Annotated in this window: 45 protein-coding genes and 1 rRNA gene (1 of these 46 running past the window's edge); 34 read left to right on the top strand and 12 right to left on the bottom strand. The window is 48.0% G+C overall.

What is annotated here, in order from left to right; translation table 11 throughout:
* Positions 1 to 1027: the 5' portion of a CDP-glycerol glycerophosphotransferase family protein gene (locus tag GON05_RS07335; protein ID WP_157318511.1), read on the bottom strand. It extends 515 nt beyond the left edge of the window; only the first 1027 of its 1542 coding nucleotides appear in the window; it begins with the start codon at positions 1025 to 1027; its stop codon lies off the left edge, out of view.
* Positions 1028 to 1394: 367 nt separating this feature from the next.
* Between GON05_RS07335 and GON05_RS07330 the strand changes: the two genes are divergently transcribed.
* From GON05_RS07330 to argH, 12 genes are all read left to right on the top strand, one after another.
* A complete protein-coding gene (locus GON05_RS07330; protein WP_028556842.1) occupies positions 1395 to 1592 on the top strand; it encodes a cold shock domain-containing protein in 198 nt (65 codons plus the stop codon).
* Positions 1593 to 1851: 259 nt separating this feature from the next.
* The gene (gene hpf / locus GON05_RS07325; RefSeq protein ID WP_127453305.1) at positions 1852 to 2406 is read left to right on the top strand and encodes a ribosome hibernation-promoting factor, HPF/YfiA family; all 555 of its coding nucleotides are present in this window, start codon (positions 1852 to 1854) and stop codon (positions 2404 to 2406) included.
* Positions 2407 to 2659: 253 nt separating this feature from the next.
* Positions 2660 to 5179: a preprotein translocase subunit SecA gene (secA, locus tag GON05_RS07320; RefSeq protein ID WP_157318592.1), complete on the top strand. Its 2520-nt coding sequence runs from the start codon at positions 2660 to 2662 to the stop codon at positions 5177 to 5179.
* A gap of 56 nt (positions 5180 to 5235) precedes the next feature.
* Positions 5236 to 6355, top strand: a protein-coding gene (gene prfB / locus GON05_RS07315; RefSeq protein WP_157318510.1) for a peptide chain release factor 2 whose coding sequence is annotated in 2 segments (ribosomal slippage) — positions 5236 to 5307 and positions 5309 to 6355 — 1119 coding nt in all. Because the reading frame shifts where the segments join, the coding sequence is not laid out codon by codon here.
* A 100-nt stretch (positions 6356 to 6455) separates the two neighbouring features.
* Positions 6456 to 7328 carry a YitT family protein gene (locus GON05_RS07310; RefSeq protein WP_397370699.1) on the top strand — a complete coding sequence of 291 codons (873 nt, stop codon included), beginning with the start codon at positions 6456 to 6458 and terminating at the stop codon, positions 7326 to 7328.
* A gap of 637 nt (positions 7329 to 7965) precedes the next feature.
* Complete coding sequence (argC, locus tag GON05_RS07305) at positions 7966 to 9015, top strand: N-acetyl-gamma-glutamyl-phosphate reductase (RefSeq protein WP_157318509.1); 1050 nt, start codon at positions 7966 to 7968, stop codon at positions 9013 to 9015.
* 26 nt (positions 9016 to 9041) lie between these two features.
* Positions 9042 to 10268, top strand: a complete 1227-nt coding sequence (argJ, locus tag GON05_RS07300) for a bifunctional glutamate N-acetyltransferase/amino-acid acetyltransferase ArgJ (protein ID WP_157318508.1) — start codon at positions 9042 to 9044, stop codon at positions 10266 to 10268.
* 38 nt (positions 10269 to 10306) lie between these two features.
* The gene (argB, locus tag GON05_RS07295; protein ID WP_157318591.1) at positions 10307 to 11077 is read left to right on the top strand and encodes an acetylglutamate kinase; all 771 of its coding nucleotides are present in this window, start codon (positions 10307 to 10309) and stop codon (positions 11075 to 11077) included.
* A gap of 21 nt (positions 11078 to 11098) precedes the next feature.
* Positions 11099 to 12295, top strand: coding sequence for an acetylornithine transaminase (locus GON05_RS07290; protein WP_157318507.1), 1197 nt, complete (start codon positions 11099 to 11101; stop codon positions 12293 to 12295).
* 28 nt (positions 12296 to 12323) lie between these two features.
* Positions 12324 to 13283: an ornithine carbamoyltransferase gene (gene argF, locus GON05_RS07285; protein WP_127453295.1), complete on the top strand. Its 960-nt coding sequence runs from the start codon at positions 12324 to 12326 to the stop codon at positions 13281 to 13283.
* 34 nt (positions 13284 to 13317) lie between these two features.
* Complete coding sequence (locus tag GON05_RS07280; RefSeq protein WP_127453293.1) at positions 13318 to 14556, top strand: argininosuccinate synthase; 1239 nt, start codon at positions 13318 to 13320, stop codon at positions 14554 to 14556.
* Between the two features lie 75 nt (positions 14557 to 14631).
* Positions 14632 to 16047, top strand: coding sequence for an argininosuccinate lyase (gene argH / locus GON05_RS07275; protein WP_181646568.1), 1416 nt, complete (start codon positions 14632 to 14634; stop codon positions 16045 to 16047).
* 67 nt (positions 16048 to 16114) lie between these two features.
* Here the strand turns inward: argH and GON05_RS07270 are convergent, their stop codons facing one another.
* From GON05_RS07270 to GON05_RS07260, 3 genes are all read right to left on the bottom strand, one after another.
* On the bottom strand, positions 16115 to 17002 hold the full coding sequence (locus tag GON05_RS07270) for a DUF4097 family beta strand repeat-containing protein (RefSeq protein ID WP_157318505.1): 888 nt from the start codon (positions 17000 to 17002) through the stop codon (positions 16115 to 16117).
* 3 nt (positions 17003 to 17005) lie between these two features.
* A complete protein-coding gene (locus GON05_RS07265) occupies positions 17006 to 17827 on the bottom strand; it encodes an HAAS signaling domain-containing protein (RefSeq protein ID WP_157318504.1) in 822 nt (273 codons plus the stop codon).
* Between the two features lie 128 nt (positions 17828 to 17955).
* Complete coding sequence (locus tag GON05_RS07260; protein ID WP_157318503.1) at positions 17956 to 19395, bottom strand: VanW family protein; 1440 nt, start codon at positions 19393 to 19395, stop codon at positions 17956 to 17958.
* 253 nt (positions 19396 to 19648) lie between these two features.
* On the opposite strand from GON05_RS07260, the gene ftsE reads away from it, so the two are divergent.
* The 5 genes from ftsE to GON05_RS07235 all read left to right on the top strand — a co-directional run bounded on the left by ftsE (position 19649) and on the right by GON05_RS07235 (position 25679).
* On the top strand, positions 19649 to 20335 hold the full coding sequence (gene ftsE / locus GON05_RS07255; RefSeq protein WP_127453284.1) for a cell division ATP-binding protein FtsE: 687 nt from the start codon (positions 19649 to 19651) through the stop codon (positions 20333 to 20335).
* Positions 20325 to 21242, top strand: a complete 918-nt coding sequence (gene ftsX / locus GON05_RS07250; protein ID WP_157318502.1) for a permease-like cell division protein FtsX — start codon at positions 20325 to 20327, stop codon at positions 21240 to 21242. Before ftsE ends, ftsX begins: the two co-directional genes overlap by 11 nt.
* A 281-nt stretch (positions 21243 to 21523) precedes the next feature.
* Positions 21524 to 22714: a murein hydrolase activator EnvC family protein gene (locus GON05_RS07245; RefSeq protein ID WP_127453281.1), complete on the top strand. Its 1191-nt coding sequence runs from the start codon at positions 21524 to 21526 to the stop codon at positions 22712 to 22714.
* 91 nt (positions 22715 to 22805) lie between these two features.
* Complete coding sequence (locus GON05_RS07240) at positions 22806 to 24269, top strand: S41 family peptidase (RefSeq protein ID WP_127453279.1); 1464 nt, start codon at positions 22806 to 22808, stop codon at positions 24267 to 24269.
* Between the two features lie 6 nt (positions 24270 to 24275).
* Positions 24276 to 25679, top strand: a complete 1404-nt coding sequence (locus GON05_RS07235) for a PDZ domain-containing protein (protein WP_309492352.1) — start codon at positions 24276 to 24278, stop codon at positions 25677 to 25679.
* Positions 25680 to 25725: 46 nt separating this feature from the next.
* On the opposite strand, the gene GON05_RS07230 is transcribed toward GON05_RS07235, so the two are convergent.
* Complete coding sequence (locus GON05_RS07230) at positions 25726 to 26547, bottom strand: OmpA/MotB family protein (RefSeq protein ID WP_157318501.1); 822 nt, start codon at positions 26545 to 26547, stop codon at positions 25726 to 25728.
* Positions 26531 to 27331 carry a flagellar motor protein gene (locus GON05_RS07225; RefSeq protein ID WP_127453273.1) on the bottom strand — a complete coding sequence of 267 codons (801 nt, stop codon included), beginning with the start codon at positions 27329 to 27331 and terminating at the stop codon, positions 26531 to 26533. The genes GON05_RS07230 and GON05_RS07225 overlap by 17 nt, the downstream gene beginning before the upstream one ends.
* 293 nt (positions 27332 to 27624) lie before the next feature.
* Between GON05_RS07225 and uvrB the strand changes: the two genes are divergently transcribed.
* The 4 genes from uvrB (at position 27625) to GON05_RS07205 (ending at position 33556) form a co-directional block, all read left to right on the top strand.
* Positions 27625 to 29622: an excinuclease ABC subunit UvrB gene (uvrB, locus tag GON05_RS07220; RefSeq protein ID WP_157318500.1), complete on the top strand. Its 1998-nt coding sequence runs from the start codon at positions 27625 to 27627 to the stop codon at positions 29620 to 29622.
* Positions 29623 to 29659: 37 nt separating this feature from the next.
* Positions 29660 to 32542 carry an excinuclease ABC subunit UvrA gene (gene uvrA / locus GON05_RS07215; protein ID WP_181646567.1) on the top strand — a complete coding sequence of 961 codons (2883 nt, stop codon included), beginning with the start codon at positions 29660 to 29662 and terminating at the stop codon, positions 32540 to 32542.
* Between the two features lie 338 nt (positions 32543 to 32880).
* The gene (locus GON05_RS07210; protein ID WP_157318499.1) at positions 32881 to 33042 is read left to right on the top strand and encodes a hypothetical protein; all 162 of its coding nucleotides are present in this window, start codon (positions 32881 to 32883) and stop codon (positions 33040 to 33042) included.
* 310 nt (positions 33043 to 33352) lie between these two features.
* Positions 33353 to 33556 carry a DUF2759 family protein gene (locus GON05_RS07205; RefSeq protein ID WP_157318498.1) on the top strand — a complete coding sequence of 68 codons (204 nt, stop codon included), beginning with the start codon at positions 33353 to 33355 and terminating at the stop codon, positions 33554 to 33556.
* A 112-nt stretch (positions 33557 to 33668) separates the two neighbouring features.
* Here GON05_RS07205 and GON05_RS07200 read toward each other — a convergent pair whose 3' ends face one another.
* The 6 genes from GON05_RS07200 to GON05_RS07175 all read right to left on the bottom strand — a co-directional run bounded on the left by GON05_RS07200 (position 33669) and on the right by GON05_RS07175 (position 41679).
* On the bottom strand, positions 33669 to 34637 hold the full coding sequence (locus GON05_RS07200) for a sugar phosphate isomerase/epimerase family protein (RefSeq protein ID WP_127453265.1): 969 nt from the start codon (positions 34635 to 34637) through the stop codon (positions 33669 to 33671).
* A gap of 51 nt (positions 34638 to 34688) precedes the next feature.
* A complete protein-coding gene (locus tag GON05_RS07195) occupies positions 34689 to 35840 on the bottom strand; it encodes an MBOAT family O-acyltransferase (protein ID WP_157318497.1) in 1152 nt (383 codons plus the stop codon).
* Positions 35841 to 35957: 117 nt separating this feature from the next.
* Entirely contained in the window at positions 35958 to 36848 is an 891-nt protein-coding gene (locus GON05_RS07190) for a hypothetical protein (protein ID WP_157318496.1), read from the bottom strand.
* 136 nt (positions 36849 to 36984) lie between these two features.
* Positions 36985 to 38184 carry a class-II aminoacyl-tRNA synthetase family protein gene (locus tag GON05_RS07185; RefSeq protein ID WP_246238899.1) on the bottom strand — a complete coding sequence of 400 codons (1200 nt, stop codon included), beginning with the start codon at positions 38182 to 38184 and terminating at the stop codon, positions 36985 to 36987.
* A gap of 7 nt (positions 38185 to 38191) precedes the next feature.
* Positions 38192 to 38449, bottom strand: a complete 258-nt coding sequence (locus tag GON05_RS07180) for an acyl carrier protein (RefSeq protein ID WP_127453260.1) — start codon at positions 38447 to 38449, stop codon at positions 38192 to 38194.
* A 77-nt stretch (positions 38450 to 38526) separates the two neighbouring features.
* Positions 38527 to 41679, bottom strand: a complete 3153-nt coding sequence (locus GON05_RS07175) for an FG-GAP repeat domain-containing protein (RefSeq protein ID WP_246238898.1) — start codon at positions 41677 to 41679, stop codon at positions 38527 to 38529.
* A 325-nt stretch (positions 41680 to 42004) separates the two neighbouring features.
* Here GON05_RS07175 and GON05_RS07170 point away from each other — a divergent pair, with 325 nt between their 5' ends.
* The 13 genes from GON05_RS07170 to GON05_RS07110 all read left to right on the top strand — a co-directional run.
* Positions 42005 to 44548, top strand: coding sequence for a U32 family peptidase (locus GON05_RS07170; RefSeq protein ID WP_157318586.1), 2544 nt, complete (start codon positions 42005 to 42007; stop codon positions 44546 to 44548).
* Positions 44549 to 45069: 521 nt separating this feature from the next.
* Positions 45070 to 46104, top strand: a complete 1035-nt coding sequence (locus GON05_RS07165; protein ID WP_157318585.1) for an ABC transporter ATP-binding protein — start codon at positions 45070 to 45072, stop codon at positions 46102 to 46104.
* Entirely contained in the window at positions 46097 to 46813 is a 717-nt protein-coding gene (locus GON05_RS07160) for an ABC transporter permease subunit (protein WP_157318494.1), read from the top strand. Before GON05_RS07165 ends, GON05_RS07160 begins: the two co-directional genes overlap by 8 nt.
* Positions 46814 to 46818: 5 nt before the next feature.
* A complete protein-coding gene (locus GON05_RS07155) occupies positions 46819 to 48207 on the top strand; it encodes a GldG family protein (RefSeq protein WP_157318493.1) in 1389 nt (462 codons plus the stop codon).
* Positions 48204 to 49136, top strand: coding sequence for a DUF4340 domain-containing protein (locus GON05_RS07150; RefSeq protein WP_157318492.1), 933 nt, complete (start codon positions 48204 to 48206; stop codon positions 49134 to 49136). The genes GON05_RS07155 and GON05_RS07150 overlap by 4 nt, the downstream gene beginning before the upstream one ends.
* Before the next feature lie 138 nt (positions 49137 to 49274).
* On the top strand, positions 49275 to 49499 hold the full coding sequence (locus GON05_RS07145; RefSeq protein WP_127453252.1) for a hypothetical protein: 225 nt from the start codon (positions 49275 to 49277) through the stop codon (positions 49497 to 49499).
* Positions 49500 to 49526: 27 nt separating this feature from the next.
* The gene (locus GON05_RS07140; protein WP_157318491.1) at positions 49527 to 50261 is read left to right on the top strand and encodes a spore coat protein; all 735 of its coding nucleotides are present in this window, start codon (positions 49527 to 49529) and stop codon (positions 50259 to 50261) included.
* A 169-nt stretch (positions 50262 to 50430) separates the two neighbouring features.
* Positions 50431 to 50895, top strand: coding sequence for a DUF6130 family protein (locus GON05_RS07135; protein WP_157318490.1), 465 nt, complete (start codon positions 50431 to 50433; stop codon positions 50893 to 50895).
* 180 nt (positions 50896 to 51075) lie between these two features.
* Positions 51076 to 51777: a heptaprenylglyceryl phosphate synthase gene (pcrB, locus tag GON05_RS07130; protein WP_157318489.1), complete on the top strand. Its 702-nt coding sequence runs from the start codon at positions 51076 to 51078 to the stop codon at positions 51775 to 51777.
* Between the two features lie 4 nt (positions 51778 to 51781).
* On the top strand, positions 51782 to 54139 hold the full coding sequence (gene pcrA, locus GON05_RS07125; protein WP_157318488.1) for a DNA helicase PcrA: 2358 nt from the start codon (positions 51782 to 51784) through the stop codon (positions 54137 to 54139).
* A gap of 57 nt (positions 54140 to 54196) precedes the next feature.
* Positions 54197 to 56218 (top strand): NAD-dependent DNA ligase LigA, encoded by a 2022-nt coding sequence (gene ligA, locus GON05_RS07120; protein ID WP_157318487.1) that lies wholly within the window; start codon positions 54197 to 54199, stop codon positions 56216 to 56218.
* A 29-nt stretch (positions 56219 to 56247) separates the two neighbouring features.
* The gene (locus GON05_RS07115) at positions 56248 to 57222 is read left to right on the top strand and encodes a DUF1835 domain-containing protein (RefSeq protein ID WP_157318486.1); all 975 of its coding nucleotides are present in this window, start codon (positions 56248 to 56250) and stop codon (positions 57220 to 57222) included.
* 219 nt (positions 57223 to 57441) lie between these two features.
* Positions 57442 to 57671, top strand: a 16S ribosomal RNA gene (locus GON05_RS07110); the annotation flags it as partial.

Here is a 57671-nt window from a genome sequence, read left to right as displayed (position 1 = left end):
GTTCTTGGGCATAATAATTAACTTCTTGCAAAGAACGAATGATCTCAAGTTCTAGTTCGGCTTGGTTGTATGTTTTAGGGCCTGGTGTCCAAAAATCATATGGTTCAAGCAGGAAATTACGTGATTGCCGATATTCTTCGACATCAGCAGGAGTAAAAACGATAGGTTTATCTATTAATAAATAATCGAAGAAGACCGATGAATAGTCCGTAATTAACAAATGACTTGATCCTAAGACTTCGTACAGATCCGAATCATTTGCTTCGAGCATCCCATTTGTTAATAAGTAAATACCCTTGCTTTCTAGCTTATCTACGTATTCCTTTACACGCTTTTCTTCATACGGATGAAGCTTTACCACGAAGGTAAGCTTGTTTGCGGAGAGGAATGAACCGAATGTTTCATAATCAAACTCGTCATAGCCAAACATATTAGCCCAATTTTTATGGCCTTCAACACGATCTAAGCTGTAAGGGGCTTTGCGAAAAGTAGGCATAAAGAAAATGATTTTGTGATCTTGCGGAATCTTATTCTGGAAAAATTGCCGTAATTTTATCTCACTGTTTTGTTTGAATAACATATCATTGCGGGGCATGCCGGTTATGCGATAATGATTGATTCGGTTCCCCATGCATGCATTGTAAAGTGTGTTATATAAAGGAGAATAGGACGCGATCAGATCGATATGAGACCAATGACGCGAAATTGCTTCAGAAGATGTCTGTTCGCCTGGGTCCATGTTAGCCATCCCTTTTAGTGGGAATCCATGCCATAGTTCAATATTAATTTTATCATTTAACGTTGGATATTCCCCGTGTGTAGTAATGAACACGTCGCTTGAATGAATATCTTTATCTTCAACAGTGAAAGTTCGATTTTGAACTAAAGTTACATCATATTTTTCTTTTATATAGGAAGGCATTTGTTTATAAAGAACATTGCTATTCGAACCGGAGTTTGAGCTCTTGATCATGCATATTTTTATCCTAGGTTTTCTCGGTTCTTCCATACTTTCAATGTGACTCATGGGTGGTATCTCCCTTCAATTGTGAAGCCTATCATTTATATCGTCAAAAAGCGAGACTGTGTAAACCCCATAACTAAAATAATTTCTAGTTATCCTCAATGGGATGAAAACACGCCTGTGGATAATGTGCACAAACCTGTGCATAACTCTGTTAATAAAGTGGATAAACCCGCGCCGCGACAATATTCTACAAATTTTGCAGTTATCCACGGTTTGTATATACCCGAATTTTCAAAAAATTTACTTGATTGGCAAGTTTCAAATTGACAGGTCAAGCAGACGGGTGTTATAGTCAAAAAGTAAGGGCTTACATTATTCATTTGCTTATGATTATTACATTTTTTAAAACGAAGGGAATGTGTACGTTATGCAAGGTAAAGTGAAATGGTTCAACGCAGAGAAAGGCTATGGTTTCATTGAGCGTGAAGATGGTGGAGATGTATTCGTGCATTTCTCAGCTATTCAATCCGAAGGATTCAAAACGCTGGACGAAGGTCAAGCAGTAGAGTTTGACATCGTAGAAGGCGCACGCGGTCCGCAAGCAGCTAACGTTAGCAGACTATAATCATCCGGCACGATCGGTGCCGCTAGTATACACCTACGAACATGCACACCTTGGGAGTCATCCCGGGGTGTTTTTTTGCGTAGATTATAAAGTATAAGTTGCGTACTTTAGCTTCGCATCTACCTTGACCAACGCGCTCGTCCTAAAAGGACGACGAAGTCATTTATCCTTGGTATACATATTATGGTCGGAATTTAAAGGAATTATGAAGATGGGGTGGAATGTAGTATACTGTAAGTAGGAAGGGAGATGTTTAACTATGATGATTAGCATTCGCGGAGAACACCTTGAAGTAACTGAGGCCCTCAGGGACTATGTCGAGAAAAAATTAAACAGACTAGATAGGTATTTTGAAGCTCCCCTTACATCCGATGTACAAGTAAAGCTAAGTGTGGTCAAAGATTTACAAACCATCGAGGTCGCCATTCCTTTAACTGGCGTGCTGCTTAGAGCAGAGGAACGCAACTCTGATATGTATGCTTCGATTGATTTGGTTGTGGACAAGTTAGAGCGCCAAATTCGCAAGCATAAAACGAGAACCAACCGCAAAATTCGCGAAGAAGGCGGCAAGCGTGATTTGTTTAAAATGGAAACATCACCTGTCACTTTCGTGGAAGAGGAAGAAGACTTTGAATTGGTCCGCAACAAACGCTTCGATTTGAAGCCGATGGATGTGGAGGAAGCGATTTTGCAAATGAATTTGGTGGGTCACAGTTTCTTTGTTTTCTCCAATATGGACACAGATTCTGTCAACGTAGTTTATAAACGTAATGATGGCAAGTACGGATTGATTGAACCGGCTATTTACAAATAAAATAAATACTTACAAAGAGCTTGATTCGATTCGGTCGAATTGGGCTCTTTTCTATTGATACAGCATTGTAGATACGTTTATTTTGCATGCATGCATTTTCGATAACGATTCAATACTATAGAAATAAGCTAAAACGTGAAACTTTTGAAGGCCATAAGCAGTTTATATGAATGTAGGCCGAGGGTTTGTTGCGGCAGAGCAGTCAATGATGGTACAATTTAAGGATACGAATGCAATAGAAAGGGGTTCACCGATGCTAGGACTAGTGAAGAAGATTTTTGGTGATTCCAATGAACGGGAAGTTAAACGGATGTTGAAAGCCGTTGATTATATCAACGAGCTTGAAGCAGGCATTGAGCCATTATCTGATGAAGAGCTAAGAGGCAAGACTGTGGAGTTCCGTAATCGCTTGGAAAAGGGCGAGGAACTGGATGATTTGCTTCCTGAAGCTTTTGCCGTAGTCAGAGAGGCAGCCAAACGTGTATTGGGTAAACGTCATTACGACGTTCAACTTATTGGGGGTATGGTGCTGCACGAAGGCCGTATCGCTGAGATGAGAACAGGGGAAGGGAAAACGTTAGTTGGAACACTTCCTGTCTATTTGAATGCCTTGCTGGGTAAAGGCGTGCACGTGGTAACGGTCAATGACTATTTGGCACAACGTGATAGCGGCGAAATGGGCCAGATTTATGAATTCCTTGGTCTGACGGTCGGGGTCAATCTGCATGAACTTTCCCATGAGGAAAAGCAAGCAGCTTATGCTTGCGATATTACGTATGGAACGAACAATGAATACGGGTTCGACTACCTGAGAGATAACATGGTGCTCTACAAAGAGCAGATGGTACAGCGTCCGCTTTATTACGCGGTTATCGATGAAGTTGACTCCATTCTGGTCGATGAAGCTAGAACGCCTCTTATTATTTCGGGACAAGCTGCCAAATCAACGGATTTGTATTATTCGGCGGACCGTTTTGTGTCCAATTTGAAAATAGAAGAGGATTACACGATCGATATTAAAGTGCGTTCCGTAGCTCTTACGGAAGAAGGGGTTGCGAAAGCAGAGCGCGCATTCGGCATTGAGAACTTATTTGATCATCAGAATGTGAACATTAACCACCATGTGACTCAAGCCCTTAAAGCGCGTTTCATCATGAAACGTGATGTAGACTACGTCGTACAAGACGACGAGGTTATGATTGTTGATGAATTTACAGGCCGTATTATGACAGGCCGTCGCTATAGTGATGGGTTGCACCAAGCCATTGAGGCCAAAGAGCAGCTGCAGGTTCAGAATGAGAGTATGACGCTGGCGACGATTACGTTCCAGAACTATTTCCGGATGTACCGCAAGCTAGCGGGTATGACTGGTACGGCGAAGACGGAAGAAGAAGAGCTCAAGAAAATTTATGGGCTTGAAGTTATCATTGTTCCAACGAACCGTCCGATGATTCGTAAAGATATGCCGGATGTCGTGTACAAGTCGGAAAATGGTAAGTTCAGAGCGGTTGTTGAGCAAATTGTGGAGAAACACAAGCTGAATCAACCGGTTCTTGTCGGTACGGTTTCGATCGAGAACTCCGAAAGACTTTCTGAGATGCTCAAAAAGAAAGGCGTACAGCACAAGGTCCTCAACGCCAAATACCATGCGGAAGAAGCTGAAATTGTATCACGTGCAGGTCAACCGGGATCAGTGACGATTGCTACGAATATGGCGGGCCGCGGTACCGACATTATGCTTGGCCAAGGCGTACATGATATCGGTGGATTGCATATTATAGGTACAGAACGTCATGAAAGCAGACGAATCGATAACCAGCTGCGCGGTCGTGCAGGCCGTCAAGGTGACCCTGGTTCTTCACAGTTCTACCTCTCTCTAGAGGATGAATTGATGAAACGTTTTGGCGCTGAAAATATTATGGCCATGATGGACCGTCTGGGAATGGAAGAAGACCAGCCGATCGAGAGCAAGTTGATCTCACGTGCGGTTGAATCGGCTCAAAAACGCGTGGAAGGAAACAACTTCGACGTTCGTAAAGTAGTCCTTCAGTATGACGATGTGATGAACCAACAACGTGAAATTATTTATAAACAGCGCCGCGAACTGCTGGAATCCGAAAATATCCGCGAAGTTATCGAGGGTATGATTAACGCAGTGATCGAGCGCGTCGTGAAAGCTCACTGTCCGGAGGAGCAAATTCCGGAGGAGTGGGAGCTTACAGAGGTCGCGAATTTCGTGAACAACAACTTCCTACAGGAAGATGCGCATATTAGCGATCAAACGATTTGGGGCAAAGAGCAAGAAGAGATCATTGATCTGATCAAAGAACTTGTCAGCAAACGTTATGACGAGCGTGAAGAAGAGATCGGACCTGAATTCATGCGTGAATTCGAGAAGGTTGTTGCGCTTCGTGCAGTAGACAGCAAATGGATGGATCATATTGATGCGATGGATCAACTGCGTCAAGGTATCCACTTACGCGCATACGGCGGTACGGATCCGCTTCGTGAATACCAGTTCGAAGGTTTCGAGATGTTCCAGGAGATGATTGATAACATTCGTGAAGAAGTGGCGATGTATATCATGAAAGCTCATGTTCAAAGCAACCTGGAGCGTCAAGCCGTAGCCGAAGGGCAAGCGGTTGATACGAAGAACGAAGCTGGCGGCAAGAAGCCGGTCGTACGCGACGAAGAACAGCGTATCGGACGTAACGATCCTTGCCCGTGCGGCAGTGGTAAAAAGTTCAAACAGTGCCACGGACAAGGCAGCTAAGCGAAGCTGACGCGATCCGGTTAGCAAAGGCACAAGAGAATAAAGAGGTGTAAGACATGCTGGAACCAGAAGTGAAACAGGATTTAAGAGAAACAGCAAAGCGACTAACCGAATTACGGGGGTCTCTTTGACTTAGATCATAAGCTGGAAGCGATCGGCGATTTTGAGGAAAAAATGGGGGCACCGGACTTCTGGGACGATAACGAACGCGCCCAGAAGACCATCTCCGAGCTCAACGCGATCAAAAGCGTTGTGGATCAGTTTCAGGGCTTCACGAACGAGTTTGACGACCTGCAGGTCATGGTCGAGCTCGAGGAAGAGGAAAGCGATGCTGGCCTGGTGGCTGACATTGAGAAAGGCATCGCGGCCTTAAAGACCAAGCTCGAAAGTTTCGAGCTTGGCCTGTTACTGAATCAGCCGTATGACAGGCTGAATGCGATTCTAGAGCTGCATCCGGGGGCCGGCGGCACGGAGTCGCAGGACTGGGCGGAGATGCTGCTGCGCATGTATCGCCGTTGGGCGGAGAAGCAGGGCTACAAAGTCGAGGTGCTCGACTATTTGCCCGGCGACGAAGCTGGCGTGAAGAGTGTCACGCTGCAGATCACGGGCTTCAACGCCTACGGCTACTTGAAGGCGGAAAAGGGCGTGCACCGGCTCGTGCGGATTTCGCCGTTTGATGCCTCAGGCAGACGCCACACGTCCTTCGTGTCGTGCGACATCATGCCGGAGATCGAGGACGATACGGAAGTTGAGATCCGCACAGAGGATCTCAAAATCGATACGTATCGGGCGAGCGGCGCCGGCGGTCAGCACATCAACACCACGGATTCGGCCGTGCGGATTACGCACATACCGACTGGGGTCGTGGTAAGCTGTCAGCAGGAGCGTTCGCAGATCAAGAACCGCGAGAAAGCAATGAAAATGCTGCGTTCCAAGCTGTATGAGAAGAAAATCGAAGCGCAAATGAAGCATTTGGCTGAAATTCGCGGCGAACAGTCCGAAATTGGCTGGGGAAGCCAAATTCGTTCTTATGTTTTTCATCCGTACAGCATGGTGAAAGACCACAGGACATCGGCTGAGACCGGGAACGTCGGCGCTGTGATGGACGGGGATCTGGATATGTTCATTGACGCCTACCTGCGTCATCAGATTCGCAAGCCGGACAACGCGGAATAGTTGATGTTTTGTCCTTGGTGGCAAAGTGAAACGCATAACAGAAGCAATTGACGATCATCCTACACCTAACAGGTGTAGGATTTTTTGTGAGAGGAGGCCTATCGTGGCCAGAAGAGAACCACTGATACGGATAGGAAGTCCTGCACATACCGTATTTGAATATTCCTTGCTAGTTATAGGCTCGTTGGTCATGGCAGCAAGCTTTAACTGCTTTTTGAACCCGAACCAAATTGCGACCGGCGGGGTTTCGGGCATTTCGACCATCATTCAACACCTTTCAGGTTTGAATCCCGCTATCACCCAATGGGCGCTGAACATTCCAATTTTCCTTTTAGCCTTATGGTTGCTGGGGGGACACTTCGGTGTGAAGGCAGCTGTCGGTTCGGTCATATTTCCGCTATGCGTCCTGGTGACCAGCCATATAGGCGTGCCGACGCACAATCCTTTGCTCGCTGCCGTTTATGGCGGAATTGGCGTCGGGCTTGGACTAGGGATTGTTTTTCGCGGACGTGGATCGACAGGCGGGCTTGGGTTGGCCGCGCAAATTTTACATAAGTACACAGGATTAAGTTTAGGCTTCTCTGTTGCGGTATTTGATGGTCTGGTGATCATCTCGTCAGCGCTAGTGTTCACGCCGGAGAATGCGTTGTACGGAATGATCGGCTTATTTGTGACGACCAAAACGATTGATATCGTGCAAGTTGGCTTCAACTACGCAAAAGTAGCTTTCATTATCTCGGACCATTCGGATGCGATTCGCAAAGCCATTTTGTTTGATTTGGATCGCGGGCTGACCGAGCTTAACGGATCCGGCGGTTTTACCGGGGAGTCGCGGAATGTGATGATGGTCGTCGTGAAGCAGAACGAGGTCAGTCGGTTGAAAACGCTGGTCCAGTCGGTGGACCCGCAGGCGTTTGTCATTTTGAGCGAAACGAATGAGGTGCTAGGTGAGGGCTTTAAGCGGCATGCTTAGAAGCCTTGCAGCTGGCCATATTACATGAAGACGTGCTTAGTGCACGTCTTTTTTGTGTGAATGGAATACGGCGCATGGATATCGATAAGGCAACTTGATTGTATTTTGTGCAACATGGCAACGACTTCTGGATAAAGCCCAGTCCTATCTTGTACAAAGTGCAATCACTTCGGTTAAAAAGCACTGTAATCAGGCCCTTTTAGCTAAAATAGTTGCACAAAGTACAACGAGGGGGAAGACTAGGCCTCAAATGTAGCGATAATGATGTATAAAGTACAACATAGAATGATCCCTAATCACTGATGCAATGACCGAAAATATCCTGACACAGCTTCAACATTCTCCCGAAAAGAGTCACAGACGGCCATAAAAAAATGTTGCTTGTCCATTGATTAATTTGGGATAATATAACTGTTCATGATTGAACAAAATGTCTATGCATATTATGAATTTTTTTCGTCCAAATGACTGCGAGAAACTCAATGCAAGATTTTTGTTGAAAAAGCGGGGAAACCCTTGATTCATATCGGATCCAAACGGATGAAAACGGAGAAAACTGGTGAAAAAAATTCATTGAATTATTATGTATATGACTGTATAATCATACATATATTTTCGGAGTAACGGGGGAATTCATATGAGTCATATCGTTAGAGCGGCTATTATTGGAGCTACAGGGTACGGTGGCGCGGAGGTTATTCGCCTTTTGCAGGCGCATCCTCTTGTGAAAATCACTTCGGTCATCTCGACCTCGAATGCGGGAGCTCCGCTTGCTGATCATTTTCCACATTTGCAGGAAGTGGTTGTTGATATTTTGGATCAACTCGATGTTGATCTTATTGCTAGTAAATCCGATGTCGTGTTCCTGGCAACACCAGCGGGCGTAAGTGCAGAGCTTTCACCGAAACTTTTGGCTGCCGGCCTGAAGGTTATTGATATTTCCGGGGATTTGAGATTGAAATCAAGCAGCGATTATGAAAAATGGTACAAAAAGAAGCCGGCTTCCGAGGATATGTTGGCGAAGTCGATCTATGCTTTGTCCGAAGTATTCGGGGACGAAGTCAAAGGCAGCGATTTGATCGCCAATCCTGGCTGTTATCCGACAGCAACGCTTCTGGGGCTAATCCCTGCTGTGAAAGCAGGTTGGATTGATCCGTCTACGATCATCATTGATGCCAAATCGGGTGTATCCGGCGCAGGGCGCGGCGTTAATCTGGGTGTGCACTACGCGGAAGTCAATGAGAATTTGAATGTGTATAAAGTGAATAAACACCAGCATATTCCGGAAATTGAGCAAGCGCTCAGCCGTGTAGCGGGTAAGCCGGTTGTGACGACATTCACGACACATCTTGTGCCAATGACGCGTGGAATTATGTCCACGATGTACGCTACCGTCAATGGTGAGCATACAGCTGCTGATTTTATTGAACTTTATCGTCAATTCTATGAGGGCCGGAAGTTTGTACGGATTCGTCAAGAAGGCAAGTTCCCTTCCACGAAGGAAGTATACGGTTCTAATTATTGTGATATTGGTTTTTCCGTGGATGAGCGGACGGGTCGCGTGACGATCGTTTCTGTTATTGATAATGTCGTGAAAGGCGCTGCCGGGCAGGCCATTCAAAACTTGAATTTGATGTACGGTTGGGAAGAAACGACCGGATTGCTTTTCGCACCGGTATATCCATAAGAAGCGGAACATGTGAGGAGACGAGGATGTTGGATACAGTTAGTTTCACGGTGGTGCCTGAGGGCACAGTAACGACACCGAAAGGCTTTCGTGCAGGCGGCCTGCACTGTGGATTAAAAAAGACGGAGCGCTTTGACCTAGGCGCGATCGTATGTGATGTGCCGGCGGCAGCGGCAGGCGTGTACACGCTGAACGCGTTTCAAGCGGCACCGCTGCGCGTGACGCAAGAAAGCATTGCCCAAGGCGGCAAGCTGCAGGCCATGATCGTGAACAGCGGCAACGCCAACGCGTGCACAGGCCAGCAAGGCGAAGACGACGCGTACGCGATGCGCGCAGCCAGCGCGAGGGCGCTAGGCGTAGCTGAGCATCAAGTCGGCGTGACGAGCACTGGCGTAATCGGCGAGCTTCTGCCGATGGGCAAAGTGCTGGCAGGCATCGAGCAGCTGCCGCAGCGCATTAAGCTAGACGGAGGCGAAGACTTCTGCCAGGCGATCCTGACAACGGATCTTGTGCAGAAGATGACGTGTGTCCGTCTTGTTGTGGGCGGCAAAGAGGTTCACATTGCCGGTGCAGCCAAAGGTTCGGGGATGATTCACCCGAACATGGCAACGATGCTCGGTTTCATGACAACCGACGCACCGATCGAAAGCGAATACCTGCAGCAGCTGCTTAGCAGGATCACAGATAACACCTTCAACATGATTACTGTTGACGGCGATACATCCACCAACGACATGGTCGTGGTGATGGCTAGCGGTTTGGCTGGCGGCGAGACACTGACTCCGGAGCATCCGGATTGGGAAGCATTCGCAGCAGGTTTCCAATACGTTGGCGAGTATTTGGCCAAAGCGATTGCACGTGACGGCGAGGGCGCAACGAAGCTGATTGAGACGACGGTTATCGGCGCTGAGAGTGACGAAGCAGCTCGCAAGATCGTGAAGTCGATCATCGGATCGAGCCTTGTGAAGTCCGCTGTGTACGGCGCTGACGCGAACTGGGGTCGAATCATTGCGGCTGTCGGTTACTCGGGACAACCGGTGAATGTGAACACGGTCGATATTCGCTTAGGCGATATCGCAGTGCTGGAGCAATCGCGTCCGGTGAAGTTCGATGAGGAAGCGGCGCTTGCTTATTTGAAAACAGATACCATTCAAATTCATGTGAATTTACATATGGGCACTGGCAAGGCAACGGGCTGGGGCTGCGATTTGACATATGATTACGTGCGCATTAACGCGGCTTACCGCACATAAGAAGGGGACCGAACGCAGTGAAGAACAATTGCTTTGTGATGAAATGCGGAGGCAGCACGCTTGCGGCGCTGCCTGCCAGCTTTTTTGAAGATATGCGTCAACTTCAGGAGGAAGGCATCGTAACGGTTATCGTTCACGGCGGCGGCCCTGCCATTTCGGAAACGCTCGGGAAGTTGGGCATTGAGTCCGGTTTCGTGAACGGCCTGCGTGTGACGAACGAAGCGGTGCTCGACGTTGTAGAGATGGTGCTTTCCGGCCAGATCAACAAAGAGATCGTACGCCGTATTCAATTGACAGGCGCAGCAGCGCTAGGTTTGTCCGGTGTGGATGGACATTTAATTGAAGCTAAGCCGGTGGCGAACAGCCACGAGGTCGGTTTAGTCGGCGATGTGACGAAGGTGAACGCGGAGCTGATCCAAGGCATCGTGAACCTGGGCTACATTCCGGTTATTGCGCCGGTTGGGCTTGGTGAAGATGGCGGACAGCGTTACAATATTAATGCGGATACGGCAGCTGGCGCGGTGGCCTCCCACCTTGGCGTGGAACAAATGGTTGTCGTGACAGACGTACCTGGCATCATGAAGACCGTAGACGGTGAGAAACAGGTGCTGCCGGTTGTGAGTGTTGCTGAGATCGAAGAAATGATTGCAAGTGGAGACATTTACGGCGGTATGATTCCGAAAGTTCGCGCAGCGATCGCTTGCATTCAAGGCAAGGTGCAGGAAGTTGTGATTGTGAATGGAGCGGAGCCGAATGTGCTTAGCAAAGTGCTGAAGGGCACGGGAATCGGTACAAGAATTGTACGATAACACTATAAGGAGGGAATGTACATGAGTGAAACGGGTAAAAGCTCGCTCTTTCCAACGTACGCCAGATATCCAATTACGCTGGTGAAGGGGGAGGGCAGCCGACTATGGGACGATACAGGCAAGGAGTACATCGATTTGATGAGCGGAATTGCGGTAGCGAGCCTCGGGCATGCGCCTAAAGAAGTGAAGGAGCAGCTTGTTCAGCAGCTTGATCAGCTATGGCATGTCAGCAATCTTTTTCATATTCCGAACCAGGAAAAATTAGCTTCCTTACTTACGGATAACAGTTGTGCGGATGCTGTATTTTTCTGTTCCACAGGAGCAGAAGCGAATGAGGCCGCTATTAAGTTGGCGCGTCGCTACAACCAAAAGGTGCTGAACAACGGTCGGTACGAGATTATTACGTTCAACATGTCGTTCCACGGACGGACATTGGCGACCTTGACCGCTACAGGTCAAGACAAAGTGAAGGAAGGCTTCCATCCGCTTCCTGAAGGTTTCGTGTATGCGGCTTATAACGATATCGAGGCTGTTCGCAGCCTTGTGAATGACAAAACATGTGCAATCATGTTGGAAATGGTACAAGGGGAAGGCGGCGTATTGCCGGCTGATCCGGAATTCGTGAAACAACTAGCAGAGCTGTGCAAACAGGAAGGCCTGCTTTTGATAGCGGATGAAATCCAAACGGGTGTAGGGCGTACAGGCAAGCTTTTTGCCTATGAACACTATGGTGTTGAGCCTGACATCTTCACATTGGCCAAAGGACTGGGCGGCGGATTCCCGATTGGGGCTATGCTGGGGAAAGCTTTCCTTGCTGAAGGTTTTAGCGCTGGCAGTCATGGTTCGACATTTGGCGGAACGCCGATTGCGACGGCTGCAGGCTTTGCGGCTGTGGATACGATTCTTGCCCAAAAGCTGCCGGAACGCGCAGCAGAGTTAGGGGAGTACACGATCAAGAAGCTGGAAAGCAAGCTTGCCGGCAATCCGTTAATCGCGAAAATTCGCGGTATCGGGCTTTTGATCGGGATTGAGTGCACGCAACCTTCAGGTGAAATTATTAGTGAAATTCATAAAAAAGGCGTGCTCGTTATTCCAGCTGGGCCTAACGTTATTCGTTTAGTGCCGGCCTTAAATATACCGCAAGAAGATTTGGATCAAGGGCTGGATGTGCTGTGCGCGGTCCTTGCAGAGAAGGCATCTACGATCAGCAGCATCTAGGGAAGTAACAGGAGAGAGGTTGAATGAAATGAATATTACCTTACAAGAAGAAATGGCTGCCCAATTGAAGGGCAAAGATTTCCTTGCTTTGGCTGACTATACACCGGAAGAAATCGAATACTTAATTCACTACGGGATCGAGCTTAAGCGTAAGCAAAAGGCTAGAGAGCCTCATGCTGTGCTTGCCGGCAAGACACTCGGGATGATTTTCGAGAAATCCTCGACGCGTACGCGCGTTTCCTTTGAAGTGGGGATGTACCAACTGGGAGGTCAGGCTTTATTTTTGAGCAAAAACGACCTGCAGCTTGGACGCGGTGAAACGGTTTGGGATACGGCACAAACGCTGTCCCGTTACCTCGATGGCATTATGATTCGTACGTATGAACACCGTAAGGTGATCGATCTTGCGCGCGGAGCGACGGTTCCCGTTATTAACGGCCTGACGGATTATGCGCATCCTTGCCAAGTCATGGCGGATTATCAGACTGTTCTTGAGAAAAAGGGCCGTCTCAAAGGCATTAAAGTAGCTTACATCGGCGACGGCAACAACATGGTGCATTCCTTAATGGTGGGAGCAAGCAAATTGGGGATGGACTTCGCAATTGCTTCTCCTGAGGGCTATGATCCTGACCAGGAAGTAATTCAGAATTCCAAGGAAAATGCTGCGCATTACGGCGGCAGCGTACTTCTGACACGCGACCCTCGCGAAGCGATTGAGAATGCGGATATCGTCTACACAGATGTATGGGCGAGCATGGGCTTCGAGGCTGAGCAGCAGGAGCGGGAGATTGCTTTTAAAAACTACCAAATCAACGAAGATCTGGTGAAGTACGCCAAATCGGATTACTTGTTCATGCACTGCTTGCCTGCACACCGCGGGGAAGAAGTGAGCGAAGGCGTCATTGACGGCGCGCATTCCATTATTTTCGACCAAGCAGAGAATCGTCTTCATGCGCAAAAGGCTATTATGGCCGCGACCATGATATAATAAATAGATAGAGGAAACGGAGAGATTAGTAGACATGGCTAAGGAAAAAATCGTGCTCGCCTATTCCGGCGGGTTGGATACTTCGGTAATTTTGAAATGGCTTAAAGAGACTTACGACGCTGAAATCATCGCTTTCACGGCAGACATCGGGCAGAAAGATGAGCTCGACGGTCTGGAAGAAAAAGCGCTCGCAACCGGCGCCTCCAAAATCTACATTGACGATCTGCGCGACGAGTTCGCGAAGGACTTCATCAACCCGATGTTCCAAGCGGCTGCGCTTTATGAAGGCCAATACCTGCTCGGCACGAGCATTGCGCGTCCTTTGATCGCGAAGCGCATGGTTGAAATCGCGCGCGCAGAAGGCGCAACAGCGATTGCACACGGTGCAACCGGCAAAGGAAACGACCAAGTGCGCTTCGAGCTAACAGCTGCGGCGCTTGCTCCTGAGATTTCAGTGATCGCGCCTTGGCGTTTGGAAGAATTCCGCGAGCAGTTCCCGGGCCGCGCTGAAATGATCGCGTATGCCGAGAAACACGGCATTCCGGTAACGGCATCCGCTGCGAAGCCATATTCGACAGACCGCAACTTGCTGCACATCTCCTTCGAGAGCGGCATGCTGGAGGATCCTTGGTTTGATCCATCCGCTACATCCAACAAAGACATGTTCGTGCTGAGCGTTGACCCTGAGGATGCGCCAGACCAAGCCGAATACATTGAACTTGAGTTTGAAAAAGGCGACTGCGTAGCAGTTAACGGTGCGAAATTGACGCCACTTCAAGTGATGGAAACGCTGAACGAAGTCGGCGGCAAGCACGGTATCGGCCGTGTCGACATGGTAGAGAACCGCTTCGTCGGCATGAAGAGCCGCGGTGTGTACGAAACTCCAGGCGGTACGATCCTGTTCACCGCTCACCGCAAAATGGAGTCCTTGACGATGGACCGCGATGTCATGCACCTTCGTGACTCCCTGATCTCCAAATATGCAAGCCTTGTATACAACGGCTTCTGGTTTGCTCCAGAGCGTTTGGCAATTCAAGCGCTTGTTACAGAAAGCCAAAAGAACGTATCCGGTACAGTTCGCTTGAAATTGTACAAAGGCAACGTTATCGGAGCTGGCGTGAAAAGTCCGGTATCCTTGTACAATCCGGATATTGCGACGATGGAAGCTGATCCGACGAAAGCTTACGATCAAGGTGATGCGACAGGCTTCATTCACTTGAATGCCCTTCGTTTGAAAGTATCTTCGGGTGTTGAGCAAAACGCTAAGAAGTAATCAACATAGGCTGTGAATCCGGGCTTTCCCTCGTGGAAAGCCTTTGGGCTGTAAAATAGAGAGGAGTGGATGCACGTGTCAAAACTATGGGGTGGACGATTTACGAAGCAAACCGACCAATTGGTTGAAGAATATACAGCATCAATTATGTTTGATAAAGAGCTGGCCGAGGAAGATATTCAAGGCAGCTTGGCGCACGTGACGATGCTTGGCAAATGTGGCATTCTTCCTGCGGATGATGTCGAGAAAATCAAGGATGGTTTGTACGCAGTTCAAGGCATGATTCGCCGCGGCGAGTTGGAGTACACGATTCAGAATGAAGATATTCACATGAATATCGAAAAAACGCTGATCGATTTGATCGGTCCTGTTGGCGGCAAGCTGCATACGGGACGTAGCCGTAACGATCAGGTGGCGACGGACATGCATCTGTACCTGCGCAAACGGGTGGTAGAGTTCGTTGGCCACCTCATCAAGCTGCAGGAAGCTCTTCTTAATCAAGCGAAGAAAAACATCGATACGATTATCCCGGGATATACGCATCTTCAGCGTGCGCAGCCAATTCTGTTCGCCCATCACATGATGGCTTATGTCAGCATGTTCCAGCGTGACCTTGAGCGCTTGCAGGACAGCTACAAGCGCGTAGACATCCTGCCGCTAGGCGCTGGCGCGCTAGCCGGCACGACGTTCCCGATCGACCGCCATTTCGTGGCGGAGCAGCTCGGGTTCGGACGCGTGTACGAGAACTCCCTGGATGCGGTCAGCGACCGCGATTTCATCCTGGAGTTCCTCTCTAACGCGTCCATGATCATGATGCACCTTTCTCGCTTCAGCGAGGAAATGGTGCTCTGGTCTTCCACCGAGTTCGCGTTCGTTGAACTCGATGATGCTTTCTGCACCGGCAGCTCGATCATGCCGCAGAAGAAAAACCCGGACGTGGCGGAGCTCGTCCGCGGCAAAACAGGCCGCGTCTACGGCAACTTGTTCGGTCTGATGACCGTGCTGAAGTCGCTGCCGCTGGCGTATAACAAGGACATGCAGGAAGATAAGGAAGGCATGTTCGATACGGTTCGTACGCTGCAAGGCGCGCTTCAACTGTTCGCTCCAATGGTCGCTACCATGAAAGTGAACACGGATCGCATGAGACAAGCCGTGAACCAGGATTTCTCGAATGCTACGGACATCGCCGATTACCTTGTTAACAAGGGACTGCCATTCCGTCAAGCTCACGAAGTTATCGGCAAAACGGTGCTGTATTGCATCCAGAACAAAAAATACTTACTCGATATGAGCATCGAGGAGTTCAAAACGTTCTCAACGCTGTTTGAGTCCGATATTTATGCCGTGCTGCAGCCGGAACAAGTCGTGAATGCACGTAATGTATACGGCGGAACGGCAAGCAATCAAGTGTCGGAAGCTATTGCCCGCGCCGAACAAGTGTTGGCGCAATCCAATGAGTGGTTGCAAACATATTTGGAGAAGAGCAAATAAGATATAAAAAGCCTTCAACGTCATCCGAATGGATGATATTGAAGGCTTTTTGCTGTATATCTCTCGTTTATCTGCCCGTAACCGAGATATACCCGGTGTCGACGCGAACTTTCACTTTTTTGCTGCCATCCCCGAGGGTACCTTTGGCAGAGTGATGATCTTCCCGGTCTACAGCAAGACCAGGCACTTCCAAATTGGCGCTGCCTGTATCGGCGCTTAGATCGAAGCTCACATTTTTAGGCGTTGGCTCAAGTGTAAGCCTAACACTGCCAGTGTCGGATTCAAGGGAGACCGAATCACCGATATCACTTAATTTTGCCGTGATACCACCTGTATCTGTCTTGATCTTGACCTCGCCTTGTCCTTCTTGAATGTGAATATTCCCCGTATCTGCTTGGAGATTCAATTGTTTGCCTTCATAGCGGTCAAGTGAAATGTTGCCTGTATCCGTGTTGGCTGTTAGCTTCTCAGATTTGAGATCATTGAAGTTGATATTACCTGTATCGGAAGTCACGGTGATGGCTTTGTACATTTTATCCGGTAGGGAGACTTCGGTTTTGAGCCCAAAGCCGCGGCCGGCAATCAAATTTTTGAGTTCGGTGATGTCAAAACCAAAATTGATGCGATCTTTTTCTTTCGTGCAAACATCAACCCGCCATACATTGCTTCGTTCTGTGGCTGCGTCAATCGTGCATTCATTCGCGTTAGATTCCCGCACCGTACCGACTAGGCGCACTTTAATTTCATCGCTGTTTGTTGGGACGAAAGTGATGCTCGAGTCATTGTTTTGAAGGATGAGGGTGTCGATATTTGCCGCAGCGATCTTCTTCTCGATATTAATGTTGGAGACGCCTGCATTCAAGTCTAAGGTTTTGAACGAAACAGCCGCACCGATGAGTCCAACGGCCAGGCAGGTAAAGCCGGTTATTAAGAAAAATTTATATCTGCTTTTCACGGCTTAAGCCCCCTTAATTAATTTGGCATTGAACTGGATGTACGCCCGTGTGATTTTGAAAAATAGTTGGAACAGCCAAGTGCTGAGCGTAGTGAGAATGACGCCTAACCCGAAGCATGCCAACATGGCAAATCCAATGAACTGCAGATCGCTGCCGACGTGCTCCATAAAGCTGCCAAGCATACCGGCGATCGGAGCGACGATTAGTGCAAAGCCCGAAGCGAATAACGCAATTAACGCTGCCAAGATACCGAACCATGGGCCAACAACGAACAGGAGGTTGAAAAAGCCGAGCGCAATGCTGACGATAATCGCCTTCAGCCCTGTTTCCTGCTTAGCCGGATAAGGGTAAGGAGGTTGCTGCGCGTAATAAGGATTCTCATAAGGCGGCGGCGTATAGGACGGAGGTGTATAGCCCCCGGCTTCTGGTGCCTGCTTTGGTGCCGCTGACTCGGGTTTCGTATATATTTTCTCAAGCGGTGGAGCTTTTGGTGCTTGAGGAGCTTGATGCGCTTGATGCGCTTGAGTTGCTTTAGCCGTTGGAGGCGTTTGAGGTGCATTAGGTGTTATAGGAGCTTGAGGAATTGACTCCTGTTTTGCACTTTTTGCAGACTCCGGTTGGCTGACCGTTGAGGCATCTTTCTGTGCGTCCCAGTTAGGAATTCGCGGATAACCTAGCGATTGTGCCACCTCATCCTCGTGTTTACCGTTCTCAATGGCTTTTTGGAACAATTCCTCGTAGACAGACAATATATTTTGGCGCTCCTTCTCTGGAAGTCCGCGCAGTCGATAGTTGAGTTCTTTGAAATAATCAATCTTGCTCATCGTTCATCCTCCTTATCTCATATTGCGTACTCTTATCATAATAAAAAAAAGTCATAGTGACCTAGTAACTACAGTCACATGACCTTTAGATGTTTGACCCTTTTTATGGCTTAAAATAGTCACAAAGATTACCGGAAGGAAGGTCCTTTGACGCCGTCTTCCAAAATGGGTTGCGGCTCCGGTGCGCCCCCTAATTCAGGTTTGATATCGCCCCGGTTAGAGGCGACCAAGGTCGGCACCGGAGAGTACTGATCCTTCGAGATGAGTTCTTTGCTGACGAAAACGCCGTTTTCCCTTTTAATCCGATAGGTTTCAACTTTGAAACCTGCTTTACCTGTACTGATGGGTCGAGTGGCTCCTGGAGCTAGCGTTGTATTATGCAAGTATTTAACGGGAGGTTGGATCGTCTCTGTGACATTTGATTCGATGTCATATGTAATCGAAGGAGACATGTGTCCAAACAGCTTGACGGTGACATCCCGATCCGTTGTGACGGTCCGAATCAATAGATAGGCATCGGTATTGTTGCGAAATTTGAAATTGATGTAGCCGTTGGCAAAAGTCGCATCTTGTCCAAGCGTGACGTAGCTGACAGGCAAGGAGTGGTTACGGCGCTCAACAATAGCGAGCCCACTGCGCAATACAGCATTGTACAGTGTTGTCGATACTTGGCATATGCCTCCGCCGATACCGGGAACCAGCTTGCCGTTAAGGATAACCGGCGCTTCCTTATAGCCGAAGGTGGTTTCTGTCTGTGCAATGATTTTGCTATAGTCGAACGTCTCTCCTGGTGCCATGAGATAATCTTGAATGGACGCGGCGGTAGAACGAATATTGTGAATTCGTCCTTCACCGGAAGCGGGAAACGTTGTCGTAAACTCGGATATTTTGCGGTCGATGCCCTGCTGCTTCAATGTTTCTACAGTTACGGCGGGACTCTGCTCGTACAAGGGCAGCGTCAATCGAACGGGTGCGGCGTTGTGAATATACGAAATGGAGGGAGCGACTTCTTGCAGGTGTTCCCCCAAATGTACGGTGTCAATGCGTAGTACCCTGTGTTCCGGTTCATAATTTAGCGAGTCCTGAGCGGTCACGATCCGCTTCGCCGGCGCAGGCTGCTGGCTATAAAGGTCTTTCCATGCCTCTTTCAACGCTGCGTTTAGCTGATCTTCGTTCACAGTGACCTCAATCGGGATATCGGCATGACGAAGCTCCCAGCGGGCTTTTATCCGCTGCAAGGGTGAAGCTTCGAACAATTGGGCGATAGATTGCGTGAGGGCCTCATCATGATATTCAACGCCTAACTGTCCAATGGTCAATTGCCGATTGGCGATGTCCGGATAGGAGGTTTGCAATTGGACAGGAAAAGCGTTTAGCAGCTCAAGCCTCTCCTCATATTGCTGCTGGAACGTATCATAAGGCATGCCGCCGACGCGCCAGCCGGCAACCGTAAATTTCGGAGGCAGTGTGCTCTGAGAACCATACAGGTATAGACCGATACTTATAGAGCTTAGCAGTCCTATGGTGATCGTCGCATAGAAGGTTGCTTTTCTAATGAGGGGTGGCATGTACAGCGGCTCCTTTACATACGAATGAGTGAAAGGCCTGTACTACCATATGTATCTTCTTTCCGAACAATTTATTACTAAAACCTTGCGACCCTTAAATGTGTACAAATCATGATATAGTGACAGTAAACAACAGGAATTTTGAACGATTTTAGAAGGAATTTCCGACTTCGTGTCGAACTCCTTAAAGCTGTCTGTACAGCAGAGAGACTTTAGGCTTCGCTTAAGGACCCCTATATTAGGATGTGATATTGTGATCGAAATGCAGGACGTATGGAAAACGTACTCCAACGGTACTCATGCATTGAGAGGGATTAATGTAAAAGTAGACCGCAACGAGTTTGTCTATGTTGTCGGACCTTCCGGGGCTGGTAAATCGACATTTATGAAATTGATGTATAGAGAAGAAAGACCGACCAAGGGCCAAATTTTCGTGAATGGATTCAATTTAGAAAAGCTGAAACAGCGTAAAATACCTTTTTTACGTCGAAATATCGGAGTTATTTTCCAAGATTATCGATTGCTGCCGAAGCTGTCTATTTTCGACAATGTAGCCTTTGCTATGGAAGTAATTGAAGCACCGAAGAAACAAATCAAGAAACGTACGATGGAAGTGCTTGAGCTGGTGAGGCTGAAGGACAAAGCCAATTCGCTTCCCTCACAACTATCCGGCGGTGAGCAGCAGCGTGTCGCCATTGCCCGGGCAATAATCAACAATCCTTCCGTCATTATCGCCGATGAACCGACAGGAAATCTCGACCCTGAGACATCGTGGGGGATTATGAAACTGATGGAGGAAATTAACTTCCGTGGTACGACAATCGTCATGGCTACGCATAACAAGGAAATCGTAAATACGATGCGTAAAAGAGTCATTGCAATCGAGAATGGCCTTATTGCTCGTGACCAGTTACGGGGGGAATACGGCTATGAAGATTAGTACATTCTCCCGGCACTTGCGGGAAGGTACGCGGAATGTTGTCAGGAACGGATGGATGACGTTTGCATCGATCAGTTCAATCGCAATCTCGTTGTTCATTTTAGGAATATTCGTACTAATAACATTGAATGTCAATGATATCGCTAGTCAAATTGAGGATCAAGTTGAGATTAACGTGTACCTGGAGGTTAACACCCCTCAGGATCAAATCACAGAGCTCCAGACCCAAATTCAAGGTTTACAGGGAGTCAAAACGATCAAGTTCGTTTCGAAAGAAGAAGGACTTGTCTATTTGCGTCAAAAGTTAGGGGAAAGCGGCAAAGCTTTGCTGGATGGTTTTGAAGGAGAAAACAATCCGCTGAATGATGCATTCACGGTCGAAGTGGATGATCCCCGAAATGTAGCCGTGGTTGCGGATCAGATCAGCGCACTTAACGCAGATAAGGATCCGAAGCCTATTTATAAAGTGAATTATGGCAAAGGGACTGTTGAAGCTTTATTCAAAGTAACGCAAATTGTTCGTTGGGTCGGCTTTGGGATTGTGATTTTGCTCTCCTTTACGGCGGTGTTCTTGATTGCCAACACGATTAAAATTACGATTTTAGCCCGTCGCAAAGAAATTTCAATTATGAAAATGGTTGGAGCGACGAATTCATTTATTCGTTGGCCGTTTTTTATAGAAGGTGCTTTACTTGGATTTGTGGGTTCTATCATTCCCGCTGTGGTCATTCTCGGCGGATATTGGAAGTTGCTGAACTTAAGTTCTTTGAACTTAAATTTATTGATGATTGAGCTGACGCCTTTCGGAAAAATTGCTCCTACGATGATTGCTTTGTTGCTAGGTATTGGCATCGTCATCGGTATCTGGGGATCTCTAATCTCCGTCCGCAAATTCCTCCGCGTCTAATAAGGAGGCTTTAAAAGCCGACTTTGATAACGAAGTTATTCTCTATAGCTTACTCGGCGTCGAATCTTGAATGAAACTGGGGCAATGCGGTACTCATGTAGCTTGCTACACTCCGATCCACCTGCCCTCGCTTTCATCCAACCTTCTCGGTTCTGAAAGCCGGTTTTTTTAGCTTTTATTTCTATTAAAACATTTTCAAAGATTCAAAGATAAGAGAATAAGAGATTTGAGAGGAAGTCCAAAAAAAGCATCATGTTTTTGATGATGAGGAGGCTACGTGCTTGAAGAAGAAGATTCTACCCTTGGTGATGTCATTTGGGATTGCCGCTTCACTAGCGGTGCCATATGCAGGTTATGCCGCATCCACAACGGATAAGATCGATCAGCAGTTGACTCAACTTAAGAAACAGAAGGCAGAAGCGCAGCAGAAGGCGAAGGACGCCGAGAATCAGATAGATAAAGTGCATTCTGAGAAAGACCAGGCCACCAAGGATATGAATACGCTTGTCCAACAAGTCAATGAAGCCAGTAAAAAGCTTACGCTGTTGAATGAGCAAATCGATCAAGTGACCGATACGTTAGAGGAAAACGGGAAACAGCTGGATGAGGCGATAGCACGAGTAGAAAGTCGCGACCAAATGCTGAAATCCCGCGTGCGTTTGATGTATATGAACGGTTTTGTTTCCTATATGGACGTGGTTCTGAGCGCTACTAGCTTTTCTGATTTCTTGAACCGGATTGAGGCTTTGAAATCTATTGTAAATCAAGATAAAGTCGTACTAGAAGCAAATAAGAAAGATAAAGAGATTGTTGCTAAGAAGAAGGAAGAGACGGAGCAGCAGCTCGAAAAGGTCAAAAAGCTCTACGCAGATGCGGATGCATTAAGAGATGATCTGCAGGCGAAAGAGAAAGCGAAAGAAGTCAAAATTGCTTCGCTTACGAAGCAGGAGAAGACGCTTGAAGATATTTCCGAAGAGAGCGACAAGTTAATTACGCAATTGGCGAAGCAAGAGGCGGATCTTCAAGCGAAGAAACGTGCTGCGACCAAAGCGAAGTCTCCTTTCACTTACGCTGGAGGCAAGTTAGGTTACCCTCTGGCAGCGCAAGCGCCGCTTACGTCGGATTTTGTTAACCGGATTAATCCCGTTACAGGTAAGGCAGAGAATCATAAGGGCATCGATCTAGGCGCTCCAAAAGGGACAAGCATTCTTGCTGCGGAGAACGGCTCTGTCATTTATGCTTCGTGGATGAACGGTTACGGGAACTGCGTTATCGTCGATCACGGCAATGGATTATGGACACTGTACGGTCATATTATGAACGATGGCATCTATGTCAAAGTCGGAGATACAGTCAAACGTGGGCAGAAGATTGCCGGAGTTGGCTCGACAGGACAATCGACAGGAAACCATCTGCATTTCGAGGTTAGGCTGAACGAAACTCCTACCGATCCTAAACCGTTCTTACGATAGGACAACTTGGTTATAAAACGGGAAGAGCTTGTCATATACTACAAACAAGCGAACCCAAATGGGTTTTAGGAAAAAGGTGGTGAATCACGCTTTGCAATTCAAAGGGCGCACGGTCATTGTTTTTGTATTGTTAGCTATGTTTGCAAGTAGTATTGTGACATTGACGGTAGTGGATCCATCCTTCACATGGGGGCGGAGTGAGCAGCCAGCGGGCAGTGCAGCCGACTCAACAGGATCTTCGGCAGGACTGTCGAGCAAGGACTTGAGTAAAATTTCTACAACCTTTCAACTGATCGAAAGTAAATATTTGAAACAGCCAGATCATGATAAGCTCGTTAACGGCGCGATCAACGGCATGCTAGAATCTCTGGAAGATCCGTTCACTGTATATATGGATCAGAAGGAAGCGAAGCAGTTCGATGAAAGTATTACGTCCTCTTTTCAAGGAATAGGGGCTGAAGTGTCAATTGAGGAAGGCAAGTTCGTCATCGTTTCCCCAATTAAGGGCTCTCCAGCAGAGAAAGCAGGCATTCAAGCCAAAGATGTCATCCTCTCGGTGAACGGAGAAAAGTTGGATGGTTTGACGCTTAACCAAGCGGTCATGAAGATTCGTGGTCCGAAAGGAACGCAAGCGAAGCTTGATCTTCTTCGTCAAGGAGCGGGTGATCCGGTTCAAGTGATCGTCGTCCGCGATAATATTGATGTGGAAACCGTCTACGGAGAAATGATGCAGGATCAAATAGGGAAAATTGAGATTCGCCAATTCTCTTCTAATACGGCTGTACGTTTTGCTGAAGAGCTGAAAAACCTTGAAGCCAAAGGGATGAAGGGACTTGTTATCGATGTTCGTAATGACCCAGGCGGTCTTTTGAACGTCGTTGTCGACATCGTGAATCCTTTTGTGAAAAGCGGCAAACCGATTGTTCAAGTGGAAAATCGGGATGGCAAGCGGGAGCCGACGCCTTCGACAGGGACAGGCAAGAATTATCCGGTTACGGTATTGATCAATAAGGGCAGCGCCAGTGCTTCGGAGATTTTGGCAGGTGCTTTCCAAGAAGCGGTCGGAAGTAAAATTGTCGGTGAAACTTCTTACGGTAAAGGGACGGTTCAAGTCACTTTTGAGAAGGAAATGGGCGATGGCAGCAACATCAAGATGACCGTCTACAAATGGTTGACACCGAACGGTAATTGGATTCACAAAACAGGTATTCAACCGGATATCGCGGTAGAACAACCGGCTTATTTCAAAGCGGCGCCGCTTTCCAAGAAAACTGCGCTCAAACAAGATATGACGAGCGATGATGTGAAAAATTTGCAGCTGATGCTGGCAGGTCTTGGTTTTAACCCGGAACGTTCCGACGGTTATTTCAATGAGAAAACAACGACAGCCGTGAAAGCTTTCCAACGGACGAACAGCTTGCCGATGACCGGTGAAGTCGATACGGAAACCGCGAACAAAATCGAGAAGCTGCTATTGGAGCAAATTCGCGAGCCTAAGAACGATTTGCAGTTGAAGGCCGCAATTGCGCAAATTCAAAAGCAACTCGGGAAATAATTGTTAGTGAGATATTGGAAATTCGCAGCGCAAGGCAGGAAAATGAGCCCTCGCAGTCGAAATAGAGTAGGAAGGGTGCTTCGGCAGCCTTCCTATTTTCTTTATATCGAGGAGACCGGAATCGTTATGGATGTTCTGATTCAACTCTTGGAGAGGCTGCTTCACGCGGTAGGGCAGCTGTTTGCGAATCCTTTCTACTATATAGGTGTTTTATTTATCGTGCTGCATTATCGAAAGCAAATTCAAATGGAACGTAAGTTATTTCATACACGCCTGCATTCTCTACTCAATGAGACGTGGCGAACGGTCTTTTGGGGATGGATTGGGGGGCTGTGTGCCTCTGTACTTTTGCTGTTTGTAGGCGTAAACATTCAATTTGATGTGGTTATTTTATTATGGGTTATCACGGTTATCCTAGTCTTGCTCAGAGTGAGATTCCTTTGTTTGGCCTACGCCGTTGGCATCCTGGGAGTTGCCCAAGTGATTTTGTCATGGATTCCGGATATGGCTAGTCTAAATAAGACATTGCCGATGTTGGATATCGTCAGGCATGCGGATATTCCTTCCTTGTTGGCCATTGTAGCTGTTCTTCATCTGCTCGAGGGGATGCTTACTCATTTCCAAGGAGCGCGTATGGCGACACCGTTATTTATCGAGGGTAAACGCGGCCAAATCATTGGAGGACAGCAGCTGCAAGGCTTCTGGCCTGTGCCGTTATTTTTACTGGTGCCTTTGACGGGTGGTAGCGACATAAGCTTACCTTGGACAACTTTGTTCGGCGCTAATCTCGGCTCAGGATGGACCTTGCTTGCTTTCCCGGCGATGATCGGATTCACGGAATTAACGATCTCGAAGCTGCCTCGTAAGCAAGCGCGTGCAAGTGCGAATTTGCTCTACTTATACGGCATAATTTTGCTGGCTGCCGCGGTTGCTGCGCATTTTTGGTCGGCGATTGTACTGTTAGGGGCTTTGCTAAGCATAGTGCTGCATGAGGGATTGATTCGCTATAACCAATGGACGGAAGAGAAGCAAATTCCTTTCTATGTCCATTCAACACGAGGACTTATGGTGCTTTCCGTTGTTCCCAACAGCCCTGCGCAGGAAATAGGGATCCAAACGGGTGAAATCATTCATAAAGTAAATGGGTACAAAATCAAGACAAAGTCTGATTTGCATTTAGCTATGGGGCTGAACTCGGCTTTCTGTAAACTGGAAATCTTAAATGAGGAAGGCGAGGTTCGCTTTCTGCAGCGGGCAATCTTTAACGGCGATCATCACCAACTAGGCATTATTTTAGCTCCGGACCAAGAGGCTTTGTACTTCACAGAGCATAGACCTGTGCATCTATTTTCTTATTTGCGAGGGAAATTAACGGGTTTGCTGAAGAATGACTCGACGAAATCGATGTAAAAAAGAAGACCCTATCTCGCTAAAATTAGGAGGTAGGGTCTTTTGTTTATTTCGGTACACTGGTTGGAGCCAGTCCATCACGCAGGACAATGATTTCAACGCGGCGGTTTTTGCTGCGGTTCTCATCGCTGTCGTTTGGAACCTTTGGCATTGTATCCGCGTAGGCTGTCGCAATGAATTTGTTATCATCCAGCTTGGCCGTATCACTGAAATAGCGCAGCACCGATAGGGATCGAGCGAACGAGAGTCCCCAGTTATCTTTGTATGGAGAGCCGGTTGCGAGCGGCAAATCATCGGTATGGCCTTCAATGCTCACCTTACTGTTTAGCGTCGGGAAGAGCGAAGCGAGTTTTTGAAGAATAGGGGCCGAGCCGCCTTTGAGATCTGCTTTTCCTAAATCAAATAAGAACAAATCATTCAGTGTAATCGCTACACCCCGCTCTGTATCGCTTGCGGATACTTGCGCCTCCAGATTTTGATCTTTAATGTAAGCTTGTACTTGTTTTAAAAGATCTTGAAGTTCTTTCTCGCGCTTTTCTTTCTCATTCTCATCAGGTTTTGCTTTATCTTTTTCTTCCTTCTGATCGTTTATATTTTGCTTGGTATAATCTTTGTCCTTGCTGTCGGAGTCGCCTTGCTTCGGAGTCATCTGGCCGCTAATGCCGCTTCCTTTGTCCAAAACTGAGTCGGCTTTCTGGAACTGCAGGTTTAATACTTGCGCCAGAACGGCATACTTTTGAACATCGACCTTACTCATCGCATACATAATGATGAAGAAAACGAGCAGAAGGGTGATTAAGTCAGCATAAGTAATGAGCCATCTTTCATGATTGACGTGCTCTTCTTGCTTCTTACTTCTCCTCGCCATAATCGGCTTCCTCCTCTACCATTGGTGCTTTTTTGGACGATTTCTCGTGGAGGAAGGAGGTCAGTTTTTTCTTAATCAATTGCGGGTTTTCGCCGGCTTGCAGAGCTAGAATGCCTTCAAGCATCAGCTCCATTTCGGCAACCATTTCCTTACCGCGAACTTTAATTTTGGTCGCAAGCGGCAAATAAATTAAGTTGGCGCTCATAACCCCATATAGAGTAGCTGTGAAGGCAACAGCGATGGCTGGGCCAAGACTGGAAGGATCTTCGAGATTGCCTAGAACGTGAATGAGTCCCATAACGGTTCCGATAATCCCCATCGTTGGCGCATAGCCGCCTCCAGCTTCGAATATTTTGGCCATATTATCAACCTGGTGCTCAATGGCATCCATTTCGAGCTCGAGAATTTGTCTGGTCAATTCGGGATCTGTTCCATCTACGACCATAAGCAAACCGTCTTTCAGGAAAGGATTGGTATGCTCCTGAGCGCGCTGTTCGAGAGCAAGTACACCTTCTCTTCGTGCAATAGAAGCCATGTCTACTAGTTCTTCAATTGTAGCTGCTGGATCTCTCTTTACTTCTTTGAAAGCAATGCCCAGAGCCTTAGGGATTTTCGCGAGAATAGAAAGAGGAAAGCTGACTGCTACCGCTCCAAAAGTTCCGCCGAAAACAATTAACATTGCGCTTGGGATAATTAATGAACTAATGTGGCCGCCATCCCACATGTAACCGCCAATCAAACCTACAAGACCTAAGACTAATCCTAAAACTGTTGTCAAATCCATGACTTTACCACTCCTATTTAGCGTAAAAAGAATTGGGGCCCTACAAGTGGCCTGATGAAAGTGTGTTGGTGTCTCTTGATGAAGGATTCAGGCCGTAACAGATATTGCCGTTTGCATCAAAGATTTAAAAAGAGTATAATGGAAAAACCAGAACAAACATTCTTATGATGAGTGTCAAATGTTACCATCATATATGTACGACAGGTTCCATAAACTTCTTTATCGGAAATTACAAAAAGAAAATGAATAGGATAAAAGTTCGATTTATTACCAATAAGTGTAGGTGATTATTGATGAGTGAACTTGTTAAGAGCTCTAAGAAATTTGAGCTTGTTTCTGATTTTGCTCCACAAGGCGATCAGCCCCAAGCCATTGAAGAAATCGTTCGAAGCATTCAAGATGGCAACAGACATCAGACGCTCTTAGGAGCTACAGGAACAGGGAAAACGTTCACTGCTGCGCAAGTGATTGCAAAGTTGAACCGCCCTACCTTGATTATTGCGCATAATAAAACATTGGCCGCACAGCTGTGCAGCGAATTTAAAGAGTTTTTCCCCCACAACGCCGTCTCCTATTTCGTTAGTTACTATGATTACTACCAGCCTGAAGCCTACATTGCCTCCTCCGACACCTACATCGAGAAAGATTCCAGCATCAATGAAGAGATCGACAAGCTTCGCCATTCCGCGACCAGCTCCTTATTTGAGCGTCGTGACGTTATTATCGTTGCGAGTGTGTCGTGTATTTACGGCTTGGGTTCGCCGATGGAATATGGCAATTTGCTGCTTTCTTTACGCGTAGGGATGGAGAAATCACGCAATGAGATTTTGCACAGGCTTGTGGACATTCAATATCAGCGCAATGATTTGAACTTTGTGCGCGGGACATTTCGAGTACGCGGAGATGTTGTTGAGATTTTCCCGGCCTCGCATGGTGAACAAGCGGTTAGGGTTGAATTGTTTGGTGACGAAATTGAGCGGATCACGGAGATTAATGTACTGACAGGCGAGATTGTCGGTGAGCGGGATCATATTGCGATTTTCCCGGCATCTCACTTTGTGACGCACGAAGATACCATGAAACGCGCGCTTGTGAATATTGAGCGGGAGTTGGAAGAACGTCTTGTTGAGCTGAAAGAACAGGGGAAACTGCTTGAAGCACAGCGATTGGAACAACGAACGCGCTATGATATGGAAATGATGCAGGAGATGGGCTTCTGCTCCGGGATTGAGAATTACTCAGGGCCGCTGACATTCCGTGAGCGCGGGGCAACACCATATACGCTGATTGATTATTTCCCTGATGACATGTTATTTATGGTCGATGAGTCTCACGTGACGTTGCCGCAAATTCGCGCTATGTATAACGGGGACAGAGCTAGAAAAGAAGTGCTGGTTGATCACGGCTTCCGCTTGCCTTCTGCACTGGATAACCGTCCATTGCGATTTGAGGAGTTTGAGGAGAAAGTTAACCAGATTTTATATATATCAGCAACACCAGGACCTTATGAGTTAGAGCATTGCCCTTATATGACACAGCAGATCATTCGTCCTACGGGCTTATTGGATCCTATTATTGAAGTGAGACCGACCAAAGGGCAAATCGATGATTTGATTGCGGAGATTCAAGATCGGATTCGGAAAGACGAGCGGGTGCTCGTTACGACGTTGACGAAGAAGATGTCAGAGGATTTGACGGATTATTTCAAAGAAATCGGCATTAAAGTCCGCTATTTGCACTCGGACATCAAGACGTTTGAGCGGATGCAAATCTTACGTGATTTACGTTTGGGTACCTTCCATGTGCTAATTGGGATTAACTTGCTCAGGGAAGGGCTTGATTTGCCAGAGGTATCCCTTGTCGCCATTCTGGATGCGGACAAAGAGGGTTTCCTGCGGTCGGAACGCTCGATGATTCAAACCATTGGACGCGCAGCGCGTAATGCCGATGGCCGGGTTATCATGTATGGAGATAAGATTACGGACTCTATGGAGAAAGCCATTCGTGAGACGAGTCGCCGCCGCAGCATTCAGGAAGCTCATAATGAGAAGATGGGAATCACACCACAAACGATTGCCAAGAAAATCCGCGATGTCATTGAAGCTACGAAGGTAGCTGAACAGAAAGCCGATTACTTGACCGATGTGAAGGGTGCAAAGATGTCAAAGAAAGACCGCGCTTCTTTGATCGAACGTTTGGAAGGCGAAATGAAAGAAGCTGCGAAGAATTTGCAGTTCGAACGGGCGGCACAGCTTCGTGACGCTATTATGGAAATGAAAGCTGAAGCCTAAATGGGCTTCAGTTTCACATAGGAGAGGAAGGTTACCCGTGTCTAGAGATCAAATCGTCATTAAAGGAGCCAGAGCTCATAATCTAAAAAATATCGATGTCACGATTCCGCGCGATAAGTTCGTAGTTCTAACAGGCTTAAGCGGCTCGGGCAAATCGTCGTTAGCCTTTGATACGATTTATGCCGAGGGTCAGCGCAGATACGTTGAGTCATTATCTGCATATGCCAGACAATTTCTAGGCAATATGGATAAGCCGGACGTAGATTCCATCGATGGACTATCACCGGCTATTTCTATTGATCAGAAGACAACAAGTCGAAATCCGCGCTCCACAGTAGGGACCGTAACGGAGATTTATGACTACTTGCGGTTACTATTCGCGCGTATCGGACGTCCGCATTGTCCAACGCATGGCATTGAAATTACATCGCAAACCGTGGAGCAAATGGTAGACCGGGTCATGGAGTTTCCGGAGCGCACCAAACTTCAGATTCTGGCTCCTCTTGTTTCAGGACGCAAAGGTGAGCATACCAAGCTTTTTACCGACGTACAGAAACAAGGTTTTGTAAGGGTACGCGTGAATGGAGAGACGATGGATCTCTCCGAGAAGATCGAGCTCGACAAGAACAAGAAGCACACCATTGATGTTGTTGTTGACCGGATTGTGATCAAAGAGGATGTACAAACACGACTTGCTGATTCTCTTGAAACAGCGCTCAAGCTCGCGAATGGACGAGTCATTGTTGACATTATCGACAAAGAAGAGCTGATGTTCAGTCAGAATCTGGCATGCCCGGAATGTGGTTTTAGCGTAGAGGAACTGGCACCAAGGATGTTCTCCTTTAACTCCCCTTTCGGGGCTTGCCCGGAATGCGATGGACTCGGCAGCCAGATGATTGTCGATCCTGATTTGTTAGTGCCTGATATGAAGCTGACGATTGAAGAAGGTGCTTTTGAAGCTTGGGCTGGCAGCACGTCCAACTATTATCCGCAATTTCTTGCGGCAGTTTGTGACCACTATTCGATCCCTCGCAATGTCCCTGTATCCGAGTTGTCGAGTGAGCAAATGAAGGTCATTCTCTATGGGACAGGCGGGGAGAAGATCCGCTTCCGCTACGAGAATGATATGGGAGCGACCAAAGAAGCGCTGGTTCCATTTGAAGGAATTATCCGCAACTTGGAACGCAGATTTAAAGATACCTTCTCTGAGGGCATCAGAGAGCACATTCAGACTTACATGAGCACGAAGCCATGTCCGAAGTGTAAAGGGCAGCGTCTGAAACCAGAGACACTTGCCGTGACGATCAATGGCAAGAACATTGCTCACGCGACCTCCCTTTCCATTGGAGATGCGGAGGAATGGTTTAAAACGCTGGATCTGAACGAGAAAGAGCTCACTATCGCAAACCTGATTCTCAAAGAAATCAGAGCACGTCTTGGATTCCTAGTGAATGTCGGTCTTGACTACTTAACGATGCATCGTGCAGCGGGTACATTGTCAGGAGGAGAAGCACAGCGGATTCGACTTGCGACGCAGATTGGCTCCAGCTTAATGGGCGTTCTTTATATTTTGGATGAGCCTAGCATTGGGCTGCATCAGCGGGATAATACGCGTCTAATTCAGACGCTTGAACATATGCGGAACCTGGGTAACACGCTGATCGTCGTTGAGCATGATGAAGATACGATGATGGCAGCGGATTACATTATTGATATCGGACCTGGTGCCGGTATTCACGGGGGGCAAGTCATTGCCCAAGGTACGCCTACAGAGCTTATGGCGGACGAGAACTCACTTACCGGTCAATACCTTAGCGGCAAGAAGTTCATTCCGATTCCGGCAGCGCGCCGTAAACCGAATGGCAAGTGGATCGAAGTCAAAGGGGCCAAAGAGAACAACTTGCGCAACGTTTCGGCTAAAGTACCATTAGGCGTGTTTACTTGCGTAACAGGCGTATCCGGCTCCGGCAAAAGTACATTAATTAACGAAATCCTATTCAAAACGCTGGCACGCGATTTGAATGGAGCGAAAGTTCGTCCTGGTGAACACAAAGAAATTATCGGGCTTGAGCACGTGGACAAGGTTATTGATATTGACCAATCGCCAATCGGCCGTACACCTCGTTCGAATCCAGCGACTTATACAGGCGTATTTGATGACATCCGTGATGTGTACGCGAATACGAATGAAGCAAAGGTACGTGGCTACAAAAAAGGACGCTTCAGTTTTAACGTGAAGGGCGGCCGTTGTGAGGCTTGCCGTGGGGATGGCATCATTAAGATTGAAATGCATTTCTTGCCAGATGTTTACGTGCCTTGTGAAGTTTGCAAAGGCAAACGATACAACCGTGAGACCATGGAAGTAAAATATAAAGGCAAAAGCATTTCGGAAGTGCTTGAGATGACGATCGAGGACGGCTGCGAGTTCTTCAAGAACTTGCCGCGGATTCATCGTAAGCTGACTACACTTCTTGATGTAGGGCTGGGCTACATGACACTCGGCCAACCGGCCACGACGTTGTCCGGGGGCGAAGCCCAGCGCGTGAAGCTGGCGGCGGAGCTGTACCGCCGCAGTACAGGCAAGACGATCTATATCTTGGATGAGCCTACAACAGGGCTCCACATCCACGATATCGATCGTCTGCTGAAGGTGCTTCACCGCCTCGTAGAGAGCGGTGAAACCGTGCTTGTCATCGAGCATAACCTCGATGTAATCAAGACGGCGGACCACCTCATCGATCTAGGCCCCGAAGGCGGTAGCCGAGGTGGTCAGATCGTTGCTTCCGGTACGCCGGAAGATGTTGTGAAGGTGGCCGGTTCCTATACCGGCCAGTACTTGAAACCGATCCTCGAGAGGGATCGGGAACGCTCGGAGAACTATGCGAAGCGGTTGGAAGTGTTGGAAGAATCGGTCGGTTAAGCGGCCGAATTGCAGCAAGGCCTCACGGATGAATGCCGTGGGGCCTTTTTTGCGTGCGAGGATGGAAGGGAAACGACTCGTGATGAATGTCATCGTCAGATTATTAATCTTCGACAAACGAGGGTGATCCGATCTTATTCGTCAGAATATTCATAATTCCGACTTATTTAACATGGCTTTTGTTAAGACTTAATTGGATTCGACAATTTAACCCTCTATCAAAAAATAAGTGAATAGTCCTATAATTAAGATAGTAGTTGCAACACGATATTCCTAGCTGACTATTCAGGATCGAGAGATATAAGCTGTACAAATCTATTACTTCATGGAGGATTGCTATGAAACCGACGTTAGACATACAGGAGATTGTTTCTGCATTAGGAATAGATCCATTTCGCTTTTTAAACTGGCAGGAAAAAGAAATAGGGCTCAAGGATCAGCCAACAACACCCATCGAGGAACATAAAGAAACACTCTCAGCCTATGGATTAATGGCGTAGGAAGTAGTTCTATACATAAAATAGTCAGCTAAGCCCGAGTGTCTTTCAGAGACGTTCGGGTTCTTTAATTTTTTATCCATAATGGGTGAACACGAACAAGAACACGAGCTGTAATAAAGCGGGAAAAAGAAGGGCATTGTAATCTTAAAGGTGTAATATTTTCCGCAGAAGGTGGTTAATCTAACCAAAAGGTGACAAACTTGTTACACATGCGCCTAATCACTTGCATCTAGTGTCCAATCAAGCTAACATAGAATTAAAATAGCAGGACGTGTGCCTTGCACCGAGTTATTAGAAGGAGGGTTTCACCATGTTATTCGCGGAAGAAGCAGCAGCAACAACAAGTACGTATACAAGCTTTGATATCTATGTTTTGATTTTCACAGTGATTATTGCCATTGCAGTTATCAGACAATTGATGTCCCCCAAAAAAAACTATTTTGCCCTAGGATTCGCGGTAGTTTCCTTGCTCGTATTCGGCCTCATGGATTATGTCATGATCACAGGCTGGTAATTCAGAGCTAACCCATGCTTTACAAGATAAAAGCCCACAGGACCAAGATCGTAAGATCATCGGTGCCTGCGGGCTTTTTTGATGGTTAGGAAGGGGGGAAGCGGCTAGCCGCTTATACCCACCACATTTCTCCAAGTGGTTCTTTGATAAGAACTTGTTGAAGGTTTTGAACAGCTTTGGAGAAGCCTTCTTCAACGGACATCAATCCGTCTTCGTGCTCAATGCTCACGACGTAGTCGTAGCCAACAAGACGCAGGGCGCTGATGATGTCAGCCCATACTTTCATGTCATGACCATAACCAACGGAGCGGAACTGCCATGCACGATCAAGCATGTTTGCATAGGACTGCATGTCCGTAACGCCATAACGGTTTACATTGTTAACATCCATGGATGTGTCTTTCGCGTGGAAATGGTGAATTGCTCCTGCGCGGCCGAGAATTTGTACGGCTTGTACAGGGTCAATTCCTTGCCACCACATGTGACTCGGATCTAGGTTGGCACCAATCGCGTCACCTGCTGCTTCACGCAGACGGAGAAGGGTAGCTGGTGTATGTACGGAGAAACCACCGTGCAGTTCCAAACCGATTTTGACATTGCGGTCAGAGGCGTATTTACCTGTTTCCGTCCAGTAAGGAATGACTTTATTTCCCCACTGCCAGTCAAGAATCTCTTGGAAATCGTTCGGCCATGGAGCTACCGGCCAGTTCGGATATTTGGCATCCTCGTGGTCACCAGGGCAGCCTGAGAACGTGTTAACTACAGGAACTTCAAGGCGCTCAGCAAGATCAATCGTTTGTATAATAGCATCATGGAATTCTTTCGCAATTTGCTTTTGCGGGTGAAGCGGGTTTCCGTGAACGCTCAAAGCACTAATCGTCAGACCGCGGGATTCTACCGCATGTTTAAAAGCTTTTAACTTCCCAGCATCAGCAAGCAGCTCAACTGGGTTACAGTGCGCATTACCAGGGTAGCCCCCAGTCCCAATTTCGACAGCTTCTAAGCCCTTAGAAGCAACATAATCAAGAGCTTCCTCTAAAGGTTTTCCACCAAACAGAACCATAAAAACGCCTAACTTCATTAGGTACACCTCCATAAATGGTAAACAACCACACAAATTATAACACTATCATCACGTAAAATGAAGCAAGCCTTTATAGATCCGCAGGACCGTCTCGTAATTGGAGCTATAAATAATAACGGAGAACGTCACTAAAACTTGTGTCACGAAACAGCGGAAATAAAAATAGGTTTTAGAAACTTTCTTTTTATTTACCGTTGTAATTTTGAAAATGTTCTCTATCGCGAGAATGATCCCGTGGTAGAGACCATAGAAGAAGTAAAGCCAGGTAAAACCATGCCATAGGCCCATTAGGACCATAATTAAAATGGACAAGCTGGAGGCAACCCAGCGGGAAGGCACGGTACGCGAGAAGAACATGAAGATATGATCACGGAAAAAATCGCCCAGCGTCGCGTGCCAGTTGCGCCAGAACTGTGTCATGGAAGGCGAGAGCAGCGGCCGTTTGAAGTTTTCAGGCATCGTATAGCCCATTAACCGCCCAAATCCGATGGCCATATCCGAATAGCCGGAGAAATCGAAGTATATGAGCGCATAGAACCATACGAGTAGAAATAGTGACTGATGCGTGTGTAAGTCCTGTTTCAACACTTGATCGAACACGCTGGTCATCCAAGTGACGATTACGATTTTTTTAAACAATCCCAAAATAATGCGTTTGACACTGTCTTCGAAGAGGGCGGCGTCTACCGTGTATGGCTTTTTGCTATCGGCCATAAAATCTCGAAATTTCAAGATCGGACCTGAAGTAAACGTTGGAACAAAAAGCAGATAATTCGCATAATCAATGGCAGGCACTTGGCCGTCTTTTCCAAAGAAATAAGCAAAATAATAAGCATCGATCACTTTCAAGACATTATAAATGAGTCCAAGGTAGATGACGGCATCGAACAGCGAGTTGTGGAAAACGCCCATGATGAAAAACCGGACACCTAGAAAAACGCCGATAATATTAGCGGCAAGCGCAAAGATAAAAGTAGCTTTACGCCAAACGGTCGTGCGGCATAAATACACAAATCCAGCGTAGTTAATCACAGTAAAAGCAGCGTAGAAAATAAGCAGCTTTTGACTGTACAGCAGTAAAAAGCAGAGACTGAAAATAATCATCAGAATACGTTTGTTGTCGGCCCACTTGCGGGTGAGCATCAGAACGGCAACCATGCCTATCATAGCGATAATCGCGTTCATTTGCATATAAAACATAGCTTTAGAACTCCTCGCTTGGAAAGCCCGATTAGAATTTCTCGTAGATAAATAGGCCCTTACCGGTAAAATAAATGAAAACCAGATACAGCATCACGAGATAGATGAGGACTTCGGCTATTTTCCTAAGGACTTTAACCATTTGTCTACCTCCTTCGTAAATAGCGGAGCGCCTTCTTCGCGGTTTAAGTGTACGAGATCATGAAAATACTTGGGATCGTATGTATGCATCAAATCCAACACGGGTACACCGGCGGTTTTCAATTGGCCGTTTACCGCTTCTTTCAAGGAAGCCACATAAGGCGGATCGGCATATCCTTTGTTCCAAGGCATCCAGATCACTCGCAAAGGAAGCTGCTGTTCCTTAGCATAGCGGATGACCCACTGCAGCGCATCTAGATTGTCTTGGAAATCTTTCAAGGTCATAGCGCCGAAACGTTTGTCATATTCGGTCCATTTCGACTGAAGGAACGCTTCGTCCTTACGGCCAGGATACAACTCTTTATCTATCCAGCGCGGCTCGTAGGCTAAGCTACCTTTTCTTAAATTACGGATGAATTCTTCGCCGGAATCACGGAAGTAGTCACGGTACGTGTACACATAGGGCTGATACCATGGTTTGAACCATTGGTAGGTCGGATCGGTTTCGAGGGGATCGAGCATCGTATGAACATCAATGCCAATCACCAGTTCATCACGAACCTGGTACAAATGATTCTGGAGGATCCCCTTAAGATCGGTGATCTTCCCATAGGAAAGCCCCATCTCTACCAAATGGGCATCAGACTTCTCTTCGATGTAAGCCCCTGTTACAGCCGAATTACCGAAGAAAACCGGACCCGATTGGGACCAGCTATGGTGGTAGAGTGTTTTAGTAAAGTCGTTTTTGTAGAAACGGCGCGAGCTAACCATCGGGTTCCACCAAGAGATGAGAAGGTCCGAAACGACGATCGCTAGCAGCAGGCCGAGCACGAAACTATTCTTTTTAAGAAATGTGGCTGCTTTCAACGGAATCACTCATTATCTTGGATTAGGATGGGGCCCACAGCTGACTTCCAATGATCAAAGGTCGGCGTGTGGGCCCAGATAAAAATTTGAATAGAATAATAGGACGATTAATTGATGAAAAGGGATTAACGGTTCCTTACAGAGCCTTTTCCTGCCAAGCGTGGTACTGCTCACGGAAAGTGGCTGGCCACTGCTGCTCATCTAATCCGTATTGCGCCAAGAATGCGAAAGCCCAACGCTCAATACCGAAACCTACACAGCCTGTAACCGCGTTGCGTTTGCCCATTTTAATGTTAAAAGCATTCCCGAAGGTGTTACTGTGGAAATTGACAGAAGAGCAGGCAATCGACTTCTTCACATGCGGAATTGTCAGACGCAGCTCGTATTTCATTTCTTGATTTCGTTGGAAGGAGGCCTTCACTTGGAAATCATTCGTGAAGAAAGGATCATTCGCGATTTCCAACATGGAATCTACATTCCATTCAACCGCTAATTCTTTGAGATATTCAATCGATTTCAAGCGATTTTCTTTGACGAAGTCTGGTTTGCCGACGAAAATAATTTCACGCATGGAGAAGTCGAGCAAACGGCCGAAATCGCTGTGGTTTTTGGACTCAAAGCGGTGGCACTTGGCAATTGCCGTTACCACGATACCTTCACCCTCAAGCGTCTCATTCTCTAACCCCTCGTAGCAATGGTAGCAAGTGGAAGGATTCATCATGAAATTAGGCTTCACCATGTTAGGATCAAGCTCTAACGGCTCATCTTGCTTCCAACCGCCGGCATCGCGAATGGATTGTGAGAACGATTCAATGACGTCCAAATCTTCGCGTAAATGCGTAACGAAGTGAATATGCTCCGGGAATGACGTGAAATGGTTTGTTTTGTTCAACGTGTGGCTATGAATAACCGCAGGATACTGCTCTTCTTGCATGCCCTCAAAGCGTTTAGCGATTTTCGTAACAAACGAGTAATCCAGGAAGCGCATCAAGCTGGAGAAAGGCTCACGGAAAATAAATAGTCCGGGTTCCAGAATTTTAATGGCTTTGCGCTCTACTAATTCAGCGATAATATCGCCTTCATAAGGAGTGTCTACTTTATTTTCGAATAAAATATTTTCTTTGAAACCGAAATCGCCATGAGAGAAACGTTCGATCAGGCGCCCGACTCGCTCCGTAATTCCTTCGTTGCCATTCGGCGAGTTGTGCGTGATGATGATGTGGCCATCAACAAGCGTGATATCTTGAATATGCTCATCCGCAAAGGCGGAAGCATACTTGACTTGTCCGTGCTGGCTTTCGGCTAAGCCTTCTAGAGAAATTTTACATGTCAACATGAGTGGGTTACCTCGCAGTCTTCTTGGAAATAAAATCGGCAATTTCGCTTACCGTGTTCATGGAGTACAGCATGAGATCTTGATTCGTCACTTGGATGCCATACGTCTTCTCAATGTGGGCGATCAGTGCCGTAGCACCGATGGAATCGATAAACCCATAATCGAACAAGTGAACATCAACGCCAAAATCGTCATCGTCCTCGGCAATTTCATAACGCTCGCGAATATGCTGCTCAAGCTGCGTAAGTAAGTCTTCATTAGACATGATGGAAAGCCTCCTGGTTAATTGAAATTTAAGGTTATTTTTAAAAAAGTAGAGAGTAGTTCAGCGGAAGTGCATGGTCACTTTGCTTTGCTTGTGAACGAAAGCGTAGTTACATCTCCGTATCGGGTAATCGTGTAGAGATGGTTTGCTGCGTCATACTCGATTTTGGCATCGCCTGTGAATTCAAGCTCTGTAGGGCAGAATAATTTCACTTGCTGCAAGCCAGCTGCCTTGAGCTCTAAATTGCGTGTAGATCCCTGCTCTGTCAGGGAAAAAGGTACGTTAGCACGCACAATATGCAGCCGTTCTTTGGCCGGCGCAATGCCGATGACGGATGGCCGAGCCAATCCTACATAGAAACGGTTGTCAATCGTCGTATAGGTATCTGAATCACTTTGCAGGGAGTACAAGGCTAGTTTCTCGCCTTTTTCTATGACTACACCTAGCGTTCCCGCATATTCTTCAGCCAAACTAGGCACTGCCTTCGCGTTCGCTGTCAGAGTCGCATGGAAGTGCGGACTGCCGCCCGCTAAACGATCCTTGAGCCTGTCCCATAAATAGAAGGCCCATGACTGGCTAATCCGAACCTCGCTTTTCATAGCGGTTAAGAAGGATTTGGCCATTTGTTTCTCGGTCATGAAATTATAATCATGCTTCGTGCGAAGCTTGTCAAAATAGTCAGCGAACTGCGTCAAATCGGCGATTTTGGCTGGTTCGGGAAAATGGTACTCGATGTGCTCGAAATAATCAATCGGCATGTCCAGCTTGACCATCGATTCAAACACATCCGTCGTGGCATAGTCGCCTGTGCGCAGTACCGGTGTCGGTGTATGTATCAGCATGGTACGGTCCGTACTGCCTTGTTTGTCTTGCAGCAGGAACGGCAGCGACCATATCGATTCAGGCCGGGAAATAACGGGCGATTCGGAAGGGAGGAAGCCGAAGTTATACCACATTCCGTCCTGTTCCTCGCTTCGCAGCGTTTGCTGATGATCTTCGTTATTTATGCGCCATGTGTGCTGATTCGTGCCAGGATGCAGCCAAGGAATGCCTAACTTGGCGAAAGCTTGTTTATGAAGGGCAAGCTCCGCTTGCTCCTGTTCAGCGCTTTTGAAATTGTGTACAAAAGTGTGCGGATCTAAGTCTAGATGGTTATCACGTGCATATTGAATGAATTCCTTCAGTTCTACTTGATACGGGAACTGCGGATCGTCAATTGCCACTGGGGATCCGAATTCGATGCCTCCGACGATGAGATCGTCTTTGCCGTCGTGGTTGAGATCCAGCCATAGCGGAACCGAGTTATGTCCGGCAACCAATGCCCGATTGCCGACCTGGTTTAAGGTTGTGCCTTCCAGGGGACCCGTATTCGTCCAAGCGCCAGAGGCGCTTTGGATATATACTTGCAGGTCCCCGTCGCTGCTGCCGACCACAAGATCGAGTCGGCCATCGCCGTTCATATCGCGTGCGGCCGGCGCAGCATACGCGGCGTTGTTGGGCAGCGTGAGAATCTCGCTGCCTGCCTCTAAAGTGAGGGCCGCTGCGCTGCGGCCCTTGTAGAGCCATACTCGTCCATCGGCTCCGCCTAGGACGAGGTCGAGCTTGCCGTCGCCGTCGATATCGGCGACGTACGGCGCTGCAGCCCCTCCGGGCAGCTGCAGCGGTTTCCCGCCCGCGCGCACGGCCGCGGGCTTCGCGAACCTGCCGCCAGCGAGCTGCGGCAGCTCATACAGGGCCCCGGACTCGTCGGAGACGACGAGGTCCGGGCGGCCGTCCCCGTTCACGTCTGCGGCGTGAACGGCACTGTAAGGGCTGAGCTGGAGCGGCACGCCGGACTCCAGCATCAGCTTCGCAGGCGCGCCGAACGTGTCCGGCAGCGCCATTCCCGCAGGCGGCGGCTCACTCGTGTACGCCGCCGGATCAGGCCCTTGATTCGTGTAGACGTACACGAATCCATCTGCGCTGCCGGCCAGCACGTCGGTGCTGCCGTCGCCGTTCAGATCCGCGGCGGCCGGGTACGCGCGGTAGGGTAGTTCGATCGCGCTCGCCAGATCGCGATATTGCGGGAACAGCGCCTGCCGCAGCGGCTTGCCGGCTGAAATCACGTGCAGACCGCTTGCGTAGCCCGAGCCTGGCAGCTCTCCGATGAACGTCGGCTGCGCGTTCGTTCCGGTGTTGAGCTGCACCGTTAAGCTCTCGCGCCACTGCCCCCAGTAGAAGGCATTGCGCACGAGGGTGAACGAGGGAATCTCGTTATACTTTTTGAGTTCCTCAGCCCAAGCGATGCCGTCTTTGTGCTGGATGGCCGGCATCGCCTCAAAGTGATTTTGGAAAGCCATGGCAGGTCTGCCGTAAGGACCGAGCACTTTGCGAACACTGTAACCTAACGTCTCCTTGGCTACATACGACAGCAGCTCACTGCGATACTGCATGTTGGCCGCTGCGAAATCAAAATTGAAATATGGATCAATCGGTAAAGCTCTTTTATTGAAGTAAGTCGTCCCCGGCGTTGATTTGCCTGTGGCTTGATATTTGGCTGCCAGTTGAGCGAAGCCCAGGTTCAGGTCAGCACCGCTTTGCATGTCGTAACCGGTTGGAAAGTAACGGTTAGGTAAGAAGTTGCTAGAGATCAGCACGGTGCCTTTCCCTACACGATTCTCCATAGCTAGCGAAACAGCTTTGCCAGACACATTCATGGCGACAAGGGTCTGTCCTGACGACGGAACGAAGCCGTACCCCATATGAAAACCTGGAAGGTCCTCCATCGTATGGTGCTTGAGGTAGCTGTCGCTAAACAATTGAAAGGTTGTCTGCACGCCTTGTAGATTCATAGAAACCTTGGGATAGCTTAGGCTTGGCGTATTTGCTGCCAATTGCGGCGCTCCTAATCCTGTAAGCGAAACCTTCTGCAAATTAACAAGCTCTGATGCCCCAAGGAAATCAAGCGGCAATCGGGGGGCAAATCCATTTTCGACTAGCAAATGTCCGCCTTGCTTCACATAGCTTATGAGCTTTGTTGTCTGCTCTGTCCATGCGGGATCTTCGGCTAGCGCCGGATCCAGATAGATAGCATCGTATGTTTTCAGCTTTCTAGCTGATAGGGCTGCTAGCTTCTGCTTATCTACGGAAATGCCCGCCTGCAAGCTCTGCGAAAAGTTGCCATAAGCAGCCGTATCATACGAATCTCCACTAGTTGCGTAGAGAAGCTTGGTTTCCTCTATTTTTGGCAAAAATAGAAGTAGGCCCACTACCAATAGGAAACCGAGGGCTAGTCCGATAACAATTTTTAAAATGCGTATTTTCGACAAAACCAAAAGGATCCCTCGATTACTAAAATGGTCACTATCCTTGACATTATAGCATTCATGGGTAAGTTTGTTAACTTTTAAAGGGTTACCCGGCATGCAGGTAAGGTTTGGGAATTTGCGGAGGCTGTCGGATATTGACTGGGTTTGGAAATGGTTGTGCCCTAGATTCCTACCTATCGTTTCTGTTACACTAAAGAGAAGACTTTGAGGGTCGCTTGAGGATCTATTATTGAAAGGATTTGCTGCCATGCGTACGATACGCAGAGAAGATATAGAATTATTGGCCCCTGCGGGGGATTGGGATTGTTTGAGAGCGGCTGTTGCCAATGGGGCGGATGCCGTGTTTTTTGGTGTGGAGAAATTTAATGCTAGAGCGCGCGCGCATAATTTCACGATGGCTGAACTGCCCGATATTATGTCTTTCCTTCATCTATATGGCGTTAAGGGTTTTCTGACTTTTAACATTCTAGTATTTGAGGAAGAGTTGAGCGAGGCTAAGCAACTGATCGAAGCTTGTGTCGATGCAGGTGTGGATGCGGTTATTGTGCAAGATCTTGGTCTTGTGAAAATGATTCGTGAAATTTCCCCGGATTTCCCGATTCACGGTTCCACGCAGATGACGATTACATCTCCTGAAGCTGTTGAATTTACGAAACCTTTCGATATTGAACGGGTCGTTTTGGGACGCGAAAATAATTTGAAACAAATTAAACAAATCGGGGACCAAGCGAAACTTCCGATGGAAGTGTTCGTGCATGGCGCGCTTTGCGTGTCCTACTCGGGTCAGTGTCTAACCTCTGAAATGTGGGGCGGCCGTTCGGCTAACCGCGGTGAGTGTGCACAAGCCTGCCGCTTGCCTTATGATTTGATGATTGATGGTGTGCAAAAGCCGATGGGTGACGTGGCGTATTTGCTGTCGCCAAAAGATTTGGCGGCTATTGAAATTGTGCCTGAGTTGATCGAAGCGGGCGTGTGCTCCTTCAAAATTGAAGGGCGTTTGAAAACCCCTGAATACGTGGCTAACGTCGTGAGCAAGTACCGCAGCGCAATTGATCGTTATTTTGAAGGCAAAGATGCTCGTCCTTCGAAAGAGGAAGTTCGCGAGCTGCAACAGAGCTTCTCGCGTGGCTTTACCGTTGGTTTCTTGAACGGAACCAACAATAAACAGCTCGTCGACGGTACGTTTCCGAAGAGCCGCGGGGTGTTCGTTGGTCGCGTGAAGCAGATTTTGCGCGATGGTGTGGTTTGTGAGCTTGAAGCGCCGATCAAGCGCGGAGACGGGATTGTATTCGACGCCGGAGATCCGACGAAGAAGGAAGAAGGCGGACGTATCTACGATTTGCGCCGCAAAGGCGAGAAAATCGAAGGCGAAGCCGAGGGTGGCATTATCGAAATCATTGCGGGACGCAATGATGTGGATCTGAGCCGCTTGCATGTGGGGGATCGGATCTGGAAGACGAACGATCCGCATTTGGACAAACGTCTTCGCCAGACGTTCGAGACCGATAAGCCTTACCGCACATTCCCGGTTAGCATCAAGATTACCGGCGCTGAAGGCGAGCCGCTCAAAAGCTGGTGGACCGATGTGCAAGGCGGCCATACCGTCTTCGTACAGTCCGAACTTCCACTTGTTCGTGCAGAGAAAAGACCGATGGATGAGCAGCTGTTCGCTGATCAGTTTGGCCGTCTTGGCGGTACGATCTATGCGCTTAGTGATCTGGATGTTCAGTTGGACGGCGAACTCATCGTGCCTATGCGCGAGCTTAATGCTATGCGCCGCAGCGCGGTAGAGCTCATGGAAGACGAGCGTCAGAAGCCGCGCGCGTACATGAAGCGTGAAATCGGCGTTTATGACGATGTGCCGCAGTCTGCTGCTGAGCGTCAAGCATCTGTGCCTACTCCTGCGTTGTCGTTGGCAGATCGCAGCGGGGTACACCTTACAGCACTTTGCCGTAACCTGGATCAAGTGAAGGCTGTGCTCGAAAAAGACGACGTTCAAATGATTTACGCTGATTTTGAATTTATTAAGCAGTTCCCTGCGGCTGTTGAAGCTGTACATGCGGCCGGGCGCAAAATTGCCTTGGCTACGCCGAGAATTCATATGCCTGGGGAAACGGGCTATTTTAACAATATCTTGAAGCTGAACCCTGATGCCGTGTTGATTCGGAATACAGGTGCCGCTTACTTCTTCTTGAAGCATCAGCTGGAGCATCCGAATGGGCCTAAGCCGCAGCTTATTGGTGATTTCTCTTTGAATATAGCTAACCACAAAACAGCTTCCTTATTCTTGGATGCAGGTTTGTCGAAGGTTACACCGTCTTACGACTTAAACATTCAGCAGATGGTTGATCTGCTTGGCCGCGCTGAAACTTCCAAGCTGGAAGTCGTCATCCATCAACATATGCCGATGTTCCATACGGAGCACTGCGTGTACTGCACGTTCTTGAGCGAAGGCACAGACTTCACGAACTGTGGTCGTCCATGTGAAGATCACCATGTGTCCTTGCAGGACCGGGTGGGGATGTCACATCCCGTTCGCGTCGATGAAGGCTGCCGCAACACGGTTTATAATGCAGTGGATCAATCTGGCGCTGAATATCTGAACCACTTCATGGATTTGGGCATTCGCTCTTTCCGCGTGGAGTTCCTTGAAGAGACGCCGGACAAGGTACATGAGATTCTAAGCTTGTACCGCCGTGCGATTAACGGTGAAATCAGCGGGACGCAAGTGTGGCGTTCACTGAAAGCTACTAATCAGTTGGGCGTAACTCGCGGTCAATTGGTGAAATAAATTATTGAAAAGTAGATCATAAACGCTTGCCGTTTATGGTCTATTTTTTATTTACCCCCGCCTGCCTCCCACGTTGTGTTAGGGGAACTACTGTGAAATCGGCCCCTATATGCGCCGAAGGGGAACTGGGGTCCCTTATTTCTAAGGATTTGGCTGAGTTTCCGCCAGATTCATGGAAATAAAATCCTACGGATCCCCGAAAAGCTCTGGAATCACCCTGAGTACACAAATAGTGCCATCAGGTTCCGCTATTTCGGCATTTTCGCTTGTAACGGGTCTCTTGCGGAAACGAGGTCCTGTAGTTCCCTAGGTACACCCACGACACAGAAGTATTTCATTCTCCGTGTTTAACTTAACTTTTGCTGGTTTAGACTGAAATTAAGGCTTAAACTACATACTTTGTTCACAATTCAGACACAACTTTTTAATGTATTTTTCAGATTTGCTTAAGGTTGGTTTATTGTTCCACGCGTATAGTGATGATGGTTACTATGAACGAAAGAATGAATGGGGGATCTTGGATGCTTGAGGTCAAACAAGTCAGCAAGCTGTACGAAAATGATCGCGGCGTACACAACATCGACTTTTCGATGCAGCGCGGCGAAATCGTCGGCTTTTTAGGGCCTAACGGTGCTGGCAAAACAACGACAATGCGCATGATCACGGGTTACTTGAATCCGACGCACGGTCAAATCCTGGTGGACGGCCACTCCATGGCGGACAATCCGAAGAAAGCGCGCCGCAAAATCGGTTATTTGCCCGAGACACCGCCGCTTTATCCGGAAATGACGGTGCAATCGTACCTGCGCTTTATCGCGAATCTTCGCGATGTACCGGCACGGGAGCAAAAGCTGCGCGTCGGCGAAGCGATCGACAAGCTCGGTCTGCAAGGCCGCGAGAAGCAGATTATTCGCTCGCTATCCAAAGGCTACAAACAGCGCTTGGGCCTCGCGCAAGCGATTCTGCACCAACCGGATCTGCTAATTCTGGACGAGCCTACGTCAGGCCTCGATCCGAAGCAGATCATCGAAATCCGCCAGCTGATTCATGAGCTGGGCGAGAATCACACAGTGCTGCTGAGCACGCACATTTTGCCGGAAATCAACGCGATTTGTAACCGCGTTCTCATTATTAACCAAGGCCGCGTCGTACTCGACGAGCGTCCTGAGCATCTCGGCCGCACGATGGGCGAGACGTTTGAAGTGTCGCTCGAGGTCAAGGGACCTCGCGAGCGGATTTTGACCGAGCTTCGCAGCTTGGACACGGTTGCTGACGTGAAGGAGCTTGATGCTCCAGCTCAGATAGAGGAAACATCCGCAGAGCCTGCGGCTGAAGAAGCTCTGGCCGCCAAGGAGTCCGTGAAGCTGCTCGTCACTTCTGCGGATCGCTCCGACATCCGGGAGGATCTGTTCTTCCGCCTGGCCGGCGCAGGATACCCGATTCTCGAGATGAAGCGCGAAAGCCTCAGCCTGGAGGATATTTTCCTCAAGCTGACGACGGACGAGCCTGCCGAAGCGGACAGCAAATCGGAAGAGGAGGAAGACAACGATGCGTAAAATCTGGGCGATCTGCTCGAAAGAGCTGCAAATGTATTTCTTTTCGCCAGTTGCTTATGTAGCCTTCGCTTTCTATGTGCTGCTGTCCAGTTTCTTCTTCTATATCAATTTTGTAAGCGGTCAGCCGCCGATTATTGATGCGCGTTCCGTAGTAGGCAACACTTCGTTTATCTATCTGTTTATCATCCCGTTATTGACGATGCGTCTGATCGCGGATGAATTCCGTCAAGGCACGGATGAGCTGCTGCTTACATCGCCTGCAGGCATTGGTGAAATTGTGATGGGCAAATATTTGTCCGCTTTCATCGTGCAGGTGGGACTGGTGGCGATTTCCTTGATTTATCCGCTCATCATGTCCGCTTTCGGAGAGATGGATAAGCCTGTGTTATGGCTTTCCTATTTGAGCATGTTCCTGATAGGATGCGCGATGATGGCTATCGGTTTGTTCGCGTCAAGCCTTTCTAATAACCAGATGGTTGCGGGTATCACCGGTTTTGTGATTTTGCTGCTGCTGTGGCTGCTTGATTGGGTGAGCTCCAGCATGACAGGCAAACTGAAGGATTATGTCGGTCAATTTTCATTGACGAGCCATTTGACGAACCTGCAAAAAGGTGTTCTGCATGGCGGAGACATCCTCTTTTATGTCACATTAACAGCGGTATTTCTCGTTCTTAGCATACAAGTTCTTGAAAGAAAGCGTTGGAGGTGAGCGGGATGAACAAGTGGATACGGGGAACGAATGCGACAGTTTTATCCATCGCGGTGATCGGTATTTTCATCATTCTGACCATTTTCCTTCACTCGCTGAAAGGCTTTCAGGTCGATTTGACGAAAAACAAAAATTTCACGCTTTCGGAGCAAACGGTCAACACGCTTAAAAATCTAAATCAAGATATTCATGTCATTGCTTTTACAAATAGCGGCGACAACAATGAATTCGTCACGCGTCAAGTTACGGATATGATCCAGGAGTACAAGAAGCAAAGCAGCAAAATTACGTATGACGAATACGATATGCTGAAACAGCCTTCTATGGCTAAGCAATATGGCGTCGATCAAGGCGGCACGCTCGTTTTTGAAATGGGCACCAAGAAACAAAACGTGAATTTCTACGAGTTGTTCGTGGGTCAGCAGGACGGATCTTACACGTTTTCCGGGGAAGAGAAGTTCACGCAAGCCCTTACGAGCTTAACATCTACGGAGAAACACACGGTGTACATGCTTTCCGGTCATCAAGAGTATCCGCTGACGGCGATGACGATTTTGAGAAGCAGTCTGGAAGCCGCTAATTACACGGTGAAGGATCTCAATCTGTACGTTGAGGGTAAAATACCTGACGATGCGCAGATGCTTATGCTGCTAGGTCCGCAAAATGATTTGAATGACAAAGAAGCTGAACTGATTAAGGCTTATTTGAAGGATAAAGGTAAAATCTACATGGCGCTGGGCTTTGATAAAGATATGGCGACCAAGTGGAAAAATATCGATGCCATCATGAAAACATATGGTATCCAGGATCAGCACGCAATCGCGATTGAGCCAAAACAAACGTCGCTGTACGATCCGTTAACGATCATTCCGGACTACGGTCCTCATGACATTACCAACAAGCTTTCCAGCAATAATCTCGTTACGATGCTGTCGCTTGCAGTGAGCTTGAATGCAGATGAAAGTGCGCCGGATTATACGCAATCGCTGCTTTTGAAAACGACGGACAAAGCTTACGGTGAAACCGACATTAACCTGCTGGCACAATCCAAAACCAAACAGGATGCGACGGATGTCAAAGGCCCGTTGAACTTGGGTTATGCGATTTCGAACAAAGATAATAAGCCTAAAGCTGTTATTCTTGGTGGTTCGACGTTCGTATTGGATCAAGATATTCAGAACCAAGGAAATAAAGATTTTGCAATGAACAGTATCGGTTGGTTGCAGGAACAAAAGGATCAAATTACGATTCGTCCGCGTCAAGGAGATGCCTTCCAGCAAGCGATGATTACGCCTAGCCAGGCGAATACGATTTTCTTAGTCACGATCGTGTTCTTACCGCTCTTGTTCTTAGTCATCGGCGGCTTGATCTGGTGGAGGAGGAGAAGAGGATGAAACGGTTTATTCCTACGATTCTGTTAGTCGTTATTTGTATCGGCGGTTTCTGGTACGCATCGAGCAAAGACTTCTTTCAAGAGAAAAAAGAAGAACCGAAAACCCTTCTCACGCTAAAACAAGAAGACGTGCAGTCCCTTGCGGTGAAAACCGAAGAGCAGCAAATTGATTTGAACCGTACGGACATCGGTTGGGAGATGAAAACGCCGACTGCGGCTCCAATGAATACGAATCAGGTTGATTCGTGGCTGGATGCTATCGGTTTAGTGACTTCGACTAAAGTTGTGGAAGAACAAGCGAGTAATTTAGCCAATTATGGCTTAGATAAGCCAGTTGGTACTTATGAAGTCACGATGAAAGATGGCTCTAAAAAGGGGCTTCTGGTCGGAACTGCTCTTCCAATCGAAGGTTTCTCCTACGTTCAAGTGGAAGGTTCTCCGGTTGTTTACCAAGTCAGTGATCAATCTTTGTCTTCGCTGAACAAGGCTCCGGTTGACTTTGCCGAAACAAGCCCGTTCAAGATCGAGAATGACAAGGTTCAATCGGTGAAGGTTACGTGGAAGGGTCAGACCTGGACACTTGCCAAAACCGATAAGGACAAAGTGGCTGCTGAGGCGAACTGGAAGCTTGGCGATAAGGAGCTGAAAGGCGCGGATGCGAGTCCATTGCTGGATGAGCTGGTCTTTCTGCATAGCGCGGAGCTGCCACAGCCGCTTGCTCAGAAGCCGACGGCAGGCGGCGAGCTCAAAATTGAGCTTGGTTTGTCTGTAGATGGCAAAGATGTTACCGAAGTTTACGAAGGTAAAGTAAGCCAAGACCAAGTCTGGCTGGCTAAGCAGGGTGGGACATGGTCCTTCCAAATTGCAGCGGCAGACATACAGAAATTAACGGATGCTTATGCCGGTAAGCCGGCGCAGCCTGCTTCATAGAAAGAAAGCCCTGACAGCTACATGCTGTTCGGGGCTTTTTTCATTGGACGATCTTTTAGGATTTTTTTACCAAACGACATAAAACGGCAATTTTTGGGAAACCTACAAAGAAGGAATGGAAAGGAGGGTAACATTCACATGTACAACAATCAAGGGAACCAAACCATTACCGGCAAGGAGCTCTCGTACCTATCGGATACGTTGAAGAATGAAGATTTGTTAGCAAAGCTTTGCGTGCACGCTTCTGTTGGCAGCCAAAGTCCATCATTGAAGCAAACCATGTCTCAGCTTTCCCAGGAACGGCTCCAAAGCGTCAGCATCCTCATCAACACGCTGCAGCAGCAATCAGGCTTGACCCACTAACACGTACACAGAGGAGGTGCAAGAAGCATGTATCAACAAAATCCTTACCAACAACAGCAGCAACACCAAGTGCTTTTGCAAGAGCAGGATCTTGCTAATTTAGTTCTATCCGAGTTGAAACGCAGTGCAGGGGAGTACACAACAGCGGTCACAGAGGCTGTGAATCCCCAAATTAAACAGACCTTTCAAACTTTATTGACCAAGACACTTCAATGTCATGCGACATTATTTCAAGAGATTCAAAAGCTCGGATACTACGAGGTACAGCCCGCTGAGCAGCAGCAAATCCAACAGGAGCTGCAGAAACAAAGCCAGACCGCAGCTCAGCTTCAGTCTTTCGTGCACCAGAATTTGAGCCAGGCATCGACGACGATGAGCTACCAACAGCAGGAATCGATGGGGATTTCCCAGCAGCAGCCGCAACAACAGCAACAGTACTCGCAAATTCAGCACCAACCGGCGCAAAGCCAACAGCACAATCCAATCGCGGGCCTGCATCAACATCAGGCGCCAATTCAACCAATCATCAATACGTCCCAATATCCGAACGCTGTGCATAACAATCAAGGGCAAGGTTACGGCCAAACGAGCTATGGCTATTCCCAAAGCTACGGGGCATCATCCGCTTATGGAGCAGCAGAGAATGCTGGCATGGCCGGCAAATCGGCGAATTCAAGCATCGCTTCCTGCCAAACTTCCAATGTTACTGGCGAGAACTCCTACATGAACAAACAGCATGAGGGCAGTAAATATAGCTTTTAATCAAATTAGACGTCCGCAGCGATAAGCTTAGGGCGTCTTTGTTTGTTCTACGTCCCAACTATTTTTTAATTTTGTCCCACTTTTCTCATAATCAAGGTATGGAAGCGGCTTGTCACACATATATAAGGAACAAGGATGTCCAAACTTATGGGAAAAGGGAGTAGAGCTGATGAAAAAAACATGGATTTACGGCGCAGCGACTTTAATGTTACTTGGAGCAGTGACAACTGCATGCGGTTCTAAAGAGGAAGTCATTAGTTCAACCGGAGCAGGCCCTAAGGTAGCGACAACGGTGGCGGGCAGCCAAGCAGAAAGCAGTGTGAAAACGGTGGCTTCAGGCGCCAAACCGGCTATTGATGCGCAAGTTTCTAAAGTGGATGGCAGAAATGTAACGATTACGTACCAGACAACGAATTTCCAACTATCTGCCGATAGTATGGATAAAGCGAATGTACAGGGGCAAGGACATCTGCATCTGTACGTGGACGGCAAGCAGAAAGCGATGATCGGCAAAACAGGTCCGTTAACGCTGAACAATTTAGCTGCTGGTAAACACGAGATTCGCCTTGAACTTCAGCAAAATGACCACAAAGACCTGAATGTCGAGAAAATTCTTAACATTGAAGTGAAATAGGTGGGAACATTTGTGCGTATTCGGGCGGAAAACAAGCTCGGGTGAAGATCGGAACACGCTGCAAGCATATTCTTTGAAAAGACGGGCAAATAGCCCGTCTTTTGTCATTTGACACACCCGAATGGGTAGCATAGACTGTTGATAGTATGGCAGGATTGCCGCCTAATCGGAGGGAAACAATTGATTGTCGATATACGGAAGTGGAATCATGTTTTTAAGCTGGACCCTGATCGTGATATATCCGATGAGGCGCTAGACCTCATTTGTCAGTCGGGAACGGATGCGATAATGGTTGGAGGTTCAACGGGTGTTACGTTTGATAATACCGTAGATCTCATGGCCCGGATTCGCCAGTACGAATTGCCGTGTGTACTTGAAATTTCTAGCCAAGAGGCTATCGTCCCCGGGTTCGATCTCTATTTTATTCCTGTGGTGCTCAATGCGGAAGATCCGAATTGGATCGTCGGGCAGCATCATGAGGCGTTGAAGGAGTATGGTTCCCTGCTCAATTGGGACGAGATTGTAACGGAAGGTTATGTGATTCTCAATAGCGAGGCTGCGGCGGCGAAGCTGACGAAAGCTCGTGCGAACTTGGATGCCAAAGACGTTGCGGCTTACGCGCGAATGGCGGACAAGTTATTTAACATGCCAATTGTATATTTGGAATACAGCGGTGTCTTCGGCGATATGGAGCTGGTGCGGAGGACGCGGCAAGTTCTGGAGAATGCCCGTTTATTTTATGGGGGCGGCATCGACAGCCTGGCCAAAGCGCAGCAAGCGGCGGAAGTGGCAGATACCATTGTCGTAGGCAACATCATCTATAGTGATCTGGAGCAGGCGCTTCAGACAGTGAACGTGAATTTTAATAGAACAGGAAGGTAACTTAATGAACGAGACAGTCAATATCTTAGATGCGATTAAAAGGTTGAATCCCCAGCAGCGCAAAGCGGTTGAAGCGGTTGACGGTCCACTTTTAATTATGGCTGGCGCGGGAAGCGGAAAGACGCGGGTGCTCACGCATAGGATCGCTTACCTGATCGGCACACGCAAAGCGGCGCCATGGAGCATTCTAGCGTTAACCTTTACGAATAAAGCAGCACGTGAGATGCAGGATCGTGTAGGCAAACTGGTTGGCGGGAGCGGGAACGATATCTGGGTTTCCACGTTTCACTCCATGTGTGTGCGTATGCTGCGCAGAGATATTTCGCGAATCGGTTTCACCTCGAATTTTACGATTCTGGATTCAGGCGACCAACTCTCCGTAATCAAAACCTGCTGTAAGGAACTTAACATCGATACGAAGAAGTACGAACCCAAGACGTTTCAAGCGGCGATCTCTACAGCCAAAAATGAACTTATTTCTCCTAAACAATTTGAAGATAAAATCGGTGACTACTTCGACGGACTGACCTCAAAAATTTATACGCTTTACCAAAAAAAGCTGAGAAGCAACAACTCCCTGGATTTCGATGACCTGATTATGGCTACCATTCATTTGTTTAAAGAAGTGCCGGAAGTTCTGGATTACTATCAAAACAAATTTCAATATATTCACGTCGATGAGTATCAAGATACGAATAGGGCGCAGTATATGCTGTGTCAAATGATTGCTGCCAAACATAAGCGCATTTGCGTCGTAGGAGACAGCGACCAGTCCATTTACCGTTGGCGCGGAGCCGACATTACGAATATCCTTAATTTTGAAAATGATTACCCGGATGCCACGTCCATTTTATTAGAGCAAAATTATCGCTCCACCTCGAATATTTTGAACGCGGCGAATAAAGTCATCGCCAACAATACGGGCCGTAAGCCCAAAAATTTGTGGACTGACAAAGAAGGCGGCGCAGGCATCAAGCTGTATCAAGCCGACACGGAACATGAAGAAGGCTATTTCATAACAGGTGAAATTAACAAAAACAAGTCCAAAGGTAAAAAGTTCGCCGATCATGCCATTCTCTACCGGACGAATGCGCAATCACGGGTAATAGAGGAGATTCTTATTAAATCCGACATTCCGTATACGATTGTTGGCGGCGTGAAGTTCTATGATCGTAAAGAGATCAAGGATATTTTGGCTTACTTGCGGCTCATTTCCAATCCCAACGATGATATCAGCTTGAATCGGATCGTCAACGTTCCGAAGCGGGGTATCGGTGGTACCACAATGGATAAAGTTGCGGAGATGGCGGGACGCCGCGGAATTTCGTTATTTGCCATGCTGGAGGAGATTGATGTTCTGGAGATTAATGCCAAAGCGAAGCACGCGTTGGCTGATTTCCGTGAGATGATCGATAATCTGAACCGGATGGTTGAATACTTATCCGTGACGGAGCTTACCGAGAAGGTGCTGGAGCTATCTCAGTACCGTTTGGAAATGCAGCGGGAAAATACGATTGAATCCAAAGCTCGTCTCGAAAATATTGAAGAGTTCCTGTCCGTGACGATGGACTTTGAGAAACGCAACGAGGACAAGTCCCTCATTTCGTTCTTGACCGATTTGGCGCTTATCGCCGATATCGATACCTTAGATAAAGACCAACCTGAGGAAGAACAAGACGCTGTCGTATTAATGACGATGCACAGCGCCAAAGGTCTGGAATTCCCGGTTGTTTTCATCATCGGGATGGAAGAAGGCGTCTTCCCGCACAGTCGGGCTTTTGCCGATAACGAAGAGCTTGAAGAGGAGCGCCGTTTGGCCTATGTTGGCATCACGCGCGCCGAGGAAGAGCTGTTCCTCACGTGCGCGCGCATGCGCACGCTCTTTGGCCGCACCGCCGCTAACGCGCCATCGCGATTCCTGCAGGAGATTCCGCCGGAACTCCTGGAGAAAGTCTCGATGGGAGGTTCCATCGGCGGAGGCTTCTCACGAGGTGGCCGCGCCAGCTCGTGGGGAAGTAGCGGTGGCGGCAGCGCCGCCGCCTCCTCCTCGACGAGCCGCGGTTCCGGCGGCTCGTCTGCCTGGGGCACGCCGTCCTCCTTCGGACGGCCAAGTGCCGGCGCGGCTGCGCCGAGCCCTGCTGCGGCTGTGAAGCCGCCTGCGTTCCGGGCTCCGCAGCCTGCCGCGGGCGGTCCGGTGCCGGACTACAAAGCCGGCGACAAAGTGTCGCATGGCAAGTGGGGCGTCGGCACCGTTGTGTCCGTGAAAGGTTCGGGAGACGACACCGAGCTGCAAATTGCTTTTCCGGCGCCTAATGGACTTAAGCGCCTGCTAGCGAAATTCGCCCCGATTACCAAAGCGTAGGGGCAGGACTTTTCAACCTTGGATTACCCATTTCCCATTAGAGAGGAAGAGCCCGTAATGACAGATGCCATCGCGGCAATGAAAACCCTCATCCAAGAAATTAACAAGCACAATCATAATTATTACACGCTCGATCAACCAACGATTTCGGATGCTGAGTGGGACGCTTTATATGATAGATTAACAGCGCTGGAGAAGGAGACGGGAACCATCCTGCCTTCTTCCCCAACCCAGCGTGTGGGCGCCGATATCCTGAAGGGTTTCGAACCACATCGCCATCTAGCCCGTCTTTGGAGTTTGGACAAAGCGCAAAATGCGGAAGATCTGCAAACCTGGCATACACGTGTTCTTAAATTGATCGCCGACTATAACAGCAAGAACCCGGAAACTCCTTTGCCGGACCCTACCTATGTTGTGGAATTAAAGTTTGATGGGCTTACGCTCAATCTTACCTATGAAGCGGGTCAGCTTAAACAGGCCTCCACGCGTGGAAATGGTACTGTAGGAGAAGGAATTTTAGCACAGATCAAGACGATTAAATCTATCCCGCTCGAGATTCCTTATGATCGAGGGACAATTGAGGTGCAGGGTGAAGGCATGATGTTCCTGTCTGTCCTTGAAGCGTACAATCAGACGGCCGCAGAGCCGCTCAAAAACGCTCGAAATGCAGCCGCAGGAGCACTGCGTAACCTGAATCCCAAAGTAACCGCAGAGCGCAAACTGAACGCTTTCTTCTATAACGTAGGTTATTCGGACAATATTCAATTTGCTAACCATGCGGATATGGTTCAGTTCCTACGGGACAACCATTTCAAAATTAGCAACCGTACACGGTATTTCAATACGATCGAAGAAGTAAGCACAGAGCTTGAGCGGATCGCCGAAGAGCGTTTAGGTTTTGATTTCCTCATCGATGGTAGCGTCGTGAAGCTTACGGATATGCGCACGCGGGAAGTGCTTGGCTATACGGAGAAGTTCCCTCGCTGGGCTATCGCGTACAAGTTTGAAGCCGAAGAAGCAACAACGATCCTGCAAAGTGTATCTTGGGAAGTAGGCCGCACCGGCAAAATTACGCCGTTAGCTCGCGTAGAAGCTGTAGATCTCGCTGGCGTTACCGTACAGAACTGTACGTTGAATAACGTCGGCGACATCGAGCGTAAGAACCTCAAGCACGCCTTAGGCAGCCTTGTCTACATTCGTCGCTCCAATGACGTCATTCCCGAAATTCTCGGTAAAGTGACCGAGGAGAATGACGGCGAGGAAATCATCGCTCCAACGCATTGTCCTTCTTGCGGCAGCGAGCTGGAGATGCGTGGTGCGCATCTGTTCTGCTTGAATCGGCTTGGCTGCAGCCCGCAGCTCGTTGGCCGTATGTCGCATTTTGCTTCGCGCGATGCGATGGACATAGAGTTCTTCAGCGAGATGACGGCTTCGCAGTTGCACCAAGAGCTTGGTGTCAACGATCCTGCGGATCTCTATACGCTGAAGTTCGACGATTTGGTGAAGCTTGACCGGTTCGGGGAGAAGAAGGTCAACAATTTACTGGGCGCTTTGGAGAAAAGTAAATCTCGCGACCTCGCGTCGTTCCTATATGCACTAGGCATTCCCAACTCCGGCAAAACGACAACCAAAGTGCTGGCCGATTATTATCGCAGCCTGCCCAAAATCATGGCGGCAACGCCGGAGGAGCTCATCGCGCTCCCAGACGTGGGTGGTATTGTCGCCGAAAGCATCTACTCATTTTTCCGTGACCCTGTCATGGTCTCCAGTATTGAGCGCATGTTGGCCGCCGGCGTCAACCCGATTGCCGAGGAGCCTGCCGTCGTGCTGGCTAGCCCGGACAATCCGTTTTTTGGCAAAACGGTTGTGCTTACGGGTACGCTTTCCACCATGGGGCGCGACGAATGCGCCAAGAAGCTGGAAGCGCTTGGAGCCAAAATTACCGGCAGTGTTTCTAAGAAAACGGACATCGTTATTGCAGGAGAGAGCGCCGGTAGTAAGTTGACCAAAGCACAGGAGCTTGGCATTCGGATTATTGATGACGAACAGGAGCTTTTGCAGCTGCTGGGTGAAGGTTAATTTAAATTTTTTGAAAAGAGGGTTGCGCCATGCCAGGAAAGCTGCATATTGTGAACGGTGACGCTTTTGGAGATAAACTGCGTAAGTCGAGCATAGATGGTGAAATTCTGGTGTGGCGCGAGTCTCTATATGAAGGACCTATCGGCATGCAAATGTCAGATAGCCTCCTTTTACCCATTAGGGCTTCCTATATGTTTCGAAAGCATGGGATCGCGGAAGATCTGTTTACATCCACCACGCTTCATCAAGAAAAGCAATTGGATATGCTCTCAGATGAGGCAAGCGAAATTATCCTATGGTTTGATCAGGATCTTTTTGACCAGTTGATGCTTTGTTATTTATTAACGCGACTATCTAATCAGCATAGTGGTCAAACGCGATTATCGCTTATCCAATATGATCAAAAGCTCGAACATCAAATTCCTCAACTCTACAGCGAGATGTCGCCAGTAACAGAAGGGCAGCTTAACATTGCTGCTAAGGTGTGGAGTGCCTATTCAGCCTCTGAACCGCTGTCTTTGGCAGTTTTGATGGGGGAGGACTTGTCGGAGCTTCCTTTTCTAAAAAGGGCTCTAGAGGCTAACTTAGGGCGCTATCCCTCTATGCAAAATGGTTTGAGCAGCCTGGAGCAGCTCATTTTAGAGGAAATTGATCGAACGGATGTTTCTCTTTATTCCTTATTTCAATATGTAAGCGAGAATGCCAGTGACTTTGGCTTAGGTGATTTGCAATTCTGGGGTATGTTAGAGCAGCTCCGGTTATGTGATCATCCATTAATCTCTCTTACCGGGGGTGACAGACTTCCTCAATACGGTGAACCCTTACCTGTTCAGTTCGAGAATTGGCGAGTAAGATTAACAGATGCGGGTAAACTAGTTCTCACGGGCAAAGAAGACCATATTGCTTTGAATGGTATCGATGATTGGATCGGTGGTGTTCATTTGCAAGGGAAGCAGCTGATTTGGCGTCTAGATCGTGCTAATTCAGGGTTTTTCAAGCTGTAAGATATTGTATATAAAAAGATGCTTGCAATTCGTTTTGAAACCTGATAGTATATGTTCTTGTCACCGCAAGAGCGACACATTAACGCTTTAAACGGTAACGCAATAAAGCTCTTTGAAAACTGAACAAATAGATGAAGTAAATCAGCAAATTAGTCGAGCAATCGACAAAATGAGATTGTAAAATCTCGCTAGCAAGTCAATGAGCTATTCAGCTTTTCTATTATGGAGAGTTTGATCCTGGCTCAGGACGAACGCTGGCGGCGTGCCTAATACATGCAAGTCGAGCGGAGCACTTCGGTGCTTAGCGGCGGACGGGTGAGTAACACGTAGGCAACCTGCCTATAAGACTGGGATAACTATCGGAAACGATAGCTAAGACCGGATAACTGATTTTCTCGCATGAGAGAATCATGAAACACGGAGCAATCTGTGGCTTATAGATGGGCCTG

This window comes from Paenibacillus anseongensis, from assembly GCF_009757995.1.
In the GTDB taxonomy this organism is placed as follows: Bacteria; Bacillota; Bacilli; order Paenibacillales; family NBRC-103111; genus Paenibacillus_E; species Paenibacillus_E chondroitinus.
This window is presented reverse-complemented; position numbering and strand designations above follow the sequence as displayed.

What these genes read in the sequence shown, in the direction of transcription:
- GON05_RS07330 (WP_028556842.1), top strand. Translation starts at nt 1,395, where the DNA reads ATGCAAGGTAAAGTGAAATGGTTCAACGCAGAGAAAGGCTATGGTTTC.
- hpf (WP_127453305.1), top strand. Translation starts at nt 1,852, where the DNA reads ATGATGATTAGCATTCGCGGAGAACACCTTGAAGTAACTGAGGCCCTC.
- secA (WP_157318592.1), top strand. Translation starts at nt 2,660, where the DNA reads ATGCTAGGACTAGTGAAGAAGATTTTTGGTGATTCCAATGAACGGGAA.
- argC (WP_157318509.1), top strand. Translation starts at nt 7,966, where the DNA reads ATGAGTCATATCGTTAGAGCGGCTATTATTGGAGCTACAGGGTACGGT.
- argJ (WP_157318508.1), top strand. Translation starts at nt 9,042, where the DNA reads ATGTTGGATACAGTTAGTTTCACGGTGGTGCCTGAGGGCACAGTAACG.
- argB (WP_157318591.1), top strand. Translation starts at nt 10,307, where the DNA reads ATGAAATGCGGAGGCAGCACGCTTGCGGCGCTGCCTGCCAGCTTTTTT.
- GON05_RS07290 (WP_157318507.1), top strand. Translation starts at nt 11,099, where the DNA reads ATGAGTGAAACGGGTAAAAGCTCGCTCTTTCCAACGTACGCCAGATAT.
- argF (WP_127453295.1), top strand. Translation starts at nt 12,324, where the DNA reads ATGAATATTACCTTACAAGAAGAAATGGCTGCCCAATTGAAGGGCAAA.
- GON05_RS07280 (WP_127453293.1), top strand. Translation starts at nt 13,318, where the DNA reads ATGGCTAAGGAAAAAATCGTGCTCGCCTATTCCGGCGGGTTGGATACT.
- GON05_RS07265 (WP_157318504.1), bottom strand. Translation starts at nt 17,827, where the DNA reads ATGAGCAAGATTGATTATTTCAAAGAACTCAACTATCGACTGCGCGGA.
- GON05_RS07260 (WP_157318503.1), bottom strand. Translation starts at nt 19,395, where the DNA reads ATGCCACCCCTCATTAGAAAAGCAACCTTCTATGCGACGATCACCATA.
- ftsX (WP_157318502.1), top strand. Translation starts at nt 20,325, where the DNA reads ATGAAGATTAGTACATTCTCCCGGCACTTGCGGGAAGGTACGCGGAAT.
- GON05_RS07230 (WP_157318501.1), bottom strand. Translation starts at nt 26,547, where the DNA reads ATGGCGAGGAGAAGTAAGAAGCAAGAAGAGCACGTCAATCATGAAAGA.
- GON05_RS07225 (WP_127453273.1), bottom strand. Translation starts at nt 27,331, where the DNA reads ATGGATTTGACAACAGTTTTAGGATTAGTCTTAGGTCTTGTAGGTTTG.
- uvrB (WP_157318500.1), top strand. Translation starts at nt 27,625, where the DNA reads ATGAGTGAACTTGTTAAGAGCTCTAAGAAATTTGAGCTTGTTTCTGAT.
- GON05_RS07210 (WP_157318499.1), top strand. Translation starts at nt 32,881, where the DNA reads ATGAAACCGACGTTAGACATACAGGAGATTGTTTCTGCATTAGGAATA.
- GON05_RS07205 (WP_157318498.1), top strand. Translation starts at nt 33,353, where the DNA reads ATGTTATTCGCGGAAGAAGCAGCAGCAACAACAAGTACGTATACAAGC.
- GON05_RS07200 (WP_127453265.1), bottom strand. Translation starts at nt 34,637, where the DNA reads ATGAAGTTAGGCGTTTTTATGGTTCTGTTTGGTGGAAAACCTTTAGAG.
- GON05_RS07195 (WP_157318497.1), bottom strand. Translation starts at nt 35,840, where the DNA reads ATGTTTTATATGCAAATGAACGCGATTATCGCTATGATAGGCATGGTT.
- GON05_RS07185 (WP_246238899.1), bottom strand. Translation starts at nt 38,184, where the DNA reads ATGTTGACATGTAAAATTTCTCTAGAAGGCTTAGCCGAAAGCCAGCAC.
- GON05_RS07180 (WP_127453260.1), bottom strand. Translation starts at nt 38,449, where the DNA reads ATGTCTAATGAAGACTTACTTACGCAGCTTGAGCAGCATATTCGCGAG.
- GON05_RS07170 (WP_157318586.1), top strand. Translation starts at nt 42,005, where the DNA reads ATGCGTACGATACGCAGAGAAGATATAGAATTATTGGCCCCTGCGGGG.
- GON05_RS07165 (WP_157318585.1), top strand. Translation starts at nt 45,070, where the DNA reads ATGCTTGAGGTCAAACAAGTCAGCAAGCTGTACGAAAATGATCGCGGC.
- GON05_RS07160 (WP_157318494.1), top strand. Translation starts at nt 46,097, where the DNA reads ATGCGTAAAATCTGGGCGATCTGCTCGAAAGAGCTGCAAATGTATTTC.
- GON05_RS07155 (WP_157318493.1), top strand. Translation starts at nt 46,819, where the DNA reads ATGAACAAGTGGATACGGGGAACGAATGCGACAGTTTTATCCATCGCG.
- GON05_RS07150 (WP_157318492.1), top strand. Translation starts at nt 48,204, where the DNA reads ATGAAACGGTTTATTCCTACGATTCTGTTAGTCGTTATTTGTATCGGC.
- GON05_RS07145 (WP_127453252.1), top strand. Translation starts at nt 49,275, where the DNA reads ATGTACAACAATCAAGGGAACCAAACCATTACCGGCAAGGAGCTCTCG.
- GON05_RS07140 (WP_157318491.1), top strand. Translation starts at nt 49,527, where the DNA reads ATGTATCAACAAAATCCTTACCAACAACAGCAGCAACACCAAGTGCTT.
- GON05_RS07135 (WP_157318490.1), top strand. Translation starts at nt 50,431, where the DNA reads ATGAAAAAAACATGGATTTACGGCGCAGCGACTTTAATGTTACTTGGA.
- pcrA (WP_157318488.1), top strand. Translation starts at nt 51,782, where the DNA reads ATGAACGAGACAGTCAATATCTTAGATGCGATTAAAAGGTTGAATCCC.
- ligA (WP_157318487.1), top strand. Translation starts at nt 54,197, where the DNA reads ATGACAGATGCCATCGCGGCAATGAAAACCCTCATCCAAGAAATTAAC.
- GON05_RS07115 (WP_157318486.1), top strand. Translation starts at nt 56,248, where the DNA reads ATGCCAGGAAAGCTGCATATTGTGAACGGTGACGCTTTTGGAGATAAA.